54 protein-coding genes (2 of these 54 cut by a window edge) are annotated in these 57,157 nt (G+C 68.1%); 22 read left to right on the top strand and 32 right to left on the bottom strand.

Annotated elements, in window-relative coordinates; genetic code table 11:
- The 6 genes from AC0IX4_RS16170 to AC0IX4_RS16145 form a co-directional block, all read left to right on the top strand.
- Positions 1-123 carry the 3' end of a GNAT family N-acetyltransferase gene (locus tag AC0IX4_RS16170; RefSeq protein ID WP_471829881.1) on the top strand. The gene continues 420 nt to the left of window position 1, outside the view, so the window shows 123 of its 543 coding nt (coding positions 421-543); the start codon falls outside the window, past its left edge; its stop codon occupies positions 121-123.
- Positions 124-173: 50 nt separating this feature from the next.
- The gene (locus AC0IX4_RS16165) at positions 174-812 is read left to right on the top strand and encodes a TetR/AcrR family transcriptional regulator (RefSeq protein ID WP_471829880.1); all 639 of its coding nucleotides are present in this window, start codon (positions 174-176) and stop codon (positions 810-812) included.
- Positions 809-2,446, top strand: a complete 1,638-nt coding sequence (locus AC0IX4_RS16160) for an acyl-CoA dehydrogenase family protein (RefSeq protein WP_471829878.1) — start codon at positions 809-811, stop codon at positions 2,444-2,446. Before AC0IX4_RS16165 ends, AC0IX4_RS16160 begins: the two co-directional genes overlap by 4 nt.
- A complete protein-coding gene (locus AC0IX4_RS16155; protein WP_042576397.1) occupies positions 2,443-3,435 on the top strand; it encodes a crotonase/enoyl-CoA hydratase family protein in 993 nt (330 codons plus the stop codon). The genes AC0IX4_RS16160 and AC0IX4_RS16155 overlap by 4 nt, the downstream gene beginning before the upstream one ends.
- A 72-nt stretch (positions 3,436-3,507) precedes the next feature.
- Entirely contained in the window at positions 3,508-5,307 is a 1,800-nt protein-coding gene (locus tag AC0IX4_RS16150) for an ABC transporter ATP-binding protein (RefSeq protein WP_471829876.1), read from the top strand.
- Positions 5,300-7,111, top strand: coding sequence for an ABC transporter ATP-binding protein (locus AC0IX4_RS16145; RefSeq protein WP_471829874.1), 1,812 nt, complete (start codon positions 5,300-5,302; stop codon positions 7,109-7,111). The genes AC0IX4_RS16150 and AC0IX4_RS16145 overlap by 8 nt, the downstream gene beginning before the upstream one ends.
- 5 nt (positions 7,112-7,116) lie before the next feature.
- On the opposite strand, the gene AC0IX4_RS16140 is transcribed toward AC0IX4_RS16145, so the two are convergent.
- Genes AC0IX4_RS16140 through AC0IX4_RS16100 form a run of 9 tightly spaced genes read right to left on the bottom strand, consistent with a single transcriptional unit; the run spans position 7,117 to position 16,475 of the window.
- Positions 7,117-8,301 (bottom strand): lipase family alpha/beta hydrolase, encoded by a 1,185-nt coding sequence (locus AC0IX4_RS16140; protein WP_156149020.1) that lies wholly within the window; start codon positions 8,299-8,301, stop codon positions 7,117-7,119.
- Between the two features lie 32 nt (positions 8,302-8,333).
- Positions 8,334-9,350 (bottom strand): NADP-dependent oxidoreductase, encoded by a 1,017-nt coding sequence (locus AC0IX4_RS16135; protein ID WP_471829873.1) that lies wholly within the window; start codon positions 9,348-9,350, stop codon positions 8,334-8,336.
- A 9-nt stretch (positions 9,351-9,359) separates the two neighbouring features.
- A complete protein-coding gene (locus tag AC0IX4_RS16130) occupies positions 9,360-10,757 on the bottom strand; it encodes an acyl-CoA synthetase (RefSeq protein ID WP_056069580.1) in 1,398 nt (465 codons plus the stop codon).
- A 30-nt stretch (positions 10,758-10,787) separates the two neighbouring features.
- Positions 10,788-11,021 (bottom strand): hypothetical protein, encoded by a 234-nt coding sequence (locus AC0IX4_RS16125; RefSeq protein ID WP_042576402.1) that lies wholly within the window; start codon positions 11,019-11,021, stop codon positions 10,788-10,790.
- Positions 11,022-11,075: 54 nt separating this feature from the next.
- Positions 11,076-11,615 (bottom strand): DUF6584 family protein, encoded by a 540-nt coding sequence (locus tag AC0IX4_RS16120; protein ID WP_056069583.1) that lies wholly within the window; start codon positions 11,613-11,615, stop codon positions 11,076-11,078.
- Positions 11,616-11,625: 10 nt separating this feature from the next.
- Positions 11,626-12,756, bottom strand: coding sequence for a succinyldiaminopimelate transaminase (gene dapC / locus AC0IX4_RS16115; protein ID WP_269430164.1), 1,131 nt, complete (start codon positions 12,754-12,756; stop codon positions 11,626-11,628).
- Positions 12,757-12,759: 3 nt separating this feature from the next.
- Positions 12,760-13,083, bottom strand: a complete 324-nt coding sequence (gene fdxA, locus AC0IX4_RS16110; RefSeq protein ID WP_042576404.1) for a ferredoxin — start codon at positions 13,081-13,083, stop codon at positions 12,760-12,762.
- A 12-nt stretch (positions 13,084-13,095) separates the two neighbouring features.
- Positions 13,096-13,911, bottom strand: a complete 816-nt coding sequence (locus AC0IX4_RS16105; protein ID WP_471829870.1) for a hypothetical protein — start codon at positions 13,909-13,911, stop codon at positions 13,096-13,098.
- Positions 13,908-16,475: a bifunctional FO biosynthesis protein CofGH gene (locus tag AC0IX4_RS16100; RefSeq protein ID WP_056072486.1), complete on the bottom strand. Its 2,568-nt coding sequence runs from the start codon at positions 16,473-16,475 to the stop codon at positions 13,908-13,910. Before AC0IX4_RS16100 ends, AC0IX4_RS16105 begins: the two co-directional genes overlap by 4 nt.
- Positions 16,476-16,535: 60 nt before the next feature.
- On the opposite strand from AC0IX4_RS16100, the gene AC0IX4_RS16095 reads away from it, so the two are divergent.
- The 3 genes from AC0IX4_RS16095 (at position 16,536) to AC0IX4_RS16085 (ending at position 19,311) form a co-directional block, all read left to right on the top strand.
- A complete protein-coding gene (locus AC0IX4_RS16095; protein ID WP_471829868.1) occupies positions 16,536-17,051 on the top strand; it encodes a PH domain-containing protein in 516 nt (171 codons plus the stop codon).
- A gap of 65 nt (positions 17,052-17,116) precedes the next feature.
- The gene (locus AC0IX4_RS16090; protein ID WP_471829947.1) at positions 17,117-18,556 is read left to right on the top strand and encodes a PH domain-containing protein; all 1,440 of its coding nucleotides are present in this window, start codon (positions 17,117-17,119) and stop codon (positions 18,554-18,556) included.
- A complete protein-coding gene (locus tag AC0IX4_RS16085; RefSeq protein ID WP_471829867.1) occupies positions 18,553-19,311 on the top strand; it encodes a uracil-DNA glycosylase in 759 nt (252 codons plus the stop codon). Before AC0IX4_RS16090 ends, AC0IX4_RS16085 begins: the two co-directional genes overlap by 4 nt.
- Here AC0IX4_RS16085 and AC0IX4_RS16080 read toward each other — a convergent pair.
- The 6 genes from AC0IX4_RS16080 to AC0IX4_RS16055 form a co-directional block, all read right to left on the bottom strand.
- A complete protein-coding gene (locus AC0IX4_RS16080; RefSeq protein WP_471829866.1) occupies positions 19,262-19,675 on the bottom strand; it encodes a hypothetical protein in 414 nt (137 codons plus the stop codon). The genes AC0IX4_RS16085 and AC0IX4_RS16080 overlap by 50 nt on opposite strands.
- 37 nt (positions 19,676-19,712) lie before the next feature.
- Complete coding sequence (locus AC0IX4_RS16075; RefSeq protein ID WP_197074840.1) at positions 19,713-19,865, bottom strand: hypothetical protein; 153 nt, start codon at positions 19,863-19,865, stop codon at positions 19,713-19,715.
- Positions 19,866-19,979: 114 nt separating this feature from the next.
- Entirely contained in the window at positions 19,980-20,858 is an 879-nt protein-coding gene (gene mshB, locus AC0IX4_RS16070; protein ID WP_471829945.1) for an N-acetyl-1-D-myo-inositol-2-amino-2-deoxy-alpha-D-glucopyranoside deacetylase, read from the bottom strand.
- Positions 20,859-20,875: 17 nt separating this feature from the next.
- Positions 20,876-22,624: an ABC transporter family substrate-binding protein gene (locus tag AC0IX4_RS16065; RefSeq protein WP_471829864.1), complete on the bottom strand. Its 1,749-nt coding sequence runs from the start codon at positions 22,622-22,624 to the stop codon at positions 20,876-20,878.
- Positions 22,625-22,626: 2 nt separating this feature from the next.
- On the bottom strand, positions 22,627-24,558 hold the full coding sequence (gene typA, locus AC0IX4_RS16060) for a translational GTPase TypA (protein WP_042576411.1): 1,932 nt from the start codon (positions 24,556-24,558) through the stop codon (positions 22,627-22,629).
- A 338-nt stretch (positions 24,559-24,896) separates the two neighbouring features.
- A complete protein-coding gene (locus AC0IX4_RS16055) occupies positions 24,897-25,265 on the bottom strand; it encodes a (deoxy)nucleoside triphosphate pyrophosphohydrolase (protein ID WP_471829944.1) in 369 nt (122 codons plus the stop codon).
- Between the two features lie 33 nt (positions 25,266-25,298).
- On the opposite strand from AC0IX4_RS16055, the gene AC0IX4_RS16050 reads away from it, so the two are divergent.
- Complete coding sequence (locus AC0IX4_RS16050) at positions 25,299-25,583, top strand: 4a-hydroxytetrahydrobiopterin dehydratase (RefSeq protein WP_471829861.1); 285 nt, start codon at positions 25,299-25,301, stop codon at positions 25,581-25,583.
- Here AC0IX4_RS16050 and AC0IX4_RS16045 read toward each other — a convergent pair.
- A complete protein-coding gene (locus AC0IX4_RS16045) occupies positions 25,531-26,769 on the bottom strand; it encodes a mannosyltransferase (RefSeq protein WP_056069604.1) in 1,239 nt (412 codons plus the stop codon). The genes AC0IX4_RS16050 and AC0IX4_RS16045 overlap by 53 nt on opposite strands.
- A gap of 324 nt (positions 26,770-27,093) precedes the next feature.
- Between AC0IX4_RS16045 and AC0IX4_RS16040 the strand changes: the two genes are divergently transcribed.
- Entirely contained in the window at positions 27,094-27,846 is a 753-nt protein-coding gene (locus AC0IX4_RS16040; RefSeq protein ID WP_471829859.1) for an Rv1157c family protein, read from the top strand.
- 149 nt (positions 27,847-27,995) lie between these two features.
- On the opposite strand, the gene AC0IX4_RS16035 is transcribed toward AC0IX4_RS16040, so the two are convergent.
- From AC0IX4_RS16035 to AC0IX4_RS16020, 4 genes are all read right to left on the bottom strand, one after another.
- Positions 27,996-28,724, bottom strand: a complete 729-nt coding sequence (locus AC0IX4_RS16035) for a DUF1906 domain-containing protein (RefSeq protein ID WP_471829857.1) — start codon at positions 28,722-28,724, stop codon at positions 27,996-27,998.
- 136 nt (positions 28,725-28,860) lie between these two features.
- The gene (locus AC0IX4_RS16030) at positions 28,861-29,634 is read right to left on the bottom strand and encodes a site-2 protease family protein (RefSeq protein ID WP_471829856.1); all 774 of its coding nucleotides are present in this window, start codon (positions 29,632-29,634) and stop codon (positions 28,861-28,863) included.
- Between the two features lie 18 nt (positions 29,635-29,652).
- Complete coding sequence (locus AC0IX4_RS16025; protein ID WP_471829854.1) at positions 29,653-30,987, bottom strand: wax ester/triacylglycerol synthase domain-containing protein; 1,335 nt, start codon at positions 30,985-30,987, stop codon at positions 29,653-29,655.
- A gap of 1 nt (position 30,988) precedes the next feature.
- Positions 30,989-31,468, bottom strand: a complete 480-nt coding sequence (locus AC0IX4_RS16020) for an SRPBCC family protein (RefSeq protein WP_471829852.1) — start codon at positions 31,466-31,468, stop codon at positions 30,989-30,991.
- Between the two features lie 69 nt (positions 31,469-31,537).
- On the opposite strand from AC0IX4_RS16020, the gene AC0IX4_RS16015 reads away from it, so the two are divergent.
- Positions 31,538-33,691 carry a molybdopterin-dependent oxidoreductase gene (locus AC0IX4_RS16015; RefSeq protein ID WP_471829851.1) on the top strand — a complete coding sequence of 718 codons (2,154 nt, stop codon included), beginning with the start codon at positions 31,538-31,540 and terminating at the stop codon, positions 33,689-33,691.
- A gap of 6 nt (positions 33,692-33,697) precedes the next feature.
- Here AC0IX4_RS16015 and AC0IX4_RS16010 read toward each other — a convergent pair whose 3' ends face one another.
- From AC0IX4_RS16010 to AC0IX4_RS15990, 5 genes are read right to left on the bottom strand one after another with little or no spacing between them, the layout of a single operon-like run.
- Entirely contained in the window at positions 33,698-34,063 is a 366-nt protein-coding gene (locus AC0IX4_RS16010) for a VOC family protein (protein ID WP_471829849.1), read from the bottom strand.
- A gap of 9 nt (positions 34,064-34,072) precedes the next feature.
- Positions 34,073-34,687, bottom strand: coding sequence for a class I SAM-dependent methyltransferase (locus AC0IX4_RS16005; RefSeq protein WP_056069620.1), 615 nt, complete (start codon positions 34,685-34,687; stop codon positions 34,073-34,075).
- Positions 34,684-34,974: a hypothetical protein gene (locus AC0IX4_RS16000; protein ID WP_471829847.1), complete on the bottom strand. Its 291-nt coding sequence runs from the start codon at positions 34,972-34,974 to the stop codon at positions 34,684-34,686. The genes AC0IX4_RS16005 and AC0IX4_RS16000 overlap by 4 nt, the downstream gene beginning before the upstream one ends.
- Positions 34,971-36,353 carry an LLM class flavin-dependent oxidoreductase gene (locus AC0IX4_RS15995; RefSeq protein WP_471829845.1) on the bottom strand — a complete coding sequence of 461 codons (1,383 nt, stop codon included), beginning with the start codon at positions 36,351-36,353 and terminating at the stop codon, positions 34,971-34,973. Before AC0IX4_RS15995 ends, AC0IX4_RS16000 begins: the two co-directional genes overlap by 4 nt.
- Entirely contained in the window at positions 36,350-37,546 is a 1,197-nt protein-coding gene (locus AC0IX4_RS15990) for an acyl-CoA dehydrogenase family protein (protein ID WP_056069627.1), read from the bottom strand. Before AC0IX4_RS15990 ends, AC0IX4_RS15995 begins: the two co-directional genes overlap by 4 nt.
- 115 nt (positions 37,547-37,661) lie before the next feature.
- Here AC0IX4_RS15990 and AC0IX4_RS15985 point away from each other — a divergent pair, with 115 nt between their 5' ends.
- Positions 37,662-38,825 carry a lipase family protein gene (locus AC0IX4_RS15985; protein ID WP_056069629.1) on the top strand — a complete coding sequence of 388 codons (1,164 nt, stop codon included), beginning with the start codon at positions 37,662-37,664 and terminating at the stop codon, positions 38,823-38,825.
- 12 nt (positions 38,826-38,837) lie between these two features.
- Here AC0IX4_RS15985 and AC0IX4_RS15980 read toward each other — a convergent pair whose 3' ends face one another.
- Positions 38,838-40,748, bottom strand: a complete 1,911-nt coding sequence (locus AC0IX4_RS15980; protein WP_471829842.1) for an alpha-amylase family protein — start codon at positions 40,746-40,748, stop codon at positions 38,838-38,840.
- 77 nt (positions 40,749-40,825) lie between these two features.
- Between AC0IX4_RS15980 and AC0IX4_RS15975 the strand changes: the two genes are divergently transcribed.
- Together AC0IX4_RS15975 and AC0IX4_RS15970 are read left to right on the top strand one after the other, a co-directional pair.
- Entirely contained in the window at positions 40,826-41,020 is a 195-nt protein-coding gene (locus AC0IX4_RS15975; RefSeq protein ID WP_042576422.1) for an antitoxin, read from the top strand.
- An 8-nt stretch (positions 41,021-41,028) separates the two neighbouring features.
- Positions 41,029-41,988 (top strand): SDR family NAD(P)-dependent oxidoreductase, encoded by a 960-nt coding sequence (locus tag AC0IX4_RS15970; protein WP_471829840.1) that lies wholly within the window; start codon positions 41,029-41,031, stop codon positions 41,986-41,988.
- Positions 41,989-42,156: 168 nt separating this feature from the next.
- Here AC0IX4_RS15970 and AC0IX4_RS15965 read toward each other — a convergent pair whose 3' ends face one another.
- Positions 42,157-42,510: a VOC family protein gene (locus AC0IX4_RS15965; protein ID WP_471829839.1), complete on the bottom strand. Its 354-nt coding sequence runs from the start codon at positions 42,508-42,510 to the stop codon at positions 42,157-42,159.
- Between the two features lie 69 nt (positions 42,511-42,579).
- Here AC0IX4_RS15965 and AC0IX4_RS15960 point away from each other — a divergent pair, with 69 nt between their 5' ends.
- A complete protein-coding gene (locus AC0IX4_RS15960) occupies positions 42,580-44,109 on the top strand; it encodes an HNH endonuclease signature motif containing protein (RefSeq protein WP_471829837.1) in 1,530 nt (509 codons plus the stop codon).
- A gap of 6 nt (positions 44,110-44,115) precedes the next feature.
- On the opposite strand, the gene AC0IX4_RS15955 is transcribed toward AC0IX4_RS15960, so the two are convergent.
- Entirely contained in the window at positions 44,116-44,502 is a 387-nt protein-coding gene (locus AC0IX4_RS15955) for a VOC family protein (protein WP_471829835.1), read from the bottom strand.
- Between the two features lie 55 nt (positions 44,503-44,557).
- On the opposite strand from AC0IX4_RS15955, the gene AC0IX4_RS15950 reads away from it, so the two are divergent.
- Positions 44,558-45,577, top strand: coding sequence for an LLM class flavin-dependent oxidoreductase (locus AC0IX4_RS15950; RefSeq protein ID WP_471829942.1), 1,020 nt, complete (start codon positions 44,558-44,560; stop codon positions 45,575-45,577).
- Between the two features lie 7 nt (positions 45,578-45,584).
- Here AC0IX4_RS15950 and ychF read toward each other — a convergent pair whose 3' ends face one another.
- Both ychF and AC0IX4_RS15940 read right to left on the bottom strand, forming a co-directional pair.
- Entirely contained in the window at positions 45,585-46,664 is a 1,080-nt protein-coding gene (gene ychF, locus AC0IX4_RS15945) for a redox-regulated ATPase YchF (RefSeq protein ID WP_042573590.1), read from the bottom strand.
- Positions 46,665-46,719: 55 nt separating this feature from the next.
- Entirely contained in the window at positions 46,720-47,145 is a 426-nt protein-coding gene (locus AC0IX4_RS15940; protein ID WP_471829833.1) for a CD225/dispanin family protein, read from the bottom strand.
- Between the two features lie 200 nt (positions 47,146-47,345).
- Between AC0IX4_RS15940 and AC0IX4_RS15935 the strand changes: the two genes are divergently transcribed.
- The 4 genes from AC0IX4_RS15935 to AC0IX4_RS15920 all read left to right on the top strand — a co-directional run bounded on the left by AC0IX4_RS15935 (position 47,346) and on the right by AC0IX4_RS15920 (position 52,068).
- Positions 47,346-49,619: a carbon starvation CstA family protein gene (locus AC0IX4_RS15935; protein ID WP_056072504.1), complete on the top strand. Its 2,274-nt coding sequence runs from the start codon at positions 47,346-47,348 to the stop codon at positions 49,617-49,619.
- Between the two features lies 1 nt (position 49,620).
- Complete coding sequence (locus AC0IX4_RS15930; RefSeq protein WP_082042926.1) at positions 49,621-49,812, top strand: YbdD/YjiX family protein; 192 nt, start codon at positions 49,621-49,623, stop codon at positions 49,810-49,812.
- Between the two features lie 12 nt (positions 49,813-49,824).
- Complete coding sequence (locus AC0IX4_RS15925) at positions 49,825-50,721, top strand: DNA-3-methyladenine glycosylase family protein (RefSeq protein WP_235579465.1); 897 nt, start codon at positions 49,825-49,827, stop codon at positions 50,719-50,721.
- A 165-nt stretch (positions 50,722-50,886) separates the two neighbouring features.
- Positions 50,887-52,068: an AI-2E family transporter gene (locus tag AC0IX4_RS15920; protein WP_082042938.1), complete on the top strand. Its 1,182-nt coding sequence runs from the start codon at positions 50,887-50,889 to the stop codon at positions 52,066-52,068.
- 3 nt (positions 52,069-52,071) lie between these two features.
- Here AC0IX4_RS15920 and AC0IX4_RS15915 read toward each other — a convergent pair whose 3' ends face one another.
- Both AC0IX4_RS15915 and AC0IX4_RS15910 read right to left on the bottom strand, forming a co-directional pair.
- Positions 52,072-55,053, bottom strand: a complete 2,982-nt coding sequence (locus tag AC0IX4_RS15915) for an AAA family ATPase (protein WP_471829831.1) — start codon at positions 55,051-55,053, stop codon at positions 52,072-52,074.
- Positions 55,050-56,231, bottom strand: coding sequence for an exonuclease SbcCD subunit D (locus AC0IX4_RS15910; RefSeq protein WP_471829830.1), 1,182 nt, complete (start codon positions 56,229-56,231; stop codon positions 55,050-55,052). The genes AC0IX4_RS15915 and AC0IX4_RS15910 overlap by 4 nt, the downstream gene beginning before the upstream one ends.
- Positions 56,232-56,310: 79 nt before the next feature.
- On the opposite strand from AC0IX4_RS15910, the gene AC0IX4_RS15905 reads away from it, so the two are divergent.
- On the top strand, positions 56,311-57,157 hold the 5' portion of the coding sequence (locus AC0IX4_RS15905; protein ID WP_042573592.1) for a DNA recombination protein RmuC. It continues 296 nt past the right edge of the window; only the first 847 of its 1,143 coding nucleotides appear in the window; it begins with the start codon at positions 56,311-56,313; the stop codon falls past the right edge of the window.

Genomic DNA, 57,157 nt, shown 5'->3' with positions numbered 1-57,157 from the left:
GGCAACTTCGACGACCCGACACCTCCGGACGACCAGGACACCGTCATGGTGTTCCGTCCACCCGCGCACATCGACGTCGACGGCGTGCTGCTGGTCAACAACCGCGTCGGATCTCGCTGGTAGCTGCCTGAGCACTCTTGACACATGAACGGAATCCGCGTTCACTCCTTGACATGGCCTACCGACGGACTGCCGCCGTTCAAGAGCGACTCGACGCTGCGCGGTCCGGAATCGTTGCTGCCGCACTGACACTGGTGGCCGAGCAGGGTTACGCCGGCTGCGCGATGGCGGACGTGGCGGCACGCGCCGGCATCGGCGTGGGCACCGTGTACCGCTACTTCCCCAGCAAGGGCGAGCTGTTCGCCGAGGTCTTCCGGGACGCGTGCGGACGCGAGGTGACGGCCGCGACCACCGCGGGAACGCACGCGGCGCGGACCGGCTCGACGATCGACTCCATCCTCGCCTCGGTACGCACGTTCGCCGAACGCGCACTACGGAATCCGACACTGGCCTACGCCCTTCTCGCCGAACCCATCGATGCCCTCGTCGACACCGAACGCCTCGCGTTCCGGGTGGCGTTCGCCGAGGCGTTCGCCTCCTCCATCCGGGCAGGCGTACAGGCCGGGGAACTACCCGATCAGGACGCGTCCATCACCGCCTCGTGCCTGGTCGGCGCCATCGGCGAAGCACTGGTGCTGCCCCTGGCCCGCGGGCACGCCGACGCGTCCACCCTCGACGCGCTCGACACCTTCACCCTGCGCGCACTCGGCGCATCCCCCGCCTCCCTCTCCCCCGTCAGGAAGTCGTCATGACCACGACCCATACCGTCACCAACCAGGTCCCGCCGCTGATCGGCCACGACGTCGCGGAGCACCCGGTGATCCTCGAGGCGCTGCACCGGGAAGGCGCCGCGGACTCCCTCGACGAGTTGCACCGCCTCGGCCGTCTCGCGGGCAGCGAGCAGGCGCAGCGGTGGGGTGACCTGGCGGAGGAGCATCCGCCCGTCCTGCACACGCACGACCGGTACGGCAATCGCATCGACGAGGTGGTCTACGACCCCGCGTATCACGAGTTGATGCGCACGGCAGTCGAATTCGGGATGCACGGGGCTCCGTGGAACGATCCGTCACCGCACGCGCATCTCGAGCGTGCCGCGAAATTCAGCGTCTGGGGCGCGGTCGATGCGGGCCACGGCTGCCCGATCTCCATGACCTACGCCGTGGTTCCGGCCCTGCGCGCGAACTCCGACCTGGCAGCGCAGTACGAACCGCTGCTCACCACGCGCACCTACGATCCGTCGCTGCGGGCTCCACTCGAGAAGTCCGGGCTCGTCGCCGGTATGTCGATGACCGAGAAGCAGGGCGGCTCGGACGTGCGTGCCAACCGGACGACGGCGGTGCCGCAGCCCGACGGGTCGTACCGCATCACCGGCCACAAATGGTTCACGTCCGCACCGATGTCCGACATCCTGCTGGTCCTCGCGCAGGCACCGGGTGGCCTGTCCTGTTTCTTCCTGCCTCGAATCCTGCCCGACGGCACCCGAAACGCCATGGCGATTCAGCGCCTGAAGGACAAGCTGGGAAACCACTCCAACGCCTCCAGCGAAGTCGAATACGACGATGCCACGGCATGGCTCGTGGGCGACGAGGGCCGCGGCGTGCCCACCATCATCGAGATGGTGAACATGACCCGGTTGGACTGCACGCTGGGTTCTGCCACCGGCATGCGCGCCGGTACTGCGCAGGCCATCCACCATGCGGTGCACCGCCAGGCCTTCGGCAAGAACCTCGTCGACCAGCCGCTGATGCGGAACGTCCTCGCCGATCTCGCCGTCGAGTCCGAGGCATCGACCACGGTGGCTCTGTGGTTGGCCGCGCTGACCGACCGGGCCACGGCCGGCGACCGGCACGCTGCCGCGCTGCGCCGCATCAGCCTGTCCGTGAGCAAGTACCTGGTGTGCAAACGCGGACCCGCCCATGCCGCAGAAGCTCTGGAATGCCTGGGCGGCAACGGGTATGCGGAGGAGTCGCGGATGCCGCGGCTCTACCGCGAGGCTCCCCTGCTGTCGGTGTGGGAGGGCTCGGGCAACGTCGCGGCGCTCGACACCCTGCGGGCGGTGGCGAAGCAGCCGGACACTCTCGCCGTCTTCTTCGACGAGCTCGACAGCTGCGCCGGGTCCGACGCGGCGCTCGACGCCTCGGTGCGGTCGCTCAAGAATTCCTTCGGGGACCTCGCGACGGTGGAGCACCGCGCGCGCCGGATCGTCGGCGACATGGCGCTGGCACTGCAGGGCTCGCTGCTGGTGCGGTACGGACACCCCGCCGTGGCGGACGCTTTCACCTCGAGCCGTCTGGGCGGGGACTGGGGCAGCGTCTACGGAACCCTCCCCACCGGTATCGACACGGCGACGATCATCGAGCGATCGACACCGAAGGTGCCCGCATGAGCGACGGGCCGGCCGCGTGGCGTGACGGCTGGGACGAGGGCGCCGACTCGCCGTTCGAGGGTCGACCGTCTCGCGACGAGTCGCCGCGGTACCGCACGCTCACCTACGAGGTCACCGGGCGCATCGCGCGTATCACCTTCGATCGACCGGAGCACGGCAACGCCATCACCGCGGACACTCCGGTCGAGCTGGCTGCCGCCGTGGAGCGCGCAGATCTGGACCCGCGTGTCCACGTGATGCTGCTGTCCGGCCGCGGCAAGGGCTTCTGCGGCGGCTACGACCTGTCGATCTACGCCGAGAACCTGGACCGGGGCGACGACGACGCCGCAGACACCACCGGCACGGTTCTCGACCCCGTCGTCCAAGCCCGCAACCACGACCCGTCCGGGACGTGGGATCCGATGCTCGACTACGCGATGATGAGCCGCTTCAATCGCGGCTTCGCGAGCCTGTTGCACGCGAACAAGCCCGTCGTCGCCAAGCTTCACGGCTTCGCCGTCGCCGGCGGCACGGACATCGCGCTCTACGCCGACCAGATCATCTGCGCCGACGACACCAAGATCGGCTATCCCCCGACGCGGGTCTGGGGAGTTCCCGCGGCAGGCATGTGGGCGCACCGCCTCGGCGACCAGCGCGCCAAACGACTGTTGCTGACCGGCGACTGCCTCACCGGCAAGCAGGCCGCGGAATGGGGCCTCGCCGTCGAGTCCGCGCCCGCCGACCGATTGGACGCACGAACCGAGGACCTGGTGGCGCGGATCGCACGGATGCCGATCAACCAGCTGATCATGGTGAAGCTCGCTCTCAACAGCTCGCTCCTGGCGTCGGGCGTCGCCACCTCGACGATGGTCAGCACCGTGTTCGACGGCATCTCCCGACACACCCGCGAGGGCTACGCATTCCAGACCCGTGCTGCCACAGTCGGATTCCGGCAAGCGGTGCAGGAACGGGACGAGCCGTTCGGCGATGCCAAGCGGCGCGCGGAATAGAGGGTCGCGGTAAATCGGTTGGATCCTTCACCTGCTCGATGAGACCGTTGTCGGGTAGGTGAAGGAGACGATGTGTCTACCGGACTGGTGGAACGGACGACGACGAAGGACGAGACGGACGAGAGAACCACCTCGTCACTGCGCCGCTTCGTCCCCTTTCTGTACCCGTACCGGTGGTATTTCGCCGGATCGGTCGTGGTCTCGCTCGTCGCGACGCTCGCGGCTCTGGTCATTCCCCTCGTGATCCAGCGCATCATCGACGGTCCGATCACGCGCGGTGATCTGTCGGGCATCTGGTGGCCGGCCGCTCTGGTGCTGCTGCTCGGCACGGTCGACGCGGTGGGGATCTGGATTCGCCGCTACCTGGTGTCGGGACCGTCGAGCCAATTCGAGATCACGGCGCGCGCCCGGGTCTTCGACAAGCTCCAGCGGGTGTCCGTCACCGCCCACGACAGTTGGGAGTCGGGCCAACTGCTGTCCCGCGCCATCTCGGATCTGTCGGCGTTGCGCCGGTTCGTCGCCTTCGTCGGCCCCTTCATCATCATCAACGCCGTCACACTCGTCGCCGGGCTGGGCATTCTCCTGGTGCAGGCGTGGCAGTTCGGCGTCATCATGCTGGTGGTAGCCGTCCCCCTCGTGCTGGCGTGCGTCCGCTTCGAGGAGATGTATCGCATCGTCGCCCGCGACGCCCAGGATCAGGCGGGCGACGTCACCACCACCGTCGAGGAATCCATCCACGGCATCCGTGTGCTCAAGGCCTTCGGTCGCAGCGCCCACCTGGGCCGCCGCTTCCTCACACAGGCTGCGACGCTGCGCACCACCGAGCTGACCAAGGTGCGCTATCTCGCACTGCTGTGGTCGGTCATCGTGGGTCTTCCGCCGCTGGCCATCGGCGGCATGCTTGCCTACGGCACCTACTCCATCGTGAACGGCACCATGACCGCCGGAACCCTGGTGGCGACCATGGCGGTCGTGGCTTTCCTGTCGTGGCCGGTGGAGTCCCTCGGCTTCCTCCTCGCGGAGCTGAACAATTCCCGGACCGCCGCCGACCGGTACTGGGAGATCATGGACACTCCCGAGTCGATCGTCGATCCCGCTGTGCCCGCGATCCTCCCGAGTCCCGTACGCGGCCACGTCCGGTTCGATCACGTCGCGTTCCGCTTTCCCGACGCCCCGGACCGACTCCTCGACGACGTCAGCTTCGACGTCCATCCCGGTGAGACCGTTGCGGTGGTCGGCAACACCGGGACGGGCAAATCCGTCGTCACGACGTTGATTCCCCGACTGTTCGACGTCGACGGCGGTGCCGTGACGATCGACGGCGTCGACATCCGGTCGATGCGCCTGGCGGACCTCCGTTCCATCGTGTCCGTCGCCTTCGAGGAGCCGATCCTGTTCTCGGCGAGCGTCCGCGAGAACGTGGCACTCGGTCGTCCCGACGCGACCGATGCCGACGTCGCGGAAGCTCTCGACATCGCGAACGCGTCAGGGTTCGTCGACGCGTTGCCGTGGGGGCTGGACACTCGCATCGGTGAGCAGGGGTTGAGCCTGTCCGGTGGTCAGCGCCAACGCCTGGCACTCGCCCGAGCCGTGATGTGTCGACCTCGCGTATTGGTGCTCGACGATCCCCTCTCGGCCCTCGACGTGGACACCGAGTCGACAGTGCAACGGCGCCTGCGGTCGGTGCTGCAGCACTCCACCACCGTGCTGGTGGCGCACCGACCGTCGACGGCGGCGTTGGCCGATCGCGTGGTGCACATCGGCCACGGCACCGTCCTCGAGTCCGGAACGCACGAACACCTGCTGGCCACCTCCGCCGCCTACCGCGAGGTCATGGGGTCCGACGCTGCGATAGGAAGCCGCCATGGCTGACACCGACTGGAGGGGCGTCGGCGGAGAGGACTCCGACGTCGACAGAGCCGGCAACCTCGTGTTGGCCGATCGTTCACGGCGACTGCTGTTCTCGCTCCTTCGCCCGCATCGGCGACGTACCGCCCTCACGCTGGCGATCATCTTCCTGGACAACCTCGCTTTCGTCGCGGGTCCGCTCTTCATCGCGCATGCGCTCGACACGGGCGTGGACGCCGCGATCGACGGTCGGTGGGCGCCGTTGGTCTGGACGATCGTCGGTTACGTCGCAGTCGGATGTCTGGGCGCAGCAACGACATACGCGTTCCTGATGGTGTCCGGCCGGTTGAGTCAGGACATCCTCTTCGATCTGCGTGACCGGGTGTTCCGTCATACCCAATCCCTGTCGCTCTCGTTCCACGAGAAGTACACGTCCGGCAAGGTGATCTCCCGGCTGACCAGTGACGTCGAGTCGCTGCAGACCTTGCTCGAGAGTGCGCTGAACGACGCCCTGACCGCGATCCTGTCGATGGTGTCCATCGCGATCATCCTGATCTACCTCGATGTACCGCTCGCTCTCGTCGTGCTGGCCGGGTTCGTTCCCCTGGTACTCGTCACTCGGTGGTCCCAGCGACGTCAACGCCAGGCGTATCGCCGCACCAGGGTGTCCATCGCCCGCGTCGTGGTCCATTTCGTCGAGTCCATGGTGGGCATCCGCGCGGTACAGGTTTTCCGCCGGGAGCGTCGCAACGCGGACATCCTGCGCGCCGAGGACACCGAGTATCGCGATTCGACCACCAGTGCGCTGCGCGGCATGGCGAGCTACACCGGCATCGTGCGATGGATCGGAAACGCGACCCTTGCCGTCATCGTCGTCGTGGGCAGCCGGCGGGTCATCGGCGGCGACCTCGACATCGGTGTGCTCGCGGCATACGTGCTGTATCTCCGACGGTTCTACGGTCCGCTCGACGAGCTGGCCCAGGTGTTCAACGCCTACCAGTCCGCGGCCGCAGCGCTGGAGAAGATCTCGGGAGTGCTGGAGGAAGAGCCAGCAGTCCCCGCACCTCTGCGTCCGGTCGCCCTCGACTCGGCCCGTGGCGACCTCGACTTCGACGGCGTCACGTTCGCCTACGGAGCCGGATCCGTCGTTCTGCCGACATTCTCCCTGCACGTGCCTGCCGGTCAGGTGGTCGCCATGGTCGGCGCCACCGGTGCCGGGAAGTCCACGCTCGCGAAGTTGGTGGCGCGGTTCTACGACCCCACGTCGGGGCACGTCCGGCTCGACGGCATCGACCTGCGCGACCTCGCCGACGACGATCTGCGTCGCGCCGTCGTGATGGTGACCCAGGAGTCGTTCCTGTTCTCCGGATCGATCGCCGACAACATCCGACTCGGGCGACCGTCGGCCACGGACGACGAGGTCCGGGCAGCTGCGGACGCCGTCGGCCTGACGCCGTTCCTGCAGGCCTTACCGCGCGGCATCGACACCGACGTGCGCAAGCGGGGCGGCCGACTGTCCTCGGGTCAACGGCAACTGGTGGCCTTCGCCCGCGTATTCCTCGCCGCACCGTCGGTGATCGTGCTCGACGAGGCCACCTCCAGTCTCGACATCCCCGGTGAGCGGCTGGTCCAGCAGGCGCTCGAGACCGTACTCGAGGGTCGGACGGCGCTGATCATCGCGCACCGACTCTCCACGGTGGCGATTGCCGACCGCGTCCTCGTCATGGCCGACGGCCGCGTCGTCGAAGACGGCACCCCGGACGATCTTATCGCCGCCGACGGTCGCTTCGCCCACCTCGATGCGGCGTGGCAGGAGAGCTTGGTCTAGCGGATTCAGCTCACCGACACATCCGGCTCGGTCACCTCGTCGATCTCGTCGGGTGTGGCGTCGGACATCAGCTCCGACAGGACGTCGAGCACGCGGGGGTCGGACAGCAACGCGAGGTGGCCGGTTCCGGGAAGCGTGTGCAGCTCGCTCATCGGACCCCGCGCGCTACGCAGGGTCACGAGTCCGTCGCCGACGGCGTCCGCCCACCAGGCGGTGTCGTCGGCCGCGAGCGTCGCCGCCACGGCGACATGGCGGATGCCCGGAGCGAGATCGACGTCGGTGGCCAGCCGTAGGTCGTCGACACCCTTGCTGCGGACATCGAGCAGATCGGCCCACGCCGCGGTGTGCTTCGCCTTCCGCAGGAGTCGGGACAGGCGGTAGGCGCCTTCCGCCAGCGGTGCGCCCTCGTGGGGCGTGCCCAGGTAGCACGCGGTGCGCACCAGAGGTAGCCACGTGGCCTTGCTCGCCTCGACCGCGCACGCGCGCCGCACGACCAGACCGCCCATCGAGTGGCCCACCAGGTCGATGCGTTCCACCGGCACGGGCCAGACGGCGATCAACTGATCCAACAGTGCGGCGAGTGCCGCACCGTTGTCGACGATTCCCGTACCGGTGTTGTACCGCAGGCAGACTGCGCTGATCCCCTGCGCGGCCAGTTCCTCGCCGTAGCTCCCGCGCCCGTCGAGGCGGTAGTACCACGCCTGCTCGGTCTCACCGAGACCGTGGACCAGTACGGCGATGTGCCCGGTGGCCTGGGGGAACGCGGTCGTCAGCATCGCGGTGTCGTTCCCCACCACCCGGCGCTGGTGGTGCGGCCCGAGCTCGACAGCGAGGTCGTTCCCCTCGGCGACGAGACGGTCGCCGAGCAGCCCGTTGACCGCCCCGACGATGACCGACCCGGCCGCGCTGGATGTGACCGCATGCGAGACCGTCTCGGGAGGAAGAAGCCGCGAACCGGCGGAGACCGCCATGGCGGCCGCAGCTCCCCCACCTCGAACCATCGAGTAGACGAGGTCGGAGATGCCCTCGTTGAGCACGCGCACCGGAGCCGCCGGCGGACCGAGGATGCCGAACACCACACTGTTGACGGCCCGATGCGTGCCCTGGACGGGACCGCTCAGGATGTCGATGGCCGTGGCCACGACATCGGCGGCGCCAGCTACTTCGTTTCGACCGTCAGTTGAGTGCACACTTGTACTCTAACCGCACTGCGGGCTCGGTCTCAGGCGACCTTGACGACGAGCTTGCCGAAGTTCTTACCCTGGAGCAGGCCGAAGAAGGCCTCCGGCGCGTTCTCCAAGCCCTCGACGACATCTTCGCGGTAGCGGAACGAGCCGTCCTCGACCCATCCGCCGACCTCGCGCAGGAAGTCCTTGTACAGCTCGCCCACGTACTCGCTCTGGATGAATCCGCGGATGGTGAGGCTCTTGGTCAGCACGCGGGTGAAGAACCCGGGCAGACGGTCCGGGCCCTCGGGTGCCTGGGTGTCGTTGTATTGCGCGATGAGTCCGCACACCGGGATGCGGGCGTAGAGGTTGAGGCGCGGCAGCACGGCCTTGGCGACGGCACCGCCCACGTTCTCGAAGTAGACGTCGATACCGTCCGGCGTCGCTGCCTTCAGCTGATCCTTGAAGTCCGCCGCCCGGTGATCGACGGCTGCGTCGAATCCGAGCTCGTCGATCAGGTAGGCACACTTCTCCGGGCCACCGGCGATACCGACGGCGCGCGCACCCTTGATCTTGGCGAACTGGCCCACGGCCGACCCGACGGGTCCACTGGCCGCGGCGACCACCACGGTCTCCCCCGCCTTCGGCTGACCGATCTTCGTCATGCCGGAGTACGCGGTGAAGCCCGGCATCCCCAGCACGCCCAACGCGGTGGACACGGACGCCTTCTCGGGATCCAGCACTCGCACGGACGACGCGTCGATGACGGCGTGCGACTGCCAGCCGGTGTATCCGAGTACAACATCGCCGACCGACACTGCGTCGCTGCGTGATTCGGTCACCTCGGACACAGTGGCGCCCACCATGGTGTCACCGACCGCGACGGGGTCCGCGTACGATTCCGCGTCGCTCATGCGGCCACGCATGTACGGGTCGAGGGACAGATACAGCGTCTTCAGCGATACTTGACCGTCGCCGACGTCGGGAAGATCCACGGTCTCGGTCCGGAAGTTCTCCGCGGTGGGAGCGCCGGTGGGACGTGAGGCCAGGACGATGCGTGTGGAGGTGGTCATGACTCGACGCTACTCCAGGAGATTCTTGCGAACCTTCCCCATACCGTTCCGCGGCAACGACTCGACCACGCGCACCTCGCGCGGTCGCTTGTGCACCGAAAGCTGTTGCGCCACCGCATCGATCACTGCCGACTCCGATATGCCGTCACCGACCACGAAGGCCACGATGCGCTGGCCGAGGTCGTCGTCCGGAAGACCGACCACGGCCACCTCGCGCACGCCGTCCACACCGAGGATCGCCGTCTCGACCTCGCCTGCGCCGACGCGGTAGCCGCCCGTCTTGATCAGGTCCGTCGACTCCCTGCCCACGATGCGATGGAACCCGTCGGCACCGATGGCAGCGACATCTCCGGTGCGGAACCACCCGTCCTCGGTCCAGCACGCAGCCGTCGCGTCCGGCTTGTTCAAGTATCCGTCGAAGAAACGGCCGCGTACCTCCAACGAACCGATCGACTCGCCGTCGCGCGGCACCTCCGACCCGTTCTCGCCGCGCAGCCGAGTCTCGATGCCGCGCACCGGAACTCCGACCCAGCCGGGACGCCGCTCACCGTCGGCGCGGGTACTCAGCGTGATGAGGGTTTCGCTCATGCCGTACCGCTCGATCGGCTCGAGTCCGGTGAGAGCGGCGATCTTCTCGAACACCGGTACCGGCAGCGGCGCACTGCCCGAGATCAGCAGGCGCGCACCGGACAACGCCGAGGCGGATACCTCGTCGGACGCTATACGCGACCACACGGTGGGAACACCGAAGTAGATGCTCCCCCGCACTGCGGCATAGCGTTCCGGAGTCGGCTTCACCGTGTGCACGACGGGACTGCCGATACGGAGCGGACCGAGGACACCCAGGACGAGCCCATGGACGTGATACAGCGGAAGTCCGTGCACCAGAGTGTCGTTCGCCGTCCACGCCCAGGCTTCGGCGAGAGCGTCGATGCCGGCGGCGAGAGCGCCGCGGCTCAGGAGCACGCCTTTGGGTGGGCCGGTGGTTCCCGAGGTGTAGAGCACCAGGCCTGTCGTGTCGTCCGACGGTTCCGCATAGCTGTGCCAGGACCTCGCATGCATGCGGACCGGGACGACGGGGAGTCCGCCGTCGTGGTCGGGCGCGACTCCCAACCATCCCCTGGCGCCGGAGTCGGACAGGATGTGGTCGATCTCGGTCGGCCCCGAATCCGGCGGCACGGGGACTACCGCGACACCCGCGATCAGCGCGCCGACGACGGCGACGACGGTCCGGGCAGTCGGCTCGGCGAGGACCGCCACCCGATCGACGCCCATGATGCGCTCCGCGACGGACGTCGCAGCGCCGAGCAGATCGCTCCGGCTCAGGACGGTGTCGCCGACGGTGACCGCGTCGTCGAGGTCACCGCCGTGCGTGATGGCGTACGAGTTCAGGGACCGGAGCAGCACACCGCCAGTCTCTCACGACTACCGTCCGCGTCACGAAGCCCGAAGATGCTCCATCACGTCGTCACACGAGCATCCGCCGGCCAGCGCCGAGCAATCGACCACCAACCCGTGGCGCACCGCATGCAGCTGAACGCATCCGTCCTCCGTGCACTCGACGACGTTGCTCGAATGCACGATCAGTGTGCCGTGGCAGTGGTCGAGGGCGCCGACGCACTCGATGCATCCGACCTCGGTGGTTCCGACGTACGTAGTTCCAACCTTCATGCTTCAGGAATACCACCGACGTCCGACACGGTCACGGACCTCCGTGCGAGTGTGTCAGAAGAAGACGGTGAGGACGGTGGCGATCGTGGCCGTGCCGATCATCGCGACGACCAACACCGCGGCGACCATCTTCACGCCCGACCGAGACGGCGGGACGTCGTCGGTCCATTCCTCGAAGGCCTCGACATCGACGCCTTCCTGTTCGAAGAAGTGCACCTCGCCGGGCGGTTCCCACTCCTGGCCGCTCGCACGGACCCGCGAGCCCAGCACTGCCAGTCTCTCCCGCACGCGCGGCGGGTAAGCACGGGTCGGGGCGTTGATGGGAAGGCGACGAGCGAGCACGACAGGCTCCGGGGAGGCAGCCACGAAGGAATCGAGAGCGTGTCTCACCAGCGGGTCCTGGTCGTCCCGATCGGTCAGGAACCACGCTGCGCCGGCGCCCACCGGGTCGTCCATCGCGAGGCAGGCGTACCCGAGTAGATCCAGTGCAGGCTGCGAGGCCGGGTCCTGGTCGAGCAGTGCGGTCAGTCGCTTGCGCGCATTCCACGGCTCGCCACGAGCCAGATCCTCCTGTGCGCGGTCGAGTGCTCCCACCGGCGCGACGTCAGACCGTGAGGCGCGCGACGGCGGCAGCGATGCGCTCGTCCGTCGCGGTCAGGGCGATCCGTACGTGCCGACCGCCGCCGGGTCCGTAGAACTCGCCGGGGGCGACGAGGATGCCGCGCTCGGCGAACCAGCGCACGGTGTCGCGGCACGGTTCGCCGCGGGTTGCCCACAGGTAGAGACCGGCTTCGGAGTGGTCGATGGTCATACCCGCAGCGGTGACGGCAGCCGCCAGAGCCGTACGGCGGTCGCGGTATCGATCCCGCTGAACCCGCTCGTGCTCGTCATCGGTCAGAGCAGCAGTCATCGCCGCCTGGACGGGCAACGGAACCATCATGCCCGCGTGCTTGCGCACCGCGAGAAGCTCGGCCACCAGGTCGGGATCACCTGCCACGAACCCCGCCCGGTAGCTGGCGAGGTTCGACGTCTTCGACAGTGAATGCACAGCGAGGAGATTCGTCGTGTCTCCCCCGCAGACCTCGTCGTCGAGGATCGAGACGGCCGCGCCTTCCCACGTGAGTCCGAGGTAGCACTCGTCGGACACGACGATGGTGTCGCGCTCGCGTGCCCACTCGACGACCTTGCGCAGATGCGCGGCGCCGAGGACTCGACCGCTGGGATTGGACGGCGAGTTGACGAAGATCATCGACGCGCGCTCGGGTCCGAGGCGGTTGACTCCGTCGGCGCGCAGGATCCGGCACCCCGCGAGCAGCGCTCCCACCTCGTAGGTCGGGTACGCCAGTTCCGGAATGACGACCAGGTCGTCCGCGCCCAGGTTGAGCAGCGTCGGAAGCCAGGCGATGACCTCCTTGGTACCGATGACGGGCAGCACCGAACTCTCGTCCAGGCCACCGATGCCGTATCGGCGCGCCAGAGCCGTGACGGCGGCAGTCCGCAGGGCGGAGGTGCCGACCGTCGTCGGATAACCGGGCTCGGCGGACGCTGCCGCCAGAGCATCACGGATGATGTCGGCCACCGGGTCCACCGGCGTTCCCACCGACAGATTCACCAAGCCGTGGGGGTGCGATCGAGCGAGAGCCGTGACATCCGCGAGAGTGTCCCAGGGGAACTCCGGCAGCAGACTCGCCCGCGACCGCCGCTCACGCACGGCGACGACGGATGCGTCGGTCACGGCTCAGTTCTCGCCCATCGGCGGAAGCGCCTTGATGAAGGGCGGGTCGTAGTCGGTCTTGCCCACCTTGGCGGCGCCGCCGGGCGAACCCAGCTCGTCGAAGAAGTCGACGTTGGCGCTGACGTATCCGGCCCACTGCTCGGGGACGTCGTCCTCGTAGAAGATCGCCTCGACGGGGCACACCGGTTCGCAGGCTCCGCAGTCCACGCACTCGTCGGGCTGGATGTAGAGCATGCGTCCACCCTCGTAGATGCAGTCGACGGGGCATTCTTCGATGCATGCCTTGTCGAGGACATCGACGCACGGTTCAGCAATCGTGTACGGCACTGACTTGTCTCCTTAGCCTTTCCGAGCTCTGAGCGCTTCACGACGCCCGGAGGGCGCGTTCGACGCGGACGTGCTGTTCGACTCGATCCACCGACGCCCCAGCTTCGCAGCCCGGGTCAGCGCACCGCGTTCACCGAAGTAGCCGGCGACCGCTCCGACCACCGGCAGATTACCGAGCCACCGGTAAACGGTACGGCTGTGGGGCCGCTTGTCCAATTCGTCTGTGACGGACTTGAGGATCTTGGTGACCGACCACAACGTCGACAGCAGAGCGAACGGGGACCGCGTCAACCGGCCCGACGGCTCGGTGGCTGCGTCGTCGTCGATGTCGGGTTCCGGGGCGCCGTGGGTGGCGCCCTTCGCGAGTTCGCGGTTGCACAACACGGAGGCGAGCAGGCGGACCTGCTCGTCCCGGTCGGTGACGCCGTACTCGCGGGCGACGGCGACCAGCACGATCGCCTGATTGGCGAAGCCGAGAACGTCGCCCAGCGGCAACCGCCGCGCGAGAACTCCGAAGATGCCGGGGAACGCGACGGCCACCGTGCCGATGCCGCCGACACGTCCGACCCACCACGAGACGCGCTGGTCGACGGTCATCGACTCCCAGGCCTTCGTACCGGGTGTGTCCGCCGCGTCGAAGACCGACGCCACGGCGTTCAGGGCAGTGTCGACCTTGGAATCGGTGGAGGTGGAACCGTCGCGGAAGGTGCGCTTCTTCAGGCCCAGCGGATCCCGGTCGGCCAGCAGTTCGAGTACGGGAACGATGACCCTGACCGCAGCCTTCAGCGCTCCGGCGACGCGGTCGTCACCCAACCGGTCGGCGCTCATGCGGCCTCCTCGTCGCCCGTGTATGCGGTGGTCCGTTGGACTGCGCGTCGGCCGATGCCCTCGGCGATCGCGTGTAGTTCTTGAACGGTCTTCTCCGATCCGTGCTGCGAGCCCGCCATCCGCGAGATCGTCTCCTCCATCAGCGTGCCACCCAGGTCGTTGGCGCCGCCGTTCAGCATGACCTGTGTTCCCGTGATGCCCAGCTTGACCCAGCTGGTCTGGATGTTGTCGATGCGTCCGTGGAGCATGATCCGCCCCAATGCGTGCACGGCACGGTTGTCGCGCTGCGTCGGGCCGGGCCGGGATGCGCCGGCCAGGTACAGCGGCGAGCTCTGGTGCACGAACGGGAGCGGGACGAACTCGGTGAAGCCGCCCGTGCGGTCCTGGATGCGCTTGAGCACGTTGAGGTGACCGACCCAGTGCGACGGGTTGTCGACGTGGCCGTACATCATCGTCGAGCTCGACCGCAGGCCCACCTCGTGGGCGGTGGTGACGACGTCGATCCAGGTCTGCGCCGGCAGCTTGCCCTTCGTCAGCACCCAGCGCACCTCGTCGTCGAGGATCTCCGCCGCGGTGCCGGGAATGGTGTCCAGGCCCGCCTCGCGCAGTTCGACCAGCCAGTCCCGGACCGACTGACCGCCTCGGGATGCCCCGTTGACGATCTCCATCGGTGAGAACGCGTGGACGTGCATCGACGGAACGCGGGCCTTCACCGCACGCACCAGGTCGGCGTACCCGGTGACGGGCAGCTCGGGATCGATACCGCCCTGCATGCACACCTCGGTCGCGCCGAGGACGTGCGCTTCCCACGCCCGGTCGGCGACCTCGCTGGTGGACAGCGAGAACGCGTCGGCATCTCCCTTGCGCTGCGCGAAGGCGCAGAACCGGCAGCCGGTGTAGCAGATGTTGGTGAAGTTGATGTTCCGGTTGACGACGTAGGTCACGTCGTCGCCGTTGACGTCCTTGCGCAACTGGTCGGCGAAGGCGGTCACGGCATCGAGTGCCGCTCCCTCGGCCGTCGCCAGCGCCAGGTACTCCTCGTCGGTGCAGTTGCCGGGATCCTTCTCCGCCGAGCGCAGCGCGGCGACGACGTCACGGTCGACGCTGTCGAGCGTCGCCAGGTGCGCCACCTGCTCGCGGATGGATTCCCAGTCGCCGAACGCACTGCCCATGTCGCTGCGGGTCTCGGTGTTGCGACCCTCGGTGTCGATGCCGGTGTGCAGGTCGACGCGTCCCGTCGACTCCCACACCTCGTCGGGTTCCTGCCAGGGCAGTCCCACCGGGAGTGTGTCAGCGGCCGCGAGACCGGTGACGGGGTCGGCGAGAGCACGCACGTGCGCGGAGATCCGAGGGTCGATCCACGGCGAACCCGCGAGTACGTACTTGGGCTGCGCCGCGGTGCGCTCGGTGAGAACGAAGCCGGCGTCCGCACTGATCTGCGCGAGCGTGTCCAGGTTCGGCCACGGACGCTCGGGGTTGACGTGGTCGGGAGTCAGCGGTGAGACCCCGCCCCAGTCGTCCACGCCCGCGGCGAGAAGCGATGCGCACTCCTGCGCGGACACCAGATTCGGCGGCGCCTGGATCCGCATGGCGGGTCCCAGCAGGATCCGGGAGACGGCGATGGTCGCGCGGAACTCCTCGAGACCGGCGTCCGGGGCACTGCGCATCGCGGTGTCGTCCTTGGCCAGGAAGTTCTGCACGATGACTTCCTGGACGTGCCCGAACGCTTTGTGCGACTTACGGATAGCCATGATCGACTCGGCTCGGTCCCGCAGGGTCTCGCCGATACCGACGAGGATTCCGGTGGTGAACGGAACGGTCAATCGGCCGGCGTCGGTGAGCACGCGCAGCCTCACCTCGGGGTCCTTGTCGGGGCTGCCGTAGTGCGCCTGGCCCTTCTCCTCGAACAGTCGGCGAGAGGTGGTCTCGAGCATCATGCCCATCGACGGCGCGACCGGCTTGAGGCGAGACATCTCCTCCCAGTTCATGACTCCGGGATTGAGGTGCGGGAGCAGGCCTGTTTCCTCGAGGACGCGGATCGACATCGCGCGCAGGTAGTCGAGCGTCGAGTCGTAGCCGCGAGCGTCGAGCCACTCCTTGGCTTCCGGCCACCGCGCCTCGGGGCGGTCACCGAGCGTGAACAACGCTTCCTTGCAGCCCAGTTCGGCACCGCGTCGAGCGATGTCGAGCACTTCGTCCGCCTCGAGGAACATCCCGTGGCCCTCCGCGCGGAGCTTCCCGGGCACCGTGACGAACGTGCAGTAGTGGCACGTGTCCCGGCACAGCCGGGTCAGAGGAATGAACACCTTGCGCGAGTAGGTGACGGTCCCGGGCCGGTTCTCGGCCAGGAGCCCTGCATCACGGACACGCGCCGCGGAGGCGCACAGATCCTCGAGGTCGGCGCCCCGCGCGTGCAGCAACGTGGTGGCCTCGTCGACGCTGATCACCACGCCGTCGCGTGCGCGACGCAGGGCGCGGCGCATCGCCGACGCGGACGGGGCGGGGCTGTCGGGGTTCGGCGCCGGGGTGTCGGCGCGCACGGACGGACTCGGATCGGGCAACATCGTCACCGCTCGATCATGCGCCCTCCGGCCGGAGGTGTGCCACAGCAGGGGTGATGCGACGTGTCCGAACCGAACGACTACGTCATCGTCGATCCGGCGAACAGCGTCGATCCGCGGGCGAAGGTGCTCTGGACCGTCACGGCGGCGGCGATGTGGGTGCCGGCCGTGATCGCCGTGATCGTGTGGGCCGTAGTCCTCGCCGTGGCCGTCGACCGGCCCGCCTGGACGCCCGTCGTCCTGGTGGGAATCGCGGTGGCCGTCCTGGCCGCCGCGCACGTCGTCGTCGCGCCGCGGTGGCGCTACCGCGTACACCGCTGGGAGCTCAGCGAGACAGCGGTCCATACCCGTACGGGGTGGTTCACCCAGGAACGCCGTATCGCGCCCCTCTCGCGCGTCCAGACAGTGGACACCGAACGGGGACCCTTCGATCGCGCACTCGGCCTCGCCACCGTGACCGTGACGACGGCGTCGTCGGCCGGGGCTTTGGAGATCGTCGGATTGGACCTCGCGACGGCAGAACGGACGGTGGCTGCGATCACCGGCGCCGCGGCACGGTCCCGCGGGGACGCCACGTGACGACGCCCTGGCCGAACCGACAGGTACCGGTCGACGAGCTTCCCTGGCTCAGACTCGACTCGCGCATGCTCCTGATCCACCCGATCACCGAACTCGTGCGTCTGCTTCCGGTGCTGGCGATCTCCCTCGTGCTCGGCTCGCAGAGCGGAAACCACGTGTGGGGTCTGATCGTGGTCGCCCTGGCGGTCGGGGCGGCGATGCTCCGGTGGTTCACCACGGGCTACCGCCTCGGAGCGGACGATGTCCAGCTGCGGCGGGGCCTCTTCCGTAAAACGGTTCTGTCCATCCCGCGCGGCCGGATACGCAGCGTGGACGTCCGGGCAGGACCGCTGCACCGTCTTCTCGGCCTCTCCATCCTCACGGTGGGGACCGGGCTGCAGAAGTCCGACCGCTCCGACACGTTCGAATTGAACGCACTGGCGTCCGACCTGGTGCCTGCCATGCGCACCGAACTCCTGAGCGGCGATTCGGCGCCTCCCGACGTGGCGCTGACGGCGCATTCCCACGAACGTGAAATTGCCCACTTCCGCACCGGCTGGGTCCGCTTCGCACCGTTCACGGCAACCGGAATCGTCGTCGTGGGCGCCGGATTCGGACTCGTCTTCCAGTCCGGGTTCGCGGGCGACGTCGCCTCGTCGTCCGCGGTGAACGAGAGCTATCAGGCGATCCTCCGACTCGGTGTCGTGGTCGCACTCGTGCTGACCGCGCTGGCCCTGCTGGTGGTGTCGAGCGTCGTGTCCGTTCTGCGCTACCTGATCGTCTACGGCAACCTCACCGTCACCGACGACGGCGAGCACCTGCGCATCGGGCACGGGCTGGTGTCGACACGGCACACCACCCTCGACCGGGATCGGCTCCGTGGTGCGTCTCTGCGTCGGCCACTGGTTCTGCGGTGGGCACGCGGCGCACGGCTCGATGCGGTCATGACGGGTGTGTCGGCGTCGGAGAAGGAATCGTCGCTTCTCCTCCCTCCCGCCCCGCTGAAGGACGCACTCGGGACGATGAACGACGTGCTGTCCGGTCTGCCCGCTCAGGCCGTCGCTGGAGCACCGCTGCAGGGCCACGGACCGGCCGCGTTGCGACGCCGGCTCACGCGCGCACTCGGCCCGGTGACGCTCGGTGCGCTCGCTCTCGCCGTGTACAGGTCGACCGGCAGAGAAGTTCCGTTCGCAGCCTGGGTCGTCGTCGGCCTGCTCGTCGTCGCAGCGTGCGCGCTGGCCGTCGACAGATATCGCGCGCTCGGGCATCACGCCACCCCCGGTGTACTGATCACCGAGCACGGAAGTCTGGACCGACGCCGCGTCGTCCTGGACACCGACGGTGTGGTGGCATGGGGTGTGCGTGAGACCTTCTTCCAACGCCGCGCCGGTGTCGCGACGGTGATCGCAGCGACGGCGGCCGGCACGGGCAGTTACCGCGTGATCGACGTTCCGACAGACAGCGCCGCGTCCGTGATCGAGACGGCGAAACCCGGCTCCGGCGACGTCTGGATCACGCGGCGATGACCCCGAGAACCATCGCGGAGCTCGACGCCGAGGTGTCCGGGTGCCGCGCCTGTCCCCGGTTGGTCGCGTGGCGCGAACTGGTCGCGACCGAGAAGCGCGCCGCCTTCCGCGACGAGACCTATTGGGGACGACCCGTCCCGGGCTTCGGCCCCGCCGACGCCCGACTGCTCGTCGTCGGTCTCGCACCGGCCGCCCACGGCGCCAATCGGACCGGGCGCATGTTCACCGGCGACCGCAGCGGAGACGTGCTGTACGCGGCGATGCACGCCGTCGGGCTGGCCACCCAGCCCACCGCGTCGCACATCGGGGACGGCCTCGAGCTGATCGGAACGCGCATCACCTCGCCGGTGCACTGCGCTCCCCCGGCCAACAAGCCCACCACCGAGGAGCGGGACCGATGCCGACCGTGGCTCGAGACCGAGTTGCACATTCTCGCACCGACCGTTCGAGCGATCATGGTGCTCGGCGGTTTCGGGTGGCAGGCACTGCTTCCCGTGCTCGAGGGCGCGGGATGGACGCTGCCGGGGCCTCGACCGAAGTTCGGTCACGGGGCACACGTCGTGCTCACCTCGCCGGCCGCGGACCTTCCCGATCTGCACCTGTTCGGGTGCTTCCACGTCAGCCAACAGAACACGTTCACCGGTCGACTGACGCCCGCGATGGTCGAGCAGGTCCTGACCGAGGCCGCGGACGCAGCCGGCGTCGTCAGGGCTGACGCGCCGCGGCACCCAGCTGATCGAACTGCGCGAACCTGAGGGAGAACAGCTGGACGACGGGCGGGAGGACACCACCGGCTATCAACACCAACGTGCGCCAGTCGGACAGCAACAACACGTCTCCCCCGGGACCGCCGAACATCGCGAGGAGGAGGCCGGCGAAGAACCCGGCGATCGGGAGCGCGGCCCGAGAGACGTTGCGCGAGACGGAGAATGCCACGCGGACGAGAACGACGTTGATCACACCGGCGAGGATGCCGCTCACCGGGAACGGCGTCTGTCCGAGGTAGAGAGGGAGGAACAGCACAGCCGTCACAGCGCAGAGAAATCCGTCCAGAACCAAGGCGCCCACGATGGACGCCTTGATCCCGGACACCACGCCCTCCCCGGCGTGGCCCGTCATGCGATCACCGGCAGTGACGACGCCGGCCGAACCGATGTCAGCGAGGCGGGTAGCCGATGGAGGTGAGGAAGTTGCTGACGGTCGACGCGAAGCCGCCGACCACGTCGAGATAGATCTGACGCTGGATGTCGGCGGTGCCCCGCAGGGAATCCACGAACGCCACGACGGCGTTCTGCAGGTCGTAATTCATGGGTGAAGCTCCTTCGAATCGGTCCCACCGGGTACGTCCGACCCCGTCCGGTGGCGCGCATCACAGCATAACCCGGCGCAGAGCCCGCTTCGGACCGGCACGGTGGATGAACCGTCACACGATTCCCGCGAACAGGTCGTTCTCGCGCCCCGACGCGTCCGTCGGCCCCGACCGACCACGTACCAGGATGTACTGCTCGTCCTCCAGGACGGGCTGCGCGATGTCGTTCGACAGCGCGTAGGCGGCCCCCGATGCGGACACCGTCACCTGAGTTGCGTGTGCCCGCAACGCTTCCCGCTTCTGCTCGAGCACGGACCGCACATCGACGGACGCGGTCACCGTGTCGTCGGGCACGCTGGGGAGTTCGCCGTCCGTCGGCATACGCCACTCCGACGGGACATCCCCCAGATCGCTCAGCCCCGCGATGAGCTGCGCGTGGCCCGTCACGGTCCAGTACATCTTCTGCACCGTCCACGCCGGACCGGATGTCGAGAACTGCCCGGAATCCTCGCTCGCCTCGACGGCGAGTCCGGCGAGGCGATGGACCTGCATGTGGTCGGGGTGCCCGTACCCCCCTTCGGGGTCGTACGCGACGACGACGTGCGGACGGACGTCGCGGATCACCTCGACCATGGCTCCGACCGCCTCGTCGTCGTCGGCGTTGACGAACGCACGTTGGTGCCTTGCCGCAGGCGTGCCTGCCATGCCGGAGTCACGCCACCGTCCCGCCCCGCCGAGAAACCGCGGGGGCCGACATCCGAGGGCCTGCAGAGCGACGGTAAGCTCGTGGATGCGGTAGCCGCCCAGTTGATCCGACCTGTCGGCGACCAGGCCGGCCCAGGTGTCGCCGATCACTTCGCCTTCCTCACCCAGGGAGCAGGTCAGGACGGTGACATCCGCGCCGGCCGCCACCGCGCGGGCGATGGTGCCCCCCGTCGTGATCGACTCGTCGTCGGGGTGAGCGTGGACGACCAGCAGTCGACGACCTCGCAGATCGAGAGAACCCTCGGTCACGGTGACACTCGCATCCAGGCGTCGGCGTCACCGAAGACACCGAGATCGATCGGTCCCGCCAGGGACGCGCCGGAGACACCGGGTCCCACGGCGACGACGGACCTGTCCTGCGCGATGGGCAGCACGGCGTTCAGAGCCCACAGTTGCCCTTGGACCGCGAGGACGGCGTCGGTCGGGTTCATCTCACCTCTCGTGCTCTGTTCGATGATCGGGTCCAGAGTCGGATCGCACAGACCGGACAGCGTGCCAGTCGACACCGGGTCGGCGTCGTCCGCCGTCGCCGTTCCTTCGAGTTGAGCTGCCGCGCAGCCGAACCGGGAGGCCAGGGCGGTGCCCGGATCCACGCCGACTCGACTCCATCCGACTATCGCGTCCACGGCGCCGCTCACCATCGCGGTGCCGTACAACTCCTCGGGGTCCGTCTGCGCGACGGTCGCGTCGATTCCCGCATCCCGGAGCTGATCGGCGGCCGTGTTCGCCACCGCCACCGCGATGGCGTCGTTTTCCGGTGCACCGATGACCATGGTCATCGTGCGGGACGCGCCGGGCACCGGTGTCGTGGTGGGAGTCGTCGTCTCCGCACTTGTCGGCGCAAGTGCCGGCGGGAGCGGAACCGGGGTGTAGCCGGCGTCGGCGAGCAGGCGCAGCGATTCGTCGCGAGGCACCGCGGACGGTGCGGTGGGCACGTAACCCGGCTGGGACGGCGAGAGAATCTGTGCGCGGACGGTGTCGGCGGGGGTACTGGTTCCCGACGCCACCGTGGACAGCAGATCGACGTCGAGAAGGCCCATGATGCCGCGTCGGACGTTCACGTCCGCCAGCGCCGGGACTCGACCGTTGAGCGTCAGTTCCAGTGCGCGCGAACGGAACTTGGTGTCGGTCCGGACGTTCGGGATGGCTCCCAACTGGGCCAGGGTCGCGGTCCCGCCCCGGACCTCCGCGATCTGGGCGTCGCCGGATCGCATCGAGTCGGCGAGTTGGGCGTCGCTTCCGCCGCGGCGGAGGAGTATCTGGTCGGGGGTGGCGGGAGAGCCCCAGAAGCGGTCGTTGCGCTCGAGTAGGATCTCGTCGCGGCCCCGGTCGATCGACTCGATGCGGAAGTGACCTCCGGAGACCGACACGTTGTCACGCAGTCCACGCTCGAAGCCCCCGAGCGAGTCCTTCAGCAGGTGCGACGGGAGCAGGTTCTCGAACAGTTCCCGCCAGGCGGGGTACGGCGAGGCCATCACGACGTTCACCGTCTTGCCGCCGTCCGCGGACTGCACGTCGGTGATGGCGTCGTATCCCGCGGGATCCACCACGCCGGGTTGATCGATCATCTGCTGCCACAGGTAGCGGAAGTCCTCGGCCGCGATGGGCGCACCGTCCGACCACTGCGACTCGTTGCGGAGTCGGTAGGTGATCGTGAACGGCGCCTGCGAGGTGACCTCGGCGGAGACGAGCAGCGACGCGTCGGGAAGCCACTCGATGCCGGTGCCGACCGCCGCGGGACGGAACGGGCTGGGCAACACCAGCGTCGACACCGCCGTGTTGGCGGGCGACTGGTCGGCGAGCAGGTGCGGGTTGAATCCCGTACCGACGTCGTCGATGGCGACGACGACCGGATTTCCGGTCGCTGCGGGCGCGGCCGGAGGGGTCGTCGTCGCCGTCTCGGTGCTCTGGATCGGCGGCGGCGGATCAGCCGTGCACGCCGACAACGCGAGCAGGGCAGCGGCGAGCGCCGCACCTACCCGCGCAACCGACATGATTACAGAGCAGCCTTGTCACGCGACTTGCTGCGCGAACGCTCACGCGCACGCTCGTTCGAGTCGAGGTGGACCTTGCGCACGCGGACGACCTCGGGTGTGACCTCGACGCACTCGTCGCCGGCACAGAACTCCATGGCCATCTCGAGGTCGAGCTTCTTCGGCTTGGCCAGGGTCTCCATCACGTCGGCGGACGACTGACGCATGTTGGTCAGCTTCTTCTCGCGGGTGACGTTGATGTCGAGGTCCTCCTGGCGCGGGTTGATGCCCACGACCATGCCCTCGTAGGTGTCGGCGCCGGGCTCGACGAAGAACGTTCCGCGATCGGCCAGCTGGATCATGGCGAACGGGGTGACGCTTCCCTGGCGGTCGGACACGAGCGAGCCGGTGTGGCGCGCACGGATCTCGCCGGCCCACGGTGCGTAACCGTGGAAAACGGCGTTGGCGATGCCGGTGCCGCGGGTGTCGGTAAGGAAGTCGGTGCGGAAGCCGATGAGGCCGCGCGAGGGGACGATGAACTCCATGCGAACCCAGCCTGCGCCGTGGTTCGTCATCTGGACCATCTTTCCCTTACGCGCTGCGAGCAGCTGCGTCACGCCACCGAGGTACTCCTCGGGAGTGTCGATGGTCAGCTCTTCGAAGGGCTCGTGCAGCTTGCCGTCGACCTGGCGGGTGACCACCTGGGGCTTGCCGACGGTGAGCTCGAAGCCTTCGCGGCGCATCTGCTCGACCAGGATGGCGAGCGCGAGCTCTCCACGACCCTGGACCTCCCACGCATCGGGGCGACCGATGTCGAGGACCTTGAGCGAGACGTTGCCGATGAGCTCCTGATCCAGACGCGCCTTGACCATGCGGGAGGTCAGCTTGTGGCCGCTGACGCGTCCGACGAGCGGGCTGGTGTTGGTGCCGATGGTGACCGAGATGGCCGGCTGGTCGACGGTGATGCGCGGCAGGGCGACCGGGTTCTCCAGGTCGGCGAGGGTGTCGCCGATCATGATGTCCGGGAAGCCCGCGACGGCGACGATGTCGCCCGCGACACCCTTCTGGCCGGGGACGCGCTCGACACCGATAGTGTTCAGCAGCTCCGTGATCTTGGTCTTCTGCACGACGGGTTCTCCGTCGACCTCGCGCATCCAGCTCACGGTCTGGCCCTTGTTGAGCTCACCGTTGTGGATGCGGACCAGGGCGAGACGGCCCAGGAAGGCCGACGCGTCGAGGTTGGTGACGTGTGCCTGCAGCGGCGCGTCGACGTTGCCCTTGGGCGCCGGGATGTAACTGAGCAGGATCTCGAAGAGCTCGTCGAGGTTCTCGGCGTCCGGTGCGTGGCCGTTCTCCGGCTGCTTGGTCGACGCCTTGCCCTCGCGGCCCGAGGCGTACAGGACCGGCAGGTCGAGCGCGAGCTCGGCAGCTTCGGATGCTTCGTCGTCGAGATCCGACGCGAGGTCGAGGAGCAGGTCGTGGCTCTCCGAGACGACCTCCTCGATGCGCGCGTCGGGACGGTCGGTCTTGTTGACCACGAGGATGACGGGGAGCGACGCGGCGAGCGCCTTGCGCAGCACGAAGCGCGTCTGCGGCAGAGGTCCCTCCGAGGCGTCGACGAGCAGCACGACACCGTCGACCATGGACAGGCCGCGCTCGACCTCGCCACCGAAGTCGGCGTGGCCGGGGGTGTCGATCACGTTGATGACGGTGATGCTGCCGTCGGCGTTGCGCTTGTGCACGGCCGTGTTCTTGGCCAGGATCGTGATGCCCTTCTCCTTCTCCAGGTCACCCGAGTCCATCACGCGGTCGATGGCCTCGGCGCGCTCCTCGAAGGCGCCGGACTGGCGGAGCATCGCGTCGACGAGCGTCGTCTTGCCGTGGTCGACGTGCGCGACGATGGCAACGTTGCGGAAGGTGGTGGGGACGGTCTGAAGTTCGGTGGGGCTGGTCACGCGGAAATCTCCTGGGTCGAATGCGGGGTGAAGAGCGAGCGGCTTCCTCTCCCAGAGAGCGCGCTGCGTCGCTGACGAGAAGTGCGACCGGATCAGTTTACTCGGTCGGGCCGGGTGACGGCGGTCACGCAGGCCTGCGGGCTTCTCACTCAGGCTACCCTCACCAGGTGTCCTCGGCCTCGAAGGTTGCTCGCAGCAAGCCCAAGAAGAAGTGCTGCCGGAGCAAGGTCCGGTGTATGACCTGCCCGGTCGTGATCATGAAGATGAAGAAACTGGAGCAGGCCGGAGTGACCGGCAAGGACCTGAAGAAGGGCCTGAAGAAGGCCCGCGCGGCCTGACTACAGCAGTGCCGCGAGATCCGGCAGCCACGCCGTGTCCGCCGGTACCAGATCGACCGTGTGCAGATCCGCCCCGTCGACCCAGCGCAGGGCGTCGTGTTCGAGCGCCGTCGCCGTCCCCGAGAACCGGGTCACCGCGTAGGCGCGGAGGACGAGACCGCCGCGCAACGGCACATCCGACCCGATCACCTCGCCGACCGTGACGTCGATACCCAGTTCCTCGCACAGTTCCCGAACGAGTGCGTCCTCGGGAGCCTCGCCCGGCTCCACCTTGCCGCCGGGCAGTTCCCACAGGCCCGCGAGCTCGGGAGGCGACGCGCGTTGCGCGAGGAGGAGCCGACCGTTCTCGACGAGAACTCCGGCTACCACCACGGTGGGTTCGAATGCTGGCACGATCGCAGTATGGCCGACTTGCTGAACGACATTGAGATCGACGACGCCCTGACCCGCCTGACCGACTGGACGCGCGACGGCGACTCCCTGGTCCGCACCGTCGAGTCCGCGACGTTCCTCGACGCGATCGAGTTGGTGGGCTCCGTCGCTCGGGAGGCCGAGAGCGCAGATCATCACCCGGACATCGACATCCGGTGGAAGAAGGTCACCTACCGCTTGTCGACGCACTCGAGCGGGGGGATCACCGGGAAGGACGTCCTGCTGGCAGGTGCGATCGATCGGCTCGTGCGCTGACTCGGCGCCCCATCACGGCAATCCAGACGAACAATGCGAGCGTTCCGACGGCGTAGACCGCTCCCGCGAGCGCGAGCGGCAGCGGTCGGGAGATATCCCAGATCGAGGGCTGGGCGAAGCTCAAGATCCACGGGACCCCGACGACCGTGACCACGAGCCAATACCCGGCCAGCACCCGGGCACCCGGGGCGTGGGACAACGGGCCGTGCAGGAGCCAGATGAGCATCGGCACCACCCACACCCAGTGGTGTGACCAGGAGATCGGCGAGATCATGAGGCCGACGAACGAGACGATGACCAACGTCCCGAGGCGATCGTTCCGTCCGAGGGCGCGCCAAGCCAGGAACGCGGCGGTGAGGACGAGCACGGCCGCGACGATCCATACCGGGCCCTGACCGACGTCGTGGCCCGCCACTCGCGACAGCGCCCCGCGCAGGGACTGGTTCCAGACCGAGCCGACGGGACCGATGCGGTCGGCGTCGCCCAGCAAGGTCGTGAAGTAGGTCGTGGCGGCCGATCCCACGAGCAGGAAGCTCACCGCCACGGTCGCGGCGAATGCCACGGCGGAGAACGCCGCCGCCCGCCACCGTCTCTGCGCGAGGAAGTAGAGGCCGGTGATCGCGGGGGTGAGTTTGACGCCGGCGGCGATACCGACCAGCGCACCCGACAGCCACCATCTCGCGCTGCGTACCGCCAGCATCGCGAGGAGGACGAGGAAAACGTTGACCTGGCCGTAGTCCAGGGTCGTGCGCATCGATTCGGTCCACAGTCCGACGGTCGTCCAGAGCAGAGCCGCGCGGCGCCACGAGGGCGAGTCGGCCAGATCCCCGCCGACCATGCGCAGCGCGAGACGCACCACCGCGTACAGCGCGGCGATGGTCGCGATCATCCACAGAGCCCCGACGAGAGCGAAGGGAAGGAAGTGCAGCGGGTAGAACACGACGGCGGCGAACGGCGGGTACGTGAACGGAAGCGGGAAGTCCGGAGTCTCGTCGGAGTAGGTGAAGTCGTAGAGCGAGCCGCCGAACAGGCCCGCCGAACCGTCGACGTAGACGTGGAGATCCACCCAGTTGCTGCCGTTGGGGGTGAAGAGTGTCCACACCACGCGCAGGATCAGGGACACCACCAGTAGTGCGGGTGCCGCCGTCAGCAGGGCGCGCGTAGCGGAACGCCGTACTTCACTCACTGGGATGCTCTTTCGATCGGCGGACCTGCGCAGCGTATCTGCCTCCGTCGACGCGTCGTCACCACCGGGACGTGACACGTCCCGCAACCGAGGCGTCGGACGTTGTCACGCGACACGACTCACAGCCGTAACAATCGCATCACTGTTCACTTACACAACACCTGTCACTCTATTAACAGACTAACGTCTTGTTCAGTGGGAACGACACGGGTCGATCGACCGAGGACCTGCTGTACAACCGTCGTCCCGTGTACATAGAGTGACCCCGCGCCCGGATGCCCGATTCGTCGGACCGGGTACGCAGTGAGAGAAACGGGGATGGGAATGCAGCACATCAGGTTCGGGACGCGTCGAGTTCTGGGCGGTATCGCGCTCGCGGCGTCGTGCGCGTTCGTCGCACCCGCTGTCGCAGGAGCCGCTCCGGCCCCCGTCATGCCGCTCCCGGCCGACGTTCCTGTCGTTCCCGGATACGAGGCTCTCGCTGCCCTCGCCCCCGCACTTCTGGACGCCGCCGAGCAGGACGCCGCGTCACCGCAGAGCGATCTGTTGATGCGAGCGAAGGTTCTTCTCGCTACCGCTCCCCTGTCGGATCAGGCGAAGCGGATTCTGACCAGCATCATCACGTTCCTCGACGGCAGCGCCGGCGGTGGCCCGGACATCCCCACCGACGGGCCGGTCATCTCCCAGTTCTTCTACCCCACCGTGGGCAAGGGCTGCATCTCGGCGACGGCCGACTCGGTCGCCAGCGCGCTCGCCGTTCCCGGACCGGCCCAGTTGCCGCCTCCCGGACCCGGCACCGGCCAGACCGGCTTCGTCTTCACCGCGCTGGGTACCGCGCCGCTCGCCGACACCCAGGCGGCGCCGCTGACCGCGAACTGGGTCAATGTGGACACCGGCCGCACGGGTGCCACCGTGTTGACGGGCGCGGCCGGGATCAACCCGGACGGTCCCGCGACGCTGTCGGCCATCGCCGATACCGGCAAGGGACGCGTGCTCGCAGCCGTGTCCGGGTCGATCTCGACCGAGGCCGGCATCACGTGCAGCTTCCTGCCGACCATCGGCGCGTTCGTCGCCTGACGGTCAGGAACCGAACGCGGCCGAAATCTGCGTGTAGATGGCTCCGGCAATCGCGTACAGGTAGTCGATGAGTTCCATGATTCCTCCGTGGTGGTTTCCGGTACAACACTGTGGGTGTGACAGATGTGTCGTGAGTTACGGCTGAGGCGTTACGCCGTCAGGCTCCACTGTCCGTAGTCCTCACGCAGAACGTTGTTGATGTCCACGCCGACGCCGTCGATCGCGCCCTTGTCGATCTGCACCTGATGCAGGTGGGCCGCCGGGTTGACGTACCCCTTCGGCGTGCCCCAGTTGTGCTGCCAGTACCAGGCGCCGAGTCCTGCTGCTCGCGCAAGATCGATGGTGGGTGAGTTGGCGTACACGCCGGTGTTCTCCGCGCCCACGATCGACTGCCACCCCAGCAGATACGGGGCGATCATCGTCGCGAACTCGACGGGCGTCGGGTTGTCGTCGATCGAGGCGTAGATCGGTCGGTCGGCAGGTCCGCCTGCGGCAGTGTGCAATTCGAGTCCGCGAGTCGCGTGCTTCACACCGGCCGCGAAGCCGCCACGCCAGTCCGCCGTCGCGCCTTTACCGAATTGGTAGCACGAGACGACCTCGAGACCGGCCGCGGTGAGTTCCTCCGCCTCGTCGGCCGTCATCGGCTTTCCCGTCATCCATTCGGCACCGGGACGGCGGTCGGAGACGTAGCGGATGGCGCCGATGTGCCCGGCGTCGGCGATCCCCTGTGCCGACGGGACACCGCCCGCGTAGTCGACGATCGTGCCGAGGACGGCCGGGTCTGCGGAGGCGACCGCGCGCGAGGCGACACCGGCGAGACCGACGGCCACCGACCCTGCAGCGGCATAGCGGAACAATTGGCGGCGCGATACGTGCACGGGTCTACCTCTCGATTCGTCCGGCGCGCCTCCCTCGACATGGCGGCTCGGACTGATAAATTCCGACGTTTTCCGGCGCCATTGCATCACAGACACCATCGACCTCGCTAGTTATCAGAGGCATCAGAAGACTCTCTCAGTACCACTGCGTCCAGAAACGAGTCAGGATGCCACCGCTCTGCGCCCACCCGGCCGGAACACCGGACACCTCGTACAGCGTGTAGACCGCGCCGAAGAACGCCTGGTTGATCTGCGGGACGAACGACAACGCGATGACGATCAGCACGCCGTACGGGCCGATGCGCGCGAACGATCGACGCGTCGACGGGGACAGGTAGGGCTCGATCGCCCCGAAACCGTCCAGGCCGGGCATCGGGATCAGGTTCAGCACCACGGCGACCACCTGAAGGAACGCGAGGAAACTCATGCCGAACCAGAAGGACGGGTGCTCGCTGCCCGGCGCCCACACCGCGATGATCGCCAGAAGGACGACCGCGAGAACGAGATTGGCGAACGGGCCGGCCAGGGACACCGTCGTGCGCTGCCGCCTGGTCATGCCGCTGGTGTTCAGCCACACGGCGCCGCCCGGCAGACCGATTCCGCCGAGAGCCACGAAGATCAGCGGCAGCACGATCGACAGTCCCGGCACGGTGTACTTCAGCGGATTCAAGGTCAGGTAACCGCGGGCGGCCGTGTCGTGATCACCGAACCGCCACGCGGTCACCGCGTGGGCGAACTCGTGGAGGCACAGGGACACCACCCAACCACCGATGACGAGGACGAAGACACCCGCGTAGGACAGTGCGTCACCGGGCGTCGAGGACTGCCATGCCACAGCGCCACCGATCACCGCCACAGCCACGACAGCGAGGAAGACGGGGCTGGGTCGTACCGACGTGGACAGTGCCATGTCAGCAGCGTATGCGGGTCACCTGAGCGCTTCCCGCACTCGATGGACGGCTTCCCGCAGGCAGTCGGCGTACGCGTCGGCGTCCATGACGTCGTCGCTCGTCACGATCGACAGCGTCACGACCTCGCCGATCCCGTGCACTCCGTGCGTGATGCCGACGGTGGGTGACAGCGCCGGGAATCCGGCCGTGAGAATTACGGGCCGACCGTCCAGCGCGAGATCGGCAGGGCCTCTGTTCACGCTCGACACCACCGTGTGACCCGCCACTGTCGTCGGGGTCACCGACAGATCCGCACTGTCGACGTCGCGCCGGAGGATCACCGCGGGAACGGTCTCGGTCGCACGATCGCCCACCCCGAAGGCGGGGTGCTCCAGCCGTCGGCGCCGATCTCGCAGGGAGTCGTCGATCGCCCGTGCCCGAGCGCGGAGATCCTGCACGGACGGGTGCAGGTCCACCGCCGCGTTGTGAAAGGCGTTGGCAGCAGAGGTGGTTCGACCCTGCGGCGGTATGGCGATCATGACCTCGGCCCCGAGGTCGTCGGGAACCGGCTCGCCCAGGGACGCCAGATGCCGACTCATCGCGTCCGACACCACGACGAGCGCGGCCACGGTGACACTGACGGTGTCGGTGCGGAGGTCCGACGCCGGGCACACCACGCACCGGATGCGGGTGGTTCCGCCTGCCGGACGGGACAGCACCGTCGGCGCACGGGGAAGCGGCGGACCGGGGATGACGCCGGCCGCCGTGTCGGCCGTGCGCCGACGATCGGCCACCACCGCCTCACGTGCGCGACGCACCATGCCGATCATCCGCGCGGGAAGCTCGACGGCACCACGCGCGATTGCGAGGGGCGCCGGCAGCACCACCGCGCGCACCGCCGGTGACGGCTCCTCGGACAGCAGCGCGCGAGCCAGCGCAGACACCCGCGCGCCGTCTCCCAGGACGTGCGCCATCTGCACGACGAGCACCGTTGCCGGCCCCGTCGTGCGGGGCACCCCGTCGACGCACGGGTACAGATGCATGCGCCACGGCTCGCGGCGCGGGTCGACTTGATCCTCGAAGGTCTCCGCCACCCGGTCGAGGCACTCCTGCCACGTCCCGCCGGCATGGACTCGGACCCGGTCGCGGGTCACCTCCGTGGGCACCCAGTAGGGGTAGTCGGCCGTCCACCGCGTCTCGCGCAGACGAACCGACAACCCGTCCACCACGCGCGCCCGACGCACGAGAGCCGTGGCGACGGCTTCAGGGTCGTCGAGCGCACCGTCGACCGCGTAGAGCAGGAACTGGTCGCTCGGCAGGCGCCGCGACAGCCAGTACATGCGGGCGTCGGTGGCCGTGAGCCGACCGGTCACGTCAACGGTCCTGCTGCTCCGCCTGCAGCTTCAGCGCGGCCAGTCCCTTCTCGAAATCCTTGCCGATGAACTTCTCCATCGGCACGATCTTGCCGACCAGTCGCGCGACGACGTTCTGCTGCCCCGTCATCCGCCACGTCACCTCGGTGCCGCTTCCTGTCGGCGACAGCAGGAACGTGGTCACGTTGGTGGCCTTGAACGGCTTCGTGAACAGCAGATCGAGCACGACACGGTCGTCCGTCGATTCCACGATGGTCATCGACCCGGCGCCGGCCTTGCGATTCCCGGACCAGGCGTAGGACGCCCCGACCCCCGACTCCGAGCCGCTGTAGGTACGGGACAGATCGGGGTCGCTGCCCTCCCACGGCGACCAGGACGTCCACCGGTGCAGATCGTCGAGGAAACCGTGCACTGACGACGCCGGAGCGTCGACGATGATCGAACGTTCGATCACGAACCCGTGGGATCTGTCGGTGGCCATGGGGTGATGGTAGAGCGCGATCGTGTCCGTCGCCGAAGCCCGACCGGTAGGTTCCTCACGGGGGTGGTGATGGACGACGAGCAGCGCAAGCTCGGCACGTGCTCACTGTGTGAGGCCATGTGCGGGCTGACGTTCACGGTGCGCGGGGTCGCGGTCACCTCGACGCGGGGGGACACCGCAGACCCACTCGCACGTGGTCACCTGTGCCCCAAAGCGCTCGCGTTGCAGGATCTTCACACCGACCCGGACCGACTTCGGCGTCCCGTGCGCCGCGCCGGCGACCGATGGGTGGAGATCGAGTGGGAGGAGGCCTACGACCTCGTCGTGACTGCGTTGGTCGACACGCGCACCCGACACGGTGCCGATGCAGTGGGTCTCTACTGGGGCAATCCGATGGCGCACAGCCTCGGTGCCCTCACCCACGGTGTCGGCGGATTTTTCCCCCTGCTGCGCACCCGTAACCGGTTCTCCGCGACTTCCCTCGACAGCCTGCCGCACTTCCTGACGCATCGACTGCTGTACGGCCACCAGCTGCTGGCACCGATTCCCGACATCGATCGCACCGACTTCCTTCTCGTCGTCGGAGCCAATCCGGTGGTCTCCCAGGGCAGCATGATGACGGTGCCGGATGTTCGGAACCGCCTCGCGGCACTGCGGGCGCGCGGCGGTCGCCTCGTCGTGATCGACCCCCGACGCACCGAGACCGCGGCCGTCGCCGACGCCCACCACTTCGTCCGACCGGGCACCGACGCCTTCCTGCTCCTCGCGTTACTGCACACGATCCTGGGCGACGGGCCGGTCCGTATAGCGTCGTACGTCGACTCCGTGTCCGAGGTCGCCGCCATGGTGACCGCCTTCACCCCGGAGGCGGTGGCACCCATCGTCGGCATCGAGGCCGACGAGATCCGCTCGCTGGCAAGCGCTTTCGCTGCAGCCGACTCGGCGGTCGCACACGGTCGCATGGGTGTCTCCACGCAGCGACACGGCGTGGTGTGCCAGTGGGCTCTTCAGGTCCTGACCATCGTGACGGGCAACCTCGACCGACCCGGCGGCGCGCTCTTCGCCTCCCCCGCCGCAGATCTCGTCCGTACCGGTGTCATGAGTCGCGGCGACCTCGGGCGTCACCCCTCCCGCGTGCGCGGGCTCCCCGACTTCGACGGTGAGCTCCCGTCCGCCACCCTTGCGGACGAGATCGCGGAACCCGGGGAGGGGCGGATCCGGAGCCTCGTGGTGTCCGCCGGCAACCCGGTCCTGTCCTCGCCCGGCGGATCCCGGCTGGACGATCTGCTGCCGACCCTCGACTTCATGGTGGCGATCGATCTCTATGTCAACGAGACCTCCCGGCACGCCGACGTCATCCTCCCGCCGTCGTCGGCGCTCACGCGAGACCACTACGACCTGTTCCACCATCACTTCGCGGTGCGGAACACCAGTCGCCTGACGCCGCCGGTACTCCCGCAGGGGCCGGGTGAGAAACAGGACTGGGAGATCTTCCGGGATCTCGGGCTGCTCTATCGGCGGCGAGTCGCCGCGCGCGGACGCGCCCGCGTCCGCCGCCTCCTGGATCCCCGGGAGTGGAACACTGCACTGCGGCTGCGCATCTCCCCGCTCCGCAGTCTCGACCTGCTGTTGCGGGCGAGTCGCCGTGGCGTGTCGCTACGGGCACTGCGTCGGCAACCACACGGCATCGACCTCGGCCCGCTCGCACCCTCGCTCCCCCACCGACTGCAGACGCCGGACAAGCGGATCCCGCTGATGCACGACGTGATCACGACGGCAGTGGCCACCCTTCGCGCCGAGCTGGTGCCCGCGCCCACCCTCGACCCCGACGAGCTGTTGCTCATCGGGCGACGACACCTGCGCAGCAACAACTCGTGGCTGCACAACTCGGCACGGCTGGTCAAGGGAGCGCAGCGGCACCACCTGCTCGCGCATCCGGCCGATCTCGCGGCACGCGGGCTCGAGTCGGGCGACACGGTGGCCGTGGAATCTCGCTCGGGTCGCGTCACGATCGAGGTGCGCGCCACCGACACCGTCATGCGCGGCGTCGTGAGCATCCCGCACGGCTACGGCCACCGCCGGCCAGGAGTACTGCTCTCGGTCGCCGCCGCGGTGCAGGGCGAAAGCGCCAACGACCTCACGGATCCCACCGCCACCGAGTCGGTCACCGCGACCGCAGTCTTCACCGGTGTGCCGGTGCGCGTGTCCCGAGCGACGACCTGAGCGCTGTCAGTCCCGCCTGCACAGGCAGAAGAGATGACCGACCGGGTCCTGCAGGACACGGAAACCGGGATGTTCAGCATCGTCGTCCAGCACGCGCGCTCCCAGATCCACGGCGAACGCCTCGGCTGCATCCATGTCGTCGACGACGAAGTCGAAGTGGATACGGATACCTTCGCGCGGCCAGTACAGGGGGACGAACTCCGGTGACTTCTGGAACGCCAACCGGAGACCCGGAGCCCCTTCGATCACCGTCCAGTCGGGATCGTCCTGCACCACCGACCATCCCAGCAGCTCGGTGTAGAAGCGCGCGAGTGCCACCGGATCGGGACAGTCGAGCACCGTGTAGTCCATGTCGATCGTGGGTCGTGTCATGTCCGGATTCTATCCAGCCGTCGCGGCGCCCGAGTCGGTTCCCGCGTGTCGGTACCCGGTCAGAACAACCCACTCGGAGTCCGGCCGCCAGGGCCCGACCGACCACGAGGAGAACCGTTGTATCGCAGTGAAACCCGCGGCGACGAGATCACCTTCCGCACGGTCGACGCTGTACTCGCGATCCGTCGCGAAGCCGAGGATCACTACCCCGCCCGGCACCACCGCGTCGTGCCAGCGCCGAAGCACCCTCGACTCGGTACCCGGGGCGAGGAACACCATGACGTTGCCCGCCGCGACGACGGCGTCGAACGACTGCGGGTCCAGCGCCATTGTTGCCAGGTCGTCGAGCACCACCGTGATGCCGTGCTGCCGGCGCGCCTCCTCGACCAGGACCGGGTCGAGATCCACGGCGGTCACCGTGTGTCCGCGCCGCGCGAGTTCCGCGCCGAGCCGACCGGTGCCGCACCCGGCGTCGAGAACTCGCGCGGACCGCGGCAGCACGGCGTCGACGAACCGAGCCTCACCGTGCATGTCCGCGCCGGACTCCTCCAACTCACGGAACCGTGCGACATAGGCGTGCGAGTCCTCGGCGCTGCGCTCGGCGGACCACCGGGTAGCGGTCACCGGTCGAGGTAGAAGCGCGCGGTCTCGGTCGCGACGTCGGACACCGCGGACGCCAACCCCGGTTCGAGTTCCAGCGCGTCGGCGAGTTCCTGCCCGCGGAGACCGTTCGCCCGAAGCAGTTCCCAGGCTCGCTCCACCAGTCGCACCGACGTGGAATGGTCGAGTTCGGGCCGGTTGGATCGCAGTGCGGTGGCCGCCCAGTCCGGGTCGAACGTGCCGTTCGGCGGTCCGAAGACCCGTTCGCCCGTCGAGTAGGGCTTCGGATCCGTGGCGCCGGCATCAGTCATGCCAGTGACGGTAGCCCCTGCCGGTACCGGGCGCCGCGGTGCTCGTCGGGCAGCTTGTCTCCCCGTCCGAACAGTGTGTGTCGCAACGTCGCGGTCTCCTTCTCCGCCGGGTACGCACCGCGCGCGACGAGCACCGGGATCACGTGCTCGACGACGTCCTCGAAGGATCCCGGAGTCACGGCGTACGCCAGGTTGAATCCGTCGACGTCCGTCTCGGCGACCCAGTCCTGCAGCGTGTCGGCGACGGTCTCACCGGATCCGACGAACAGCGGGCCCATCCCGCCGATGCCCGCCCAGTCGGCGATGTCGCGGATCGTCCATTCCCGGCCGTCGTCGTTCGCCTCCTGGAATGCGGCCACCGCGGAGCGGATCGCGTTGCTCTCGACGACGCCGATCGGGTCGTCCAGGTCGTACGTGGACAGGTCGATCCCCATCCAGCCCGACATGAACACCAGCGCGCCCTCCGCGGTGGTGTAGGTGCGGTACTCCGAGTGCTTCGCATCGGCCGCCTCGTCCGTGGCGTCGGTGATGATCGTGGCGAGCGCGTAGATCCGAGCCGAGTACGGATCCCGGCCGGCGTCGACGAGGGCGGCTCGGATGTTGCGGACGGTCTGCGCCAGAACACGTTTCGACGGAGCTCCGACGAAGACCGCCTCGGCGTTCTCCGCGGCGAACGCGACCCCGCGAGGCGAGGCGCCGGCCTGGAAGATCACCGGCGTCCGCTGCGGGGACGGTTCGGAGAGGTGGATTCCGGGGACGGTGAAGTGCTGCCCCTCGTGTCCGATGTGGTGCACCTTCGACGGGTCGACGTAGACCCCGCGCTCCCGGTCGCGGACCACGGCGTCGTCCTCCCACGAGCCTTCCCACAGCTTGTAGAGCACCTCGAGGTACTCGTCGGCGTGGTCGTATCGCGCGTCGTGATCGAGGAGTCCGGCGTCGCCCATGTTCCTCGCCGCGGACGGGAGATAGCCGGTGACGACGTTCCAGCCGATACGTCCCCGGGTGAGGTGATCGAGCGTCGACATCCTGCGTGCGAACGGATACGGGTGTTCGAAACCGGTACCGGTGGTGATTCCGAAACCGAGTTGCTCGGTCACCGCCGCCATGGCGGACACCAGGAGCAGCGGATCGGCGACGGGAATCTGCGCACCCTGACGGATCGCGGCCTCGTCGGACCCGCCGTACACGTCGTAGGTGCCCAGCACGTCCGCGATGAACAGTCCGTCGAACCGGCCGCGCTCGAGAAGCCTCGCCAGCTCGGTCCAGTACGAGATGTCGGTGTAGCGATGCGACTGGTCCTTCGGATGCCGCCACAGTCCCGGTGACTGGTGAGCGACACAGTTCATGTCGAACGCGTTGAACCTGATGTGTCGCGTCATGACTTCGCGCCTGCCGACCATGCGTAAGGAAGATCCTCGCCGTTCAGGATGTGGGCGCCGACGGATCGAAGCTTGTACAGAACCGGGTTGTGCACGGAGATCGTGCGGGCATTGCGCCAGTGCCGATCCAGCGCGAGGGTGTCCGACACGATCGACGCTCCCCCGACCTCGAACAGCTGTGTCGTCGCGTCCAACACCAGATCGACGACCACGGCCTGCGCGTGGGAGGTGCTGAGTTCGGCGGCGTCGAGCGATGCGTCGTCACCCACCTCCACGGCACGCTCGACGTCCGCGGCGGCAGCGAGCACCAGCGCCCTAGAGGACCAAGCAGCGGCCTCGAGGCGGCCGATGAGCTGCTGCACCACCGGGTCGTGGCGCGGCAGATCCGCGGCGGCGTGGGTGTAGCTGCGCGTGCGGGCACGGACCCACTCGGTCACGTCGTCCGTCGCCCGGCGCGCGATTCCGGCCAACACGGCGAGCTGTACGAGCTGGAGGTAGGACGTCGCGTATGTCCGGCCGGGAGCGCCGTATCCCGGACCCAGCAGCCGGGACTCGTCGACGGCCACGTCGGTGAAGGTGGTGGTGCCGCTGACGGTGAGGCGCTGCCCGAAGCCGTCCCAGTCGTCGCGCTGCGCGACGCCCGGAGCATCCGAGTCGACCAGTACCGATACCCGCTCACCGTCCAGGTCGGCGGCGACCAGGATGTGGTTCGAGTACAGGCTGCCGGTGCTGTAGAACTTCTCGCCGTTCAGACGGAGACCGTCCGGCCCGCGGGTGACTGTCGTGCGGTAGTGATCGACAGCTCCGATGCCGGGCTCGGTGATCGCGTTGCCGACGAGGGTGCCGTCGACGACCGCCCGCAACCAGGCGTCCCGCTCGGGGCCGGCCTCTGCCGCGACCTGATCCTCGACGAAGCTCCAGTGCACTCGAAGCGCCTGCGGCAGATTGGATTCGGCCGCCGCGAGATCGACGAGCAGAGAGAACAGCTGGGTGACGGTGGCACCCGATCCGCCGAACTCGACCGGCACGCGCAACGCGCCGAAACCCGCATCCCGCAGCAGCGCGATCTCGTCGTGGGCCAGGCGGCGGTCCTTCTCCCGTTCGACCGCGCCCGCGGCGATACGGTCGAAGACAGGCTGGAAACGAGCGCTCAGGGCGTCGTCGGTCACGGGTGCGCTGTGTGTCGTGGTCACGGGAGAGAAGAGTGCTCGCCGGGACGACGTGCCGACAGCGTTGTACTCGAGGAGATTCTGGCCCTGGATCCGCGTCGGGAAACTACGGTGTGGGTTCGGACACCGGGGGGATCTGATGGGGCTGACGCAGCGCGTGGACCGGTTCGCCGCCGGTCGGATCACACCGGAGATGCTGGCCGATCCGTACGGCGCCATCCAACCGACTCCGATCACCGGCGATCGCTTCTTCGCCGCCCCGTCCGGCGACCTCGTGCCCGGTGTCCCGGTCCGCGACCGCACGGCGGGAGGAATACTCCCTCGCCCACGTACCACCGTGCGGCAGTTCATGGTCGGGTCGACGGACGCGCTCGGGCGATCCGTGGCCGTCACGGCGACCCTGATGGAACCCCGGCGGCCCTGGCGTGGACGAGGATCGCGGCCCGTCGTCGTCCACAACGTCGCGATCGACTCGCTGGGAACCCGGGCGACGCCGTCGTACCGCATCGTCCACGGGATAGGGCAGGACTTCCCCACCGTCGTTCCGTTGTGGCTGCAACGCGGCTATGCGGTGCTGATCCCCGACCACCAGGGGCCACGGATGGCCTACGCCGAGGGCACGATGGCCGGCCATGCGGTGCTGGACAGCATTCGAGGTCTCCTCGCATTCGATGCGACCTACGCGGCGAGTCCGATCGTTCTGTACGGATACAGCGGTGGAGCGATCGCGACGGCGTGGGCGGCGCAACTTCACCCCACCTACGCGCCGGAACTCGACCTGCGCGGAGCAGTCGCCGGAGGATCGCCCGTCGACGTCGGACTGCTGCGCGAGACGATGAACGGCACCCTCGGATCCGGCCTCTTCGGAGCGGCCATCATCGGAATGGCCCGGGAGCATCCGGCGCTGGTGGAACAGTTCAGCCCCACCGGACTGGCCCTCGCATCGATGATCAAGGACCTGTCGGTCGTACCGCTCGCCCTCGGCGGTCTCGCTCGTCTACGGCTCGAACGTTTCTCCGTCGACCCGGGCGTCTTCGACTCCGATACCGCGCGGGCGGTCATCGACGCGAACACCGCCGGCAGGAACGCCCCGACCATTCCGGTGGCGTTCTACCACGGTGCCTCGACACCGCGTTTCGCCGATCGCTGGATTCCCGAACAGGGCGTCCTCGATCTCGTCGAGTCGTGGCGGGGACTCGGAGCGAGCGTGGAGTACCACCCCGTCTTCGGGGACCATTTCGTCGGCGCGCTATCCGGGCTCCCGTACGCGATGCGCTGGGTGGCGGACCGGTTCCGGGACTGACTTTCCTTCAGATCAGGCGCCGACCACCCACCACGCCGCGTAGGGCGGCAACCACCACGCGTCGCCGCCCAGATCGGCGGTGCCGGACAACACTTCTCGTGGCGTATCGACACCGTGGCGTGGGCCGAGATCTGACGGCACCTGCCGGTACTCGCCGGTGACGTTGAAGAGCCCGATCAGCGTTCCGCTGGGATGGCGACGGGTGATTCCCAGGACGCCGTCGTCGAGGCCGTCGAGGACGTCGACGGGAGCCTCCGCATGCATCATCGGCAGACCGGCGCGCGTGCGCGCGATGTGCGCGATCCCGTCGAAGACACGCTGCGCATCGCTTCCCTGCACGTGCCTGCGGGCTCGGTCAGCGTCGGTCACGCGGGGACGGTGAATCCACCTGTTGTCGTCCTCGTGGCCTGCTTCCTCGGCCCAGTGTGGGTCGCCCGGAGACCCGAGTTCGTCCCCGCTCCAGATGACCGGAATCCCGCCCCAGGCGCCGATGACGGCGTGCGCCAGGAACAGTCGCGCGAAGGCGTTCTCGGGGTCGCGGCGCGACGGACCCAGTCCCGCGAGCGCAGCGGCAGTACCACTGATGCGCCGGTCCCCGGTGTCCGGATTGTATTGAAAGACGGCACCTTCCGCGGGCGAGCCCGGGAACTCGCCGGAGTACCAGTCGGCCAGGAAGTGTCGGTGCCCGGCACCCGAGAGGCCCACGGCCGCGGCGTCACCGTCGTCGATCGCCCACCCGATGTCGTCGTGGCAGCGGATGTAGGTCACCCAGGTCCCGCCCGGTGGCGTCGGCGGAAGCGTCGACAATGCGTGCCGCGCCAGGTCCGTCCGTCCCGTGGCCAGCATCGACCACACCTGCACCATCAGGCTGTTGTGGTAGGCGATGTCGGACACGCGTCCGGTGTGCTGCCCGGTTCCGAGGTACGGCAACAGATCTCGCGGACCGACGATGGCCTCGGCCTTGAACAACAGTGCCGGAGCCGCCATTCGCGCCGTCGCACGCAACGCCTGGGTGATGGCGTGCACCTCCGGTTGATTCTGGCAATTCGTGCCCAGCCTCTTCCACAGGAACGCGATTGCGTCGAGACGCACCACCTCGATCCCGAGGTTGGCGAGATAGGCCACGATGTCCGCGAATTCGATCAGCACGGCCGGGTTCGCCCAGTTCAGGTCCCATTGCCACTCGTTGAACGTCGTCCACACCCAACCGTCCAGATCCGCGTCGTGAGTGAAACTGCCGGGCGCGAAGTCGGGAAAAACCTCGGGCAGGGTGCGCTCGTACGCGTCGGGTGTCGACCGGTCCGGGTAGATCAGGAACCAGTCCGCGAACGCCGGGTCACCACTCCGAGCTTTCACGGCCCAGTCATGTTCACGGGCAACATGATTGAGAACCAGGTCGATGACCGGGCTGATGCCTCGGTCCCGTAACGTCGTCGCCAGGTCCCGGAGGTCGTCTGTCGTACCCAGGTCCTCGCGCACCGAGCGGTAGTCCATGACCGCGTAGCCGCCGTCGTTGTCGCCGGGCCTCGGAGTCAGGAGCGGCATCAGATGCAGGTACGTGACACCCAGGTCGGTCAGGTGATCGAGCTGCTCCCCCAAACCCGTGAGCGTGCCGCCGAAGCGGTCGACGTAGCAGGCGTAGCCGAACATGTCGGGCTGCTGGAACCAGTCGGGCTCGAGCAGGCGTCGCTCGTCGAGGCGATGCAGATCGTCCGGCCTCTCCGCGAATGCCCGCGCAGCGCCCTCGACGAGGCGGCGCGACACGTCGTCGGGATCCGGGTACAGGGCGGTCACCGCGTCGTGAAGGTCCGGCCACCACCGCTCCACGCGGAGCGCGAACGTCTCCTGCCGGTGCTGCGGGACGTCGGACAGGGCGGCCCGGACGATGTCGTGAATCGCGTCGGGAACAGCGGAGCGCGGCATGTGCGGATTCTGTCACGTCGACGCGATGGGTAGCCTCGAAGAGCAGCGCCCTGGACGACCTACGAGAGGACCACCCGATGGTGAATTTCGGTGAGATCAAGCGGAAGCTCGACCAGAACGAAGAAAAGGTGGAGCAGGCCCTGGACAAGGCGGGCGATGCCGCCAAGAAGAAGTTCGCCGGCCACGACTCCCAGATCGACGGCGCGTTGAACAAGGCCAAGGACGCCATCGGAGAGAAGAACTCCGACCGCACCGACGGGCCTCCCGCCTAGTGGCCGCGGTGGGGGCGTTCGTCGCCGGAGTCGTCGACGCGGCCATGGATCGCGCCGTCGTCCCTGGTTACTCACGGATCGGATCGTCGGTTCGGCGCCGATTCTGGGCTGCCGACCCCCCGCCGTTCCCGGCTCCGATCGACATCGTCGTCACCGGGGGCAGCTCCGGGCTGGGCGCCGCCGCAGCCCGCCGACTCGCAGAGATGGGCGCCAGGGTCCACCTGGTAGGCCGATCCGCGCACCGCCTGGACGCGTCGGCAACCGAGATCCGGCACACCGCGCCCGGCGCCGACCTGGTGATCCACGAGTGCGACATCAGCGACCTCGACGCCGTCGCCGCGCTGGTGACCACGCTGACCGAGCAGGTCACGTCGATCCACGCGTTGGTGCACTGCGCGGGTGTCATGCCGCCGCAGCGGACCGAGACACCGCAGAAGCACGAGTTGGCCTTCGCCACGCACGTGCTCGGTCCGGTCGCGCTCACGATGGGTCTGCGCGAGCTGTTCGACGCCGGGTCACGCGTCGTCTTCGTCTCGAGCGGCGGTATGTATCCCGTGCCGCTGCAGACGACCGATATCGAGTTCACCCGCGGCGACTACTCGGGACTGACCGCCTACGCCCGCACCAAGCGGATGCAGGTGGTGGTCACCGAGCAGCTGGCCGAAAGATTCACCGAGCCGGACGATCCCGTCGTACACAGCATGCATCCCGGGTGGGCCGACACCCCCGGCGTGACGGATTCCATCCCGCTGTTCGGCTCCGTCATGAAGCCCATCCTGCGTACCGCCGACGACGGCGCCGACACCATAGTGTGGCTCGCGGCGTCCGATGACGCCCTGGCGTCGTCGGGGCTGTTCTGGCACGACAGAAAACCGCGCCCCACCCACTACCCGTCCTGGCGGAAGGATTCTCCGCAGGCACGAGAAGCGCTGTGGGACGCGGTCGTCCACGCTACCGGGTTCAGATGAGGTCGGTCACCGTCGTCGTGATCGTGGACCAGATCCACGACTGATTCCAGATCCACAAGAGAAGCATGGCGTAGTCGTCCTCACTGCAGGGAACATATGTCCCTGTCAGTCAAGACCATTGGTTGCACACGCGCATCGCGGACGGCGGATGTCCGTGACGAGTCACTGTCACACCCGATGCATCACGACATTCACGACGTTTCCATCGGGAGCACGCACCAGGAATCGTCGGACACCCCATTCCTCCGTCGTCAACGGGTGCACGATCTCGTAACCCCGCCGAACGGCGTCCTCGTACGCGGCATCGACGTCGTCGACATGCACGGACACCGCCGAGTCCACCGGGCTGGTCGCATCCCGCGTCACCAACTGCACATGAGCGCCGGTCTCGGGTGAGGTGAAGCGCGCGACCCAGCCCAGGTCGAACTCCTCGGTGCGCAGCTCGAGGTAGTCCGTATAGAAGGCCTTGGCCTCGGCGATGTCCACGACCGGCAGGTTGGTGGTGATCTTCTCCACGCGCATGCTGACATTCTGCGCTACTGCTCTGCCGGTGACGGAGGAATGTCGGAGGGCCCTGCTACCTTCGCACACATGTTCGAACAGGGGTGGGCGACGCGGGATCCGGAGGCCATGGGCCTACCCGGAACCCTCCTCGACGCACCCGTGAACACCCTCCTGTCCACGATGTCCTACGCCTCGGCCGGACTGTCCTATCTCGAATGGACCCGGTACCGGGCCGCAGCGGAACTACACACGCAACTCGTCCTCCCTCACGAGATGTCCGATCACCGCCGGATGGACGCGACGACGCACTGCGCCGCCCGCATCTCGGCCGTCCTGTCGGTCAGCCAGGGCGCCGGAGAAGGCATCCTGACCCGCGCCGTCGCACTCCGAGACCGGCTTCCCCGCGTGGCCGAATGCCTCCGCGACGGCCTCATCGCCCCCAAACACATCCACACCATCATCGGCCGAACCGACCTCGTCGACGGCACCACGTACGCGCAGGAAGTCGACACCGAGATCGCCGCGGCCCTCCAACGCCGCGGCTCCTGGTCGGACACACGCATGCGGGACATGATCGACCGCATCGTCTACCGCCACGACCGCGACGCCGTCAGAGAACGACGTGTGCTCGCCGAGAAGAACCGCAGCGTCTGGATCGACGCGGGACCCGACGGCATGGCATACCTGGGCGCAACCATGACAGCCGAAAAAGCCGTCGTCCTCGCTGCCGCTGTGCAGGAGTTGGCCGGACGCGTCTGCCGCAAGGACCCTCGCAGCACAGGCGCCCGTTCCAGCGACGCCCTCTTCGCCCTCGCCACCCGCACCTCGTACGAATGCCAGTGCGACGACCCGGACTGCTCCGCGCCCGGATGGACCGGTGAGGACGGCCTGCTCACCTCCGTCATCGTGCACGTCGTCACCGACTCCACCACCATCGCCGGCTCCACCACCACGGCCGACTCCACCACCACGGCCGGAAATACCGCCGCCGCCGGCAATCCGGGGTTCCTCGTCGGCCACGGCGTCATCTCCCCCGACCACGTCGCCGACCTCGCCGACCGCGCCGACGCCGTCGTCCGCCCCGTCTCGACCACCAACCCCGCATCACAGCCGGCCGACCCGTACCGCCCCTCCAGCGCCCTCGACACGTTCGTACGCATCCGCGACCAGTACTGCACCTGGCCCGGCTGCAACCGTGGAGTGTGGACCAGCGATCTCGACCACATCGCGGAGTACGACCACGACGACCCCGACGGCGGCGGCCAGACCACCGACGTCAACCTCGGCGGCACATGCAGGTTCCACCACAACCTGAAAACGTTCGGTGACTTCGTCGACGATCAATACACCGACGACGACACCGGACGCATCGTCTCCACCGTCACCACACCCGAAGGCCTCGTCGTCCCGGGGCCGGCGCACAACGGATACGACATCCACCCCGGACTCGCCGACGTCACCTTCGACACGCCCGATCCACCACCGAGTCCGCCCCGCACTCCCCCCAGCAGACGCCGCACACGCCTGGCGGACAAACATGCCCGACGGAGGAACGAACGCAACCGCAACCGACGGGCCCGCGAACTCGCCGACACCGACGACCCGCCACCCTTCTGAGGGCCGTCAGTCCAGGCAGAACTCGTTGCCCTCGACGTCCTGCATGACCATGCAGGACTCGTCACCGTCGCCCGCCGGCAGCAGCCGCACTCGCGTGGCACCGAGGTCGATCAACCGTGCGCATTCGGCGTCCAGTGCCGCCAGTCGTTCGTCCCCCACCAGACCCACTCCGACTCGGACATCGAGGTGGACGCGGTTCTTGACGGTCTTCGCCTCGGGAACGCGTTGGAAGTACAGTCGCGGGTCCTTGCCGGTCGGATCGGTGCACGCCGCCCATGCGGAATCCTCCGGAACCGGCTCGGCCTCGTACCCCAGGACGTCGCACCAGAACCTGGCGACGCGCGCGGGCACCGCACAGTCGATGGTGACCTGGAACTCTCGAACCTCTGCCATCGGCTCACGATAGCGAGACGGGAAGAATCCGGTGCCCGAGATCGTTGACGAGTCCATGAAGAACATCGGGTTCCTGTCGTTCGGGCACTGGTCGCCGTCACCGCACTCGCAGACGCGCTCCGCGTCGGATGTCCTGCTGCAGTCGATCGACCTCGCCGTCGCCGCCGAGGAGCTAGGTGCGGACGGCGCCTACTTCCGCGTTCACCACTTCGCGAACCAGCTCGCGTCGCCCTTCCCCTTGCTCGCCGCGGTCGGCGCGAAGAGCAGTCGCATCGAGATCGGCACAGGCGTCATCGACATGCGCTACGAGAACCCGTTCTACATGGCAGAGGACGCAGGATCGGCGGACCTGATCTCCGGCGGCCGACTGCAGCTCGGCGTGAGCCGGGGATCGCCCGAGCAGGTCATCGACGGGTTCCGGTACTTCGGATACGCGCCGGCCGAGGGTTCGGACAGCGGCGACATGGCCCGCGACCACACCCGCATCTTCCTGGACCTGTTGGAGGGCAACGGGTTCGCGGAGCCCAACCCGTCACCGATGTTCCCCAATCCGCCCGGCCTGCTGCGCCTCGAACCCCACTCGGAGGGTCTGCGCCAGCGGATCTGGTGGGGCGCCGGCACCAGGGCGACCGCCGAGTGGACGGCGCAGCAGGGCATGAACCTGATGAGCTCCACTCTGCTCAGCGAGGACACCGGCGTGCCGTTCCACGAGCTGCAGGCAGAACAGATCGAGCGCTTCCGCAAGACCTGGGCAGATTCCGGACACTCCTTCGAACCACGAGTGTCCGTCAGCCGCAGCATCTTCCCGATCGTCGACGACGTCGATCGCGCCTACTTCGGCCGTGAGGGCGGAAGCGGCGATCAGGTCGGCTACATCGACGGCGGCATCGCCCGATTCGGCAAGACCTATGCGGGGACACCCGACAAGCTCATCGCGGAGCTGGCGAAGGACGAAGCCGTCGCCGCGGCCGACACGCTGCTCCTGACCGTGCCCAACCAGCTCGGCGTCGAGTATTGCGCCCACCTGATCGAGTCGGTTCTGACCCACGTGGCACCGGAGCTGGGCTGGCGCTGAGCCGCGATCACACGTTGAAGCGGAACTCCACCACGTCGCCGTCGGCCATGACGTATTCCTTGCCCTCGATGCGGACCTTGCCGGCCGACTTGGCGGCGGCCATGGATCCGGCGGCGACGAGGTCGTCGTAGGACACGACCTCGGCCTTGATGAAGCCCTTCTCGAAGTCGGTGTGGATGACGCCGGCGGCCTGCGGTGCGGTGTCGCCCTGGTGAATCGTCCACGCGCGGGACTCCTTCGGGCCCGCGGTGAGGTATGTCTGCAGCCCGAGGGTGTGGAAGCCGGCGCGCGCCAGGGCGTGCAGGCCGGGCTCGGACTGGCCGATGCTCTCGAGCAGTTCCATCGCCGACTCGTCGTCGAGTTCGACGAGCTCGGACTCGATCTTCGCGTCGAGGAAGACGGCGTCGGCGGGAGCGACGGCAGCCTTCAACTCGGCAACCTTCGCGTCGTCGGTGAGGATCGACTCGTCGGCGTTGAAGACGTAGAGGAACGGCTTCGTCGTGAGCAGGTTCAGCTCGCGCAGCGACGAGGCGTCGAAGGTGTTCTTGACCGAGTACAGCGTCTTGCCGCTGTCCAGGATGGTCTGCGCTTCCTTGGCCGCAGCGACCATCGGAGCGCGATCCTTCTGCGTGCGGACTTCCTTCTCGAGGCGCGGGATGGCCTTTTCGAGGGTCTGCATGTCGGCGATGATCAGCTCGGTCTCGATGACCTCGATGTCGGCGGCGGGATCGACGCGGCCGTCGACGTGGACCACATCGTCGTCGGCGAACACCCGGACGACCTGGCAGATGGCGTCGGCCTCGCGGATGTTGGCCAGGAACTTGTTGCCCAGACCGGCGCCCTCGGAGGCGCCCTTCACGATGCCGGCGATGTCGACGAAGGTGACGGGCGCGGGGAGGATCTTCTCGGAGCCGAAGATCTTGGCCAACTCGTTCAGGCGCGGATCCGGCAACGCGACGACGCCCTCGTTGGGCTCGATGGTGGCGAACGGGTAGTTCGCCGCCAGCACGTCGTTGTTGGTCAGCGCATTGAACAGGGTCGACTTACCGACGTTGGGCAGTCCGACGATTCCGAGGGTGAGGCTCACAGGAAGAAGAGTCTACGTGCCGCCCCCGACCGTCTCGTCGGCCCTGCCCTCGCCGTCAGTACGAGTAGTCGACGCTGCTGCTCGTCGACACCGCGAAAGCGATGAGCACGACATAGAAGAGGATGAACAGCACGAACAACCCGATCGCGATGTACAGCGCGTACTTTCCCAGCTGCTTCGTGCGTTCCGACGCGTAGTGGGCGCCCTGGTAGTCACCGAGAGACCAGCGAGGGAACACCGAACTCGAATGGTTGAACGCCGAGAATGCCAGCGGCCAGAAGAAGATCAGCGCGGCAGCGGCCCAGCCGGCGTTGGTGGGCGGCAGAGGCGGCGGCCCGTACTGCGGCTGCTGGGGCTGCTGCTGGGGATACGCCGGCGCACCGAAACTGCCGGTGTCCTGCTGTCCGGTGGTCGGCCCCTTGCTCAGGTCGGGCTCGTAGGACGGGTACTGGCCCGGGAAGTTCTGCGGTTGGTCTGACACACGAGCATCGTAGGCAACCTTCGGCTCCCGAGGGCTTCTCGTTGTCAGGTCGTGACGTTCGGCGACGGGTCGTGACCGCTCGTCGCAACGATCCGTACTCGCCGCGGTGACAACCGCACGAAATGTCGGTCGGTCTGCTTACAGTGACTGCGATCACACGATGATCGCCACATCTCCCTCGCATGCCAGGAGCCCTGCAGATGACTGCCGTGTCCGACAAGGGAAGCTCGCACGTCGAGTTTCTGAAGACCGACGACGACCTCCCACCCGTGGGCGTCGTCGACCGCTCCCCCATGACCGTGCCGAAGCGCGTGATCTTCGTGATCATCGGACTGCTCGGCGCGATCGCGTGGACGGTCATCGCGATCATCCGCGGCGAGCAGGTCAACGCCGTGTGGTTCGTCGTGGCGGCGGTCTGCACGTACATCTTCGCGTTCCGGTTCTACGCACGCCTCATCGAGAACCGCATCGTCCACCCGCGGGACGATCGGGCCACTCCCGCCGAGATCCTGGAGAACGGCAAGGACTACATGCCGACGGACCGTCGGGTGCTGTTCGGCCACCACTTCGCCGCCATCGCCGGCGCCGGTCCGCTCGTCGGACCCGTGCTCGCCGCGCAGATGGGCTACCTGCCCGGCACGATGTGGATCATCATCGGCGTCGTCTTCGCCGGCGCGGTGCAGGACTTCCTGGTGCTCTGGATCTCGACTCGCCGTCGCGGCCGCAGCCTCGGTCAGATGGCCCGCGAGGAGCTGGGCGTGGTCGGTGGTATCGCCGCCCTCATCGGCGTCTTCGTCATCATGATCATCATCATCGCGGTACTCGCACTCGTCGTCGTGAACGCACTCGCCGAGAGCCCGTGGGGCGTGTTCTCGATCGCGCTCACCATTCCCATCGCACTGTTCATGGGCGTCTACCTGCGATACCTGCGCCCCGGCAAGGTGTCCGAGGTCTCGCTCATCGGCGTCGTCCTGCTGCTGCTCGCTATCATCTCGGGCGGCTGGGTCGCCGAGACGGAATGGGGCGCCGACTGGTTCACGCTGTCGAAGGTCACCGTCGCCTGGCTGCTGATCGCCTACGGTCTGGCCGCCTCGATCCTCCCCGTGTGGTTGCTGCTGGCCCCGCGCGACTACCTGTCGACGTTCATGAAGATCGGCACCATCGTGCTGCTGGCCGTCGGCATCCTCATCGCCCGTCCGGTCCTGCAGATGCCCGACGTCACGTCGTTCGCGAGTGAGGGCAACGGACCCGCCTTCTCCGGATCACTGTTCCCGTTCCTGTTCATCACCATCGCGTGCGGTGCGCTGTCCGGTTTCCACGCGCTGATCTCCTCGGGCACCACGCCGAAGCTTCTCGAGAAGGAGAAGCAGATGCGCATGATCGGGTACGGCGGCATGCTCACCGAATCCTTCGTCGCCATCATGGCTCTGGTCACCGCCTGCATCCTCGACCAGCACATCTACTTCGCTCTGAACGCGCCTACCGCACTCACCGGCGGCACCCCCGAGACAGCGGCGACCTACGTCAACGGACTCGGACTCTCCGGCGGAGACGTCAGCGCGGCCGAGTTGTCGCAGGCTGCCACGGACGTCGGCGAGGAATCGATCATCTCCCGCACCGGCGGTGCCCCCACTCTGGCGTTCGGCATGTCGGAGGTGCTGCACCAGGTCTTCGGCGGTGAGAGCCTCAAGTCGTTCTGGTACCACTTCGCCATCATGTTCGAGGCGCTGTTCATCCTCACCACGGTCGATGCCGGTACCCGCGTCGCGCGCTTCATGCTGTCCGACTCGCTGGGAAACCTCGGCGGCGGCGCGAAGAAGTTCCGCGACCCGTCGTGGCGCGTCGGTGCCTGGATCTGCTCGGTCATCGTCGTCGCCGCGTGGGGCGCCATCCTGCTCATGGGTGTGACCGATCCGCTGGGCGGCATCAACACGCTCTTCCCGCTCTTCGGCATCGCGAACCAGTTGCTAGCTGCCATCGCGCTGACAGTCGTCCTGACCGTCGTCGTCAAGAAGGGTCTGCTGAAGTGGGCGTGGATTCCCGCCCTGCCGTTGGTATTCGACCTCGTCGTCACCATGACGGCGTCGTACCAGAAGATCTTCTCCGACGTTCCGGCCATCGGCTACTGGGCTCAGCACAGCGACTTCACGGAAGCGAAGGCGCAGGGCCTCACCGAGTTCCGCTCGGCGGCGACTCCGGAGGCCATCGACGCCGTCATCCGCAACACGTTCATCCAGGGGACGCTGTCCATCGTCTTCGCGGTGCTCGTCCTCATCGTCGCACTGGCCGGATTCGCCGTCTGCATCAAGGCGATCCGAGCCGGCGGGCTGCCCAGCAGCGAGGAGGAGGACGTGCCGTCGAAGCTGTTCGCGCCCAGTGGTTTCCTCCCCACCGAGGCGGAGAAGTCGGTGCAGGCGGAGTGGGACGTCCTCATCGCGGACGGCACGGTCCGTCGGCCGGGAACGGGCCACTGACATGAACGCCGTCCTGAAGTCCGTTCGCGCCGCGACGTGGTGGATCACCTCCGTCATGGGCGATCACGACTACGAGCGTTTCGTCGAGCATCAGAACCGGGTCCATCCCGGACAGCCGGTGCCCACCGAGCGCGAGTACTGGAAGGCACGCCACGCGGAGGCGGACGCCAATCCCGGTGCGCGGTGTTGCTGACACCATGACGGGGTGACATCACCGCGTTGGTCCGCCGAGACGACCCGACTGCCGCTCCCTGCGCCCTACGACGTGGCGTGGATGCGGTGGTTCCTGGCGGGCCACGCGGTGCCGGGTATGGAGACCTTCGTCGACGGCGTCTACCGGCGATCGTTACGACTCGACCACGGGCCGGCGGTGGTGTCCTGCCGCTTCGAGGACACCGCCGTGGAAGTGCACACCCGAGCGTCGGACTCACGCGACATCCCGACCGCGCTCGACAAGGTACGACGTGTGTTGGCCCTCGATGTCGACGCGACAGCAGTCGACGCGGTGCTCGCAGCGGATCCCGCGCTGCGCCCGTCCGTCGAGGATGCGCCGGGTATCCGTGTGCCGGGCGCCTTCGATGCGTCGGAGGTGCTGCTCCGCACCATGATCGGTCAGCAGATATCCCTGGGTGCCGCCGCGACACACACCGCCCGGCTCGTCGCCGCACTCGGTGACCCGGTGGGTGACGACGACGGGCAGGACGACCACGGCATCACCCGACTGTTTCCCACCCCCGCAGCGATCGCCGCGCGCGGGGCCGACATCCTCACCGGTCCCCGGCGACGAGTGACCTCGATCGCCGCGGCCGCCGGCGAACTGTCGTCCGGCACCTTGGACATCGCCCACGGCAACGTCGGCGCAGATCAGGAACGCGCCCTGCTCGCGCTTCCCGGAGTCGGACCGTGGACCGCGCGCTACGTGTCGATGCGGCTCCTCGGGGACGCCGACGTCCTGCTCGACACGGACCTCGTCGTCCGGCAGGGGGCTGCGCTCCTCGACATCGATCTGTCGGACACCGCACGATGGGCTCCGTGGCGTTCCTACGCCTCCATGCACCTGTGGCGCACAGCATTGCTCGCGCGCGGACTGACCATCGGGTAGCCGGGGCCCTCGCTCGGCTTGACGACGCACCGTCCCGGGTACAGTCACAGCGCGTGACGGCTCTTTCGGTCGCGTAACCACCATGACGAGAGGACTCACGTGAGCGAGAACGCGTCCACCTCGGCAACCGGGCGAGACAGAAGCGCACTGTTCGGATCAGGCGGGATGTGGCTGGCCAAATGGTCGGTCGTGATCGTGGTCCTGGCCGGGGCGTTGTGGATCGGCGGCTGGGTGGTCGGTCAGCTGTGGGTCATCGTGCTCCCGGTGCTGCTCGCCCTGGTGGTCGCCACCGTCCTGTGGCCGCCCACGCGGCTCCTGCGACACGTGGGCTTCCCCCCGGCGCTCGCGGCGACGACGTCGCTGCTGGGGTTCCTCGCGGTTCTCGCGGGCGTCATCGCCTTCATCGTTCCGTCCGTGGCCAGTCAGGCGCCCGAATTGGCGGACAGCGCCACGCTAGGCGTCGCCCAGGTGCAGGACTGGCTCGAGGGTCCGCCGGTCAATCTGGACGATCAGCAGATCGACAACGCGGTGCAAGCCATCGGAACCCGACTGCAGGAGAGCGGGACCGCGATCGCGTCGGGTGTGTTCGCCGGAGTCGCCACAGCCGGGTCCATCCTCGTCACCCTCGGCCTCGTCCTGGTTCTGAGTTTCTTCTTCATCAAGGACGGACCGCGGTTCCTCCCCTGGCTGCACGGACTGGCCGGCCGCAAGGCGGGCGGTCACATCGCCGAGGTCCTCAGCCGCGTCTGGGACACCCTGGGCGGTTTCATCCGTACCCAGGCGATCGTGAGCGCCATCGACGCCGTCTTCATCGGCATCGGCCTGCTGATCCTGGGTGTGCCGCTGGCGCCGGTCTTGATGACACTGACGTTCATCGGTGGCTTCATCCCGATCATCGGCGCGTTCGTCGCCGGCGCGCTGGCCGTCCTCGTCGCACTGGTCGCCAACGGACTGACGACTGCGATCATCGTCCTGGTCATCATCCTCGCGGTGCAGCAGATCGAAGGCAATGTGCTGCAACCGATCCTGCAGAGCAAGTCGATGAATCTGCACGCCGCCGTGGTGCTGCTGGCCGTCACGGCCGGTGGGTCGATCTTCGGCATCATCGGGGCGTTCCTCGCCGTACCGGTCGCCGCCGCTACCGCCGTGCTGCTGCGCTACATCAACGAGCAGATCGAGCTGCGGTCGGACGAGGATCCCGGCGCCAACGACATCGCGAAACTCGTGCACGACGACCTGGACGCCGACAAGGGCGACCCTCCCGTCGTGGTGCACGACGAGACGACCCGGTACGCCCCGGACCCGACACCTCACGACGACGACAAGGCCGAACCGACGAAGGACTGACCGTCACACCGCGGCGTGCACCCGCACCGATGATCCGTGACGTTCGCGGATGACCTCGAGGCGAGAGGGCACCCGGTCGCGGATCTCGTCGACGTGGCTGACGATGCCCACCGTGCGACCCCCGGACCTCAGCTCGTCGAGCACTCCCATCACCGCGTCCAGCGACCCCGCGTCGAGGCTGCCGAATCCCTCGTCGATGAACATCGTGTCGAGGGTGACTCCGCCCGCCTCGGCGGCGACGACATCCGCGAGACCGAGCGCCAACGACAGTGACGCGCAGAACGCTTCACCCCCGGACAGCGTGCCCGCCGACCGCACGACGCCGGTGTAGTCGTCGCGAACGTCCAGCCCGAGTCCGCCCCGCGTACCGCGCGGACCCACCTCGTCGGAATGCACGAACTCGTATCGGCCTTCCGACATCCGCCGGAACCTCACCGACGCCGCCGTGGCGACGTCCTCGAGTCGAGCGGCCAGGACGTAGGACCGCAACGACATCTTCCGCGAGTTCTGGCCTCGCCCGGCGACCACGTCGGCCAGGTTCTCCAGTTCGCGATGCTCGAGTCGCAACGGTCCGAGCACGTCGGAGGCCGCCCACAGCTCGGTGACCAGGCCTTGCAGCGTGCGGCGCCGTCCTTCCGCGTCACTGTCGGCCGCGACGGCCGCATCGACACGTGCACGCGACTCCTCCTCGGCGCGGTCGACGGGTGCCACATCGACGGGATCCCCCGACATCGCCTCGACCACGACGGGTTCGAGCAGAACGGCGGCCTGAGCCGACCTCTCCCGGTCGGCCTCCTGCAACGCCTTCTCGAGAGCAGTGCACCGCGCTGCGTCACGTACCGCGGCCAGCGCCTCGGCGGCGCTTCCGAAACCTTGCCGTTCCGCCACGATCGCGACGTCCGCGTCCGCGGAGGAGGCGCTGCGGTGCGCGGCGTCCGCGTCTCGACGAGCATCTCGGAGCGTCTTCGTCGCGGCGATCGCGGCGTCGACGGCCGTGCGTCGTGCGACCGCGCTGCCGGACTCGCCCACCGCCGATGCGATGCGCGCCGTCGTCTCCGCTATCCGGCGGTCGAGCGAGGCGATCCGCTCCCCCGCCGCGGCCAGTTCTGCCGACGCCGTTCCGATGCGCGCATGGAGCGCGTGCAATTCCGCGTCGAGGGCGTCACGCGCGGCATCGAGGCGCGCGAGACGACCCGCCGATCGACGCGCTGATTCCACGGCCGTCGTCGCCTCGTCCAGATCCGCCGTCAACTCCGCCGCGGACCTGTCGGCACACCGTGCCGCCACCTCGTCCTTCTCCCGCCGCAGCCGGTGCACGACGGTCTCGGCCAAGACCCTGTGCGCCTCGACCTCGTCGGCCCGTCGGAGCGCACGGTCCTCGTCGGTCTTGCTGACCTGGTCCGGACCGCTGCTGGTGGGCGCCGGGTGCTCTGTCGCCCCGCACACCCCGCACGGCTGTCCGTCCACCAACTCACCGGCCAACTCGGCGGCGATGCCGTCGAGACGACGCTCGCGAAGGGCGAGCCAGGCAGTTCTGAGCTCCGCGTGGCTCTCGCGCAGGCGGTCGAACTCGGTGACCGCAGCCGCGAGACGCTCCGTGCAGCGCACGAGTTCGACATGAGCGGTCGCCGCGTCGACAGCGCTCCGATGACGAGCCTCGAGGCTCTCCAGCGACGCGGCGGCGGCGACGCTGTCCCGATGCTCGGCGTCGAGGGTCAGGCGCTCCGCCGGTACGGCGGCCACGCGAGCACGAAGGCGTTCCAGCTCGTCCGTGAGGGTATCGACGAGCGCCACGGCTCGGCCTCGATCACGCTGCGCTGCAGCACGATCAGCCTCGTCCGCCGCGACACTGTCGAGTACCGCGCACTCGCCGCTCCACCGGTGGACCGCGGCGTCGAGCGTCTCCGAGTCCGTCGGCGCCGGGGGCCAGGACAACACCTGGAGCAACGATGCGGCGTCGGTGCGAGAGGCAGCGCTTTCCGCTCGCGTGAGAGCGGTGGCCGCGAGATCGGCACGGCGACGCTCTCGCTCCGCCGTTTCCGCGTGCCGGCGCACGTCGTCGGCGCGCCGAGCGTGGTCGAGTTCAGTCGCCATCGCCGCTCGCTCGGCCGCCGAGGCGTCGAGGGCCGCCAGCCGAGCCTGCGCGGTAACCCCACGATCCCGTGCGTCCCGACGGCGATGCGCATCCCTCGCTGCCAGGCGACGTACCTCGTGATCGGCACGGGCTTCCCGTAACTCCTCCGACCGTGTCGACGCGTCCTTCCGGGCGACGTCGAGCAGGTCCGTCGCCCACTCGACGACGTCGGTACCGACGAACAACGGCTCCCCCGCCGCACTCGCAATCTGCGCAGCGATCCTGTCCAACGACGCGGACTTGCCCGCCAGACGTTCGGCACTCTCGCGTCGTCGCTCCTGGAACCAGGTCTCGATGTCTCGGAAGCGGTCGGTGTCGAACAACTGCTCGAGCAGCGCCCCTCGGTCCTCGTTCTTCGCGCGCAGGAACCGCGCGAAGTCGCCCTGCGGCAACAGGACGACCTGGAAGAACTGATCCACGCGCATGCCGAGGAGGCGCTCCACTTCCAGGGCGATCTCGTCGATTCGCGACAGATTCTCGCTGCGGCCGTCGTGCCACGTCAGCGTCGCCTTCGCGTTCTGCTTCGTCGTCCCGACTCCGCGGAGCTTGGGGCGCAGGTACTCCGGGTGCCGGACAAGGGTGAGCCTGCGGCCCCCGAGGGTGGCCTCGAGCTCCACGCGCGGGGCTACCCCGGGTGCAGCGTGGTCGGACAGCAACCTCTTGTTCTCGCGTCGGGAACCGGGAAGCACGCCGTAGAGCGCGAACGCGACGGCATCGAGAACGGACGTCTTCCCCGCACCCGTGGGACCGTGCAGCAGGAACAATCCGTCGGCGCCGAGCTGGTCGAAGTCCACCTCCACGGTGCCGCCGAACGGACCGAATGCGGTGACGGACAACGAGTGCAGTCTCATGCCGATCTCATCCACTCGACGTCCGGCGCCGCGGTCGACGAATCATCCTGCGCAGAGACCGATTCGACGGCACTGCCGAGGAGCACCGCTTCGGTCGGCGTCGGCTCGCTGCGCACATCGGACAGGAAGCTGGTCAGGACGGCACTGTCCGTACGCCCCACCACCTTGTCCCGGTACCGGCCGGAATCGACTCCCGGGGGCCGCTTCCATTCCAGGTGTACCGCATGGGGGAATCGGCCCTGGAGGCGACGCATCGCGTCCACGGGGCGCACCGCATCGGTCAGCACCGCCGAGATGTACTGGCCCACGTACGATTCGAACTCCTCCGATTCGCACAGCTCGTCGAGGGTGCCCTCGAGGACGGCGAGGCCGCGGACGATCGGAAGCTCCATCCGCGTGACGACGCGGTGTCCCTGCCCGTCGATGTCGATCATCCACGCGGCCTTGCGATGTGAGCGCTCCCCGAACGAGTAGGGCAGCGGAGACCCCGAGTACCGGATGTGGTCGTCGATGGTCTGCGGGGAATGCAGGTGGCCCAGCGCCACGTAGTCGACTCCGGAGAAGGTGGACGCCGGCACCGTCTCGACGCCGCCGACGGAGATCGACCTCTCGGAACCCGTACCCTCGCCGCCGATCACGAAGGCATGGGCGAGCACGACCGACCGAGTTCCCGCGTCACGCGTGGCGAGGTCCGCATCGATGCGACCCATGGCCGCCGCGAGAACCGCGGCGTGCGAACGCGCGTCGGGAACTCCGAGCTGGGTCCGCGTGGCATCCGGTTCCAGGTAGGGAATTCCGTAGAACGCGACCTCTCCGTGCTCGTCGGAGAGCACGACGGGCCGATCGACGGCATCGACGGTGGTGAACAGATGCAGTCCACCGGCCGCGGCGAACGCGGAGCCCGCCCCGAGGCGCGCAGGGGAATCGTGGTTGCCCGACGTCGCGACGATAACGGCGCCCGCGTCACGGATTGCCTCGAACGCCCTGTTGCACAACCGAACGGCGTCGGCGCTGGGAACGGCACGGTCGTAGATGTCTCCGGGAATCACGACGACGTCCACCTGATTCTCCGCGACGATGGAGGCGACGGCCTCGAGCGCACGCCGCTGATCGGCCAGCAGGTCGACACCGTGGAAGGTGCGCCCGATGTGCCAGTCCGAGGTGTGCAGGATTCTCATGTCGCCGACGCTAACGGAGGCCTACGACAAAGTTGCTCGGCGCGAAGGTGTGTCGGTGCCTCGGTTCATAGTGAGCCCCATGACCGCCATCACTGCCGTGACAGTCCTCGTCACCCTTCTCCTCGGCATCGCGCTGGGCTGGTGGCTACGCGCCGCCCGGGGCGAGGTGGAGCTCGCCCGCGCCGGTGAGCGCCTCGCCGTCTCCGCGGACAACGAGGAGACGTTGCGGCGTTCCCTGTCGCTGCTGAACGAGGACTCGGCGCGTCGGCACTCGGGCGCCATCGGCCAGCAGGTCTCGCATCTGGTGGAACCTCTCCGCGATGCGGTCGACTCGCTGGAGGAGCACGTGAGGGTCGTCGAGCGCGATCGGGTGCATGCCTATGCCGGTCTGTCCGAGCAGGTGGCCGGCATGCACCGCGCCTCGCGGCAGTTGGCGTCGCAGACCGATCAGCTGGTCACCGCACTGCGTGCGCCGCAGATCCGCGGTCGATGGGGTGAGATCCAGCTCGAACGGGTGGTCGAGTTGGCAGGAATGACACGACACTGCGACTTCGACACGCAGGTGTCCGCCGACGGTGTCCGTCCCGACCTCGTCGTCAGGCTGGCCGGCGGCAAGAGCATCGTGGTCGACGCGAAGGTGCCGCTCGTGGCGTTCCTCGACGCCAGCGCGGAACAGGACCCGGAGACCATCGATCGACACCTCGAGCGTCATGCGAAGCACCTGCGGACCCACGTCGATCAGTTGGCCGACAAGAGGTACTGGCGGTCCTTCGACCCGTCTCCCGAGTTCGTCGTCCTTTTCGTCCCCGGCGATCCGTTCCTCGATGCCGCGCTCACCCGCGACCGCGGGCTTCTCGAGCACGCGTTCTCCCGCAATGTGGTCCTGGCCACGCCGACCACGTTGATCGCCCTGCTGCGCACCGTCG

This window comes from Rhodococcus sp. AC861, from assembly GCF_979256035.1.
Note: the sequence above shows the minus strand (reverse complement) of the source record. Positions and strands in the feature narration are given on the sequence as shown.

Excerpts from the sequence above, each read along its gene's own strand:
- AC0IX4_RS16165 (WP_471829880.1), top strand. The coding sequence starts at position 174 with ATGGCCTACCGACGGACTGCCGCCGTTCAAGAGCGACTCGACGCTGCG.
- AC0IX4_RS16160 (WP_471829878.1), top strand. The coding sequence starts at position 809 with ATGACCACGACCCATACCGTCACCAACCAGGTCCCGCCGCTGATCGGC.
- AC0IX4_RS16155 (WP_042576397.1), top strand. The coding sequence starts at position 2,443 with ATGAGCGACGGGCCGGCCGCGTGGCGTGACGGCTGGGACGAGGGCGCC.
- AC0IX4_RS16145 (WP_471829874.1), top strand. The coding sequence starts at position 5,300 with ATGGCTGACACCGACTGGAGGGGCGTCGGCGGAGAGGACTCCGACGTC.
- AC0IX4_RS16135 (WP_471829873.1), bottom strand. The coding sequence starts at position 9,350 with ATGACCACCTCCACACGCATCGTCCTGGCCTCACGTCCCACCGGCGCT.
- AC0IX4_RS16125 (WP_042576402.1), bottom strand. The coding sequence starts at position 11,021 with ATGAAGGTTGGAACTACGTACGTCGGAACCACCGAGGTCGGATGCATC.
- AC0IX4_RS16105 (WP_471829870.1), bottom strand. The coding sequence starts at position 13,911 with ATGAGCGCCGACCGGTTGGGTGACGACCGCGTCGCCGGAGCGCTGAAG.
- AC0IX4_RS16100 (WP_056072486.1), bottom strand. The coding sequence starts at position 16,475 with ATGTTGCCCGATCCGAGTCCGTCCGTGCGCGCCGACACCCCGGCGCCG.
- AC0IX4_RS16090 (WP_471829947.1), top strand. The coding sequence starts at position 17,117 with ATGCTCCTGATCCACCCGATCACCGAACTCGTGCGTCTGCTTCCGGTG.
- AC0IX4_RS16085 (WP_471829867.1), top strand. The coding sequence starts at position 18,553 with ATGACCCCGAGAACCATCGCGGAGCTCGACGCCGAGGTGTCCGGGTGC.
- AC0IX4_RS16080 (WP_471829866.1), bottom strand. The coding sequence starts at position 19,675 with ATGACGGGCCACGCCGGGGAGGGCGTGGTGTCCGGGATCAAGGCGTCC.
- AC0IX4_RS16075 (WP_197074840.1), bottom strand. The coding sequence starts at position 19,865 with ATGAATTACGACCTGCAGAACGCCGTCGTGGCGTTCGTGGATTCCCTG.
- AC0IX4_RS16065 (WP_471829864.1), bottom strand. The coding sequence starts at position 22,624 with ATGTCGGTTGCGCGGGTAGGTGCGGCGCTCGCCGCTGCCCTGCTCGCG.
- AC0IX4_RS16050 (WP_471829861.1), top strand. The coding sequence starts at position 25,299 with ATGGCCGACTTGCTGAACGACATTGAGATCGACGACGCCCTGACCCGC.
- AC0IX4_RS16040 (WP_471829859.1), top strand. The coding sequence starts at position 27,094 with ATGCAGCACATCAGGTTCGGGACGCGTCGAGTTCTGGGCGGTATCGCG.
- AC0IX4_RS16030 (WP_471829856.1), bottom strand. The coding sequence starts at position 29,634 with ATGGCACTGTCCACGTCGGTACGACCCAGCCCCGTCTTCCTCGCTGTC.
- AC0IX4_RS16020 (WP_471829852.1), bottom strand. The coding sequence starts at position 31,468 with ATGGCCACCGACAGATCCCACGGGTTCGTGATCGAACGTTCGATCATC.
- AC0IX4_RS16015 (WP_471829851.1), top strand. The coding sequence starts at position 31,538 with ATGGACGACGAGCAGCGCAAGCTCGGCACGTGCTCACTGTGTGAGGCC.
- AC0IX4_RS16010 (WP_471829849.1), bottom strand. The coding sequence starts at position 34,063 with ATGACACGACCCACGATCGACATGGACTACACGGTGCTCGACTGTCCC.
- AC0IX4_RS16000 (WP_471829847.1), bottom strand. The coding sequence starts at position 34,974 with ATGACTGATGCCGGCGCCACGGATCCGAAGCCCTACTCGACGGGCGAA.
- AC0IX4_RS15995 (WP_471829845.1), bottom strand. The coding sequence starts at position 36,353 with ATGACGCGACACATCAGGTTCAACGCGTTCGACATGAACTGTGTCGCT.
- AC0IX4_RS15985 (WP_056069629.1), top strand. The coding sequence starts at position 37,662 with ATGGGGCTGACGCAGCGCGTGGACCGGTTCGCCGCCGGTCGGATCACA.
- AC0IX4_RS15980 (WP_471829842.1), bottom strand. The coding sequence starts at position 40,748 with ATGCCGCGCTCCGCTGTTCCCGACGCGATTCACGACATCGTCCGGGCC.
- AC0IX4_RS15975 (WP_042576422.1), top strand. The coding sequence starts at position 40,826 with ATGGTGAATTTCGGTGAGATCAAGCGGAAGCTCGACCAGAACGAAGAA.
- AC0IX4_RS15965 (WP_471829839.1), bottom strand. The coding sequence starts at position 42,510 with ATGCGCGTGGAGAAGATCACCACCAACCTGCCGGTCGTGGACATCGCC.
- AC0IX4_RS15960 (WP_471829837.1), top strand. The coding sequence starts at position 42,580 with ATGTTCGAACAGGGGTGGGCGACGCGGGATCCGGAGGCCATGGGCCTA.
- AC0IX4_RS15955 (WP_471829835.1), bottom strand. The coding sequence starts at position 44,502 with ATGGCAGAGGTTCGAGAGTTCCAGGTCACCATCGACTGTGCGGTGCCC.
- AC0IX4_RS15950 (WP_471829942.1), top strand. The coding sequence starts at position 44,558 with ATGAAGAACATCGGGTTCCTGTCGTTCGGGCACTGGTCGCCGTCACCG.
- AC0IX4_RS15935 (WP_056072504.1), top strand. The coding sequence starts at position 47,346 with ATGACTGCCGTGTCCGACAAGGGAAGCTCGCACGTCGAGTTTCTGAAG.
- AC0IX4_RS15930 (WP_082042926.1), top strand. The coding sequence starts at position 49,621 with ATGAACGCCGTCCTGAAGTCCGTTCGCGCCGCGACGTGGTGGATCACC.
- AC0IX4_RS15920 (WP_082042938.1), top strand. The coding sequence starts at position 50,887 with ATGTGGCTGGCCAAATGGTCGGTCGTGATCGTGGTCCTGGCCGGGGCG.
- AC0IX4_RS15915 (WP_471829831.1), bottom strand. The coding sequence starts at position 55,053 with ATGAGACTGCACTCGTTGTCCGTCACCGCATTCGGTCCGTTCGGCGGC.
- AC0IX4_RS15910 (WP_471829830.1), bottom strand. The coding sequence starts at position 56,231 with ATGAGAATCCTGCACACCTCGGACTGGCACATCGGGCGCACCTTCCAC.